Origin of the sequence: Methylobacterium sp. J-092 (assembly GCF_022829325.1) — a bacterium.
Lineage (GTDB): Bacteria > Pseudomonadota > Alphaproteobacteria > Rhizobiales > Beijerinckiaceae > Methylobacterium.
Genome location: NZ_JAKSXU010000206.1, coordinates 57106 through 114776, shown reverse-complemented (window position 1 = coordinate 114776; position 57671 = coordinate 57106). Strand labels below are relative to the sequence as shown.

Here is a 57671-nt window from a genome sequence, read left to right as displayed (position 1 = left end):
GATCCCGGCAGCGAGCGCGCGAGCGAGCTGCGCCTCGCCCTGGTGCGGGGCGGCCGGGCGGTGACCGAAACCTGGCTCTATCGCTGGACGCCGTAGAAGGCAGCGGCGTTCGAGGGACCGCCGGGCCGCATCGGCCGGCCCCGCGAGACTCCGAAGACGAGGATGGATCAAAGGCCGTGCGCATGGACGATTTCGCCGCCCTCCCCGCGACCGCACGGCGCGACGCCCCGTCGGGCCACCCGGGCGAGCGGTCGTTCCCCGACGCCCTGCCGCCGGAATCGCCCCTGGCGATGCCGGTGCAGAGCCTGTCCGCCTGGGACCCGGCGCTCGGGCATGCGCCGTCGCAGCACCCGGCCCGTCCTCACGCGTCCCGCCTCCTCGTCTTCGGCGGCGCGGTCGCGCTCACCGCCTATGGCGGCTGGCAGATGTACGAGACCGTGTCGGTCTCGGGCTCGCCGACGGCGCTGCAGTACGTGCTGGTCGCGCTGTTCCTCCTGACCTTCTCGTGGATCGCGCTGGCCTTCACGAGCGCGATCCTCGGCTTCGCCGTGCTGCTGCGCCGCCCGCGCCTGCCGCCGGTGCCGGCGGCCCTCGCCACCCGCACCGCCATCCTGATGCCGGTCTACAACGAGGGCACGGCCCGCACCTTCGCGGCGATCGAGGCGATGCGCGAGGCGGTCGACGCCACCGGCCTCGGCACGGCCTTCGACTGGTTCGTGCTGTCGGATTCGACGCAAGCCGACGCCTGGATCGCCGAGGAGCGCGCCTTCCTGGGCTTGCGCGAAGCGCTCGGCCCCGACGCCCGCCTGTACTACCGCCACCGCCGGAGGAACCATCACCGCAAGGCCGGCAACATCGGCGACTTCGTCACCCGCTGGGGCGGGGCCTACGACCACATGCTGGTGCTCGACGCCGACAGCCTGATGACCGGCGACAGCGTCGTCCGGCTCGCCGGCGCGATGGAGGCGGACGCGGATGCCGGCATCATCCAGACGCTGCCGCTCATCATCAACCGCAACACGCTGTTCGCCCGGGTGACCCAGTTCGCCGCCCGCATCTATGGCCCGGTGATCGCCACCGGCCTCGGCCACTGGTCGGGGCGCGACGGCAACTACTGGGGCCACAACGCGATCATCCGCACGAAGGCCTTCGCCGCCGCCTGCGGCCTGCCGGACCTTCCCGGGACGCCGCCCTTCGGCGGGCACGTGCTCAGCCACGACTTCGTGGAGGCCGCCCTGATCCGCCGCGCCGGCTGGGCGGTGTACATGCTGCCGACGCTGCCGGGCTCCTACGAGGAGAGCCCGCCCTCGCTGATCGACGTGGCGGTCCGCGACCGGCGCTGGGCGCAGGGCAACCTCCAGCACGCGCGGATCATCGGGGCGGCGGGGCTGAAGGCGGCCTCGCGCCAGCACTTCGCCACCGGCATCGCCGGCTACGCCGCCTCGCCGTTCTGGCTGTGCCAGCTCGTGGTCGGCATCGCGCTGGTGCTGCAGACGGCCTACGTGAAGCCCGAATACTTCACCACCGAGTTCGGCCTCTACCCGGTCTTCCCGCGCTTCGATCCGGTGCGCGCGCTGCAGCTCTTCGGGCTGACCATGGGCATCCTGCTGGCCCCGAAGTTTTTGGGCCTTCTCCTCGCGCTGATCGACGGCCCGGTGCGCCGGGCCTGCGGCGGCGCGGGCCGGCTGGTGGCGTCCTGCCTCATCGAGATCCTGCTCTCGGCGCTGATCGCGCCGATCGCGATGGTGATCCAGTCGGGCTCGGTGTTCAGCATCCTCGCCGGGCGCGACACCGGCTGGAACCCGCAACGGCGCGACGACGGCTCGATCCCGCTCGGCGACATCGTCCGCCGCCACCGCTGGCACACGGTGCTGGGGCTGGTCTCGGGGATCGCCGCCTTCGCCATCGCCACCTCGCTGTTCCTCTGGATGGCGCCGACCATCCTCGGCCTCGTCCTTGCGATCCCGATCTCCTGGGCGAGCGGGCAGCTGGCGCTCGGCCTCGCCCTGAAGCGGCGCGGCCTGCTGATGACGCCGGAGGAGCGCGACCCGCCGCCGATCGCCACCCGCGCCGGCGCGCTCGCCGCCCGCAACCAGGCCCGCGGCCTCGACGAGGCCGACGCGCTCGCGGCGCTCCACGCCGACCCGGCCCTGGCGGACGCCCACACCCGCATGCTGCCGAGCGCCGAGCCGCGCCCCCGCGGCCGGGTCGACGTCGACCACACCCTCGCTCAGGCCAAGGTCGTCGAGGCCGAGACCCTCGACGAGGCCCGCACCTGGCTCAGCCCCAAGGAGCGCATGGCCCTTCTCCACGACCGCGCCCTGCTCGACCGCCTCGTGCGCCTCGCCCCCTGACCCGATTTTCCCGATGTCCGGCGGCCCCGAACTCCGCTACAACCCGATCCGCCGGAAGGGTGGCCGAGTGGTTTAAGGCAGCGGTCTTGAAAACCGCCGTGGGGGCAACTCCACCGTGGGTTCGAATCCCACCCCTTCCGCCAGAATTCTGATCCAGACGGTCATGTGTGGTTCTCTGGGCTGAACGTGACGCCACCCATCAGGTGCCGCTAGCCGAGGCGTTAAATGATCTGTTCGAAAAGCATGGGCTGAAGCGAGTGGCCGACGAACAGCAACGTCTGCGTGGCGGCGCCGCCAGTAGAGCCCGTCGTGGGGGGAACAGAAGCGCCGATCCCGCAACATAGAGTTTGCTACGACTTTCGCGCCACCTTCCGGTGAGCGTAGCCAAGACTCAAGTTTGGTGTCGTGAAAACCCTCGTTTTCGCGGTCTGCCTACGTCTGCATCGGGGCGAACTGCATATGTCGGCTTCTGGCGCTCTGCGGACATATCGCCGACTGTCACGGTCAGTGGAATACCGCAGCCACAGCGTTGACTGGAGGCCACTCCGATAGTCCATTTTCTAGGTCCGATGCCGGTTAAGATGGGTGATCAGGACCTAAACCCTTGATGTCGTACCCCTTCGGTTATGGCTGAGAATCCTGGCGCCCCAGCTCTACCCATCCTCATTTCTACCTTCCGGTTATCCACCTGCGCGAACAAAAGCGTGAATACCCCACCTGGGCAAATGCTTGGCACGCCCGATAAATCGAGAAAACTCAACAAAATCAAAGTCCGGTATCGGACACTTGTCCGACCGGCGTGCTAGATCGCGTCCACGTCGCCGCGGCGCTTGAGCATCGGCATCACGCTTCGGCACGGCTACCCCTCAACCGAGGCTTGCGACAGCGCCGTATTGCTGGTGTTCTGCGAGTGCGGGCACTGCGGAGCGATGTCGTTCGACGGCCTGCCCGACGATCTGCTTGTTCCGGACGTCGCGCTGTGGCTGGTGTGCTCGGCTTGCGGGCGGAGGGACCGGGTCAGCACCCGGACGGACTTATCGGGCGCACTCACCCCGGCGCCGGGCTGAAACCGCGGTCAGTGGAGTAGCGCAGCCGGCGGCTGACAGCAGCGTTGCACCACTTGGTCTGTGTCTCTATCACCGCCGGCCGACATTCAATGGGCCCAAAAATCGTCGATCATCAATGAGTCTCATAAGATTAACTTCCTGATTAGCTTAGGTTGATTGTGGCAGAATTTGGCCGCTCGTCATCTGTACTGACCGTCAACTGGAAGTTTATATCGTGCTTTTTTGGAACGGTTTTCAGTCCGCAGATATTACAAGCGAAATTTGTCTTGGGTCCCCAAGAAGGGAACGTGGGCGTACGATGCGCATCGCAAGAGATACCTGCCGTTCGTGTGGTATTGATATACTGATTTTTTTCGGCAGAGATTGCGCAATAACTCAAGTCAAACTGCAGGACCGTCAGCAGCATTGCAACTGCATGGCAGATGAGCACTGCCCTATGGTAACGTTGTCTATGGTGGCGCATGGTTGTGAGCCGATGCTGGCAAATGGTCGCCCTTACAAAAAAGCGTAAGACAGTAGCTCCAGAGCGAAAGGTATTGAAGAATGACCCAGACTGCTCAGCATGATCTGGGCCGCAGAATTCGGCGCCCTGGTAATCAACCCGCGTCGCGTCGAGGCGATCGTCGACACCTGGATCCGATACGGGAACCAGACCTACCGGCGGGCCGGGCCGGGCCGGGGCGGCCTGTCTGAGTGGCTGTTTGGGATGTCAGGCGGTAAGCCGGAAAACCATCGCGGCGTCGCCAATGTGAGACCCCTCCCATCAGCAACGCCCTCCCCCGACGAGATTCGCCTACGACGCTCGGTGGGTGTGCTTCGTCATCGGCTCTTGGGCGCGCATCGTGGCCGAGGGGCCGTTTGCGTTGATCGTACGAAAAAGCCCGCCGTGGCCGGAGCCGGGCGGCCTCAAGTTTGGCTCGCGTGGAAAAACGTGGGGCGGAAGTGCCTCACACGAGGCGCCTACGCGATCCACGTGCCAACGAGACGGCGCTCGTCGATAGCGATTGCATCCGGGTTGCCGGCTCGGTCCCCGTCGCCTTCTGCAGCTCGACGCGGCCCCTCGAGAAGCCGTCCAGCCAGGCAAACCGAAGGCCGAATGCCATATCCACAGGTTGAACCTTGCGAGCACTCAAGAGTTAATAGCCAAGCTGAAACTCGTCCATAATGGTCGGGATTCGCGTCGGGACGGCCATGATGGTGAAGCGAACTGCGACGTTCGGATTGGTTCTGCTCGCCATGGGCGGATGTTCAAGGCTGCCATTGGGATCCAACGCCTACAGCTCCTTGCCTCCGGCTGGAATACACACAGCGGAAACGCCATCCGTCGCCGATTCAGCGGCTCCGCTCGGACGAGACGTTGCCCTCGCACCGGTGGTTATTCCCGGCACTCTCCTGACGCTTCGAGCGAACGATGGCCGGCGAGGTGTGAACCCGACTGCTGCGCTCGAAGCCCCTGGACGTGGCCACTTGCTGACCCAGCCGGTGCATTCTGGGGATGACTCAAAGGCAGCGCTGGTCAACCGGCCTCGCAAGTTGATCGACGGAGACGTGAAAGCGACTGGATCGACAGTAGCGTCGGCGCCCAGCGAGCGAGATCGCCCGGTTATTAATACGCAGGATTACAACCGTGAGGTCGTGATGGATCGGTTGGTGAAGGGGGGCAGCGCTGCAGCAAAACCTATCTGCTCAGGCTGCTGACCCAACTGGGTCTCAAGCGTGTATGGTGTCGGCATAGAAACCTGTCCCGGCCGAAGCTGGGCGCGCTGGTCTGCCGATCTCCCCGGTGCTGGTTACGCGCGTCCCTCGGCAAGGGTTAGCCGGATCACAGGCAAGAAAAAGCTCGGCGCAGGGGGTGCCGGCCAGGCCTCGGCTGACAGCCATTCTTAAAGTCTACGTGCTTTCCTGATCTCATCATCGTCTGCGGCGATAAACCCGGCAAGCACCCGAGCTGGCGTTGTGTAGACGATGCGAAATTTCTTCGGCATCGGTCCACATCCGACGCACACAGCATAGTCCCAGCGACGCCATACCCGCTCGTTGCGTGCGTCAGTCGCTTTCTGTCTCGCTTGTCCTTCCTGAATTGCGCGTCGGATTTCCGCAGTCTTTTCATCGCTACTCAAGCTCGAGCTCGGAGGTATGGCTGGCCGTGGCTGCAATTTACCTTGGCTGAAAGCTGGCGTGGATATGCCAAAAACGATGAGTGGAATCGCATGGGTGATACGCATTAAGAATCCTAGATATGTTGACTGATTTTCCTTGTTATAGAGGATACGACCTGAAGCGCTGGAAAGTTTCTCCCTCTAGAAAAATCTCTTTTGCTAATTGAGGAGCGATTTTTGGCTCTGATCAAAGGGCCTGCCACGGACTCCATGAACTGGTTCATATCTTCTGATCGGCAAATCGAGATCGGGGCATCATTTCCCGGATCAGGGATCGTGTGTTGCTGTCAGATCCCGCAGGATCATCGCCGCCACCAACATCAGGACCGCACCACCGAGGCCTGCCATCCAGAGGTGGCCGGCGGTGAACGCACCTTCGGGGCAGGTCTTCATGCTGGTGGCGCTCCCGGCACGACGAGATAGCCCGTGCTAGATCAGGCGCCGATATAGGGGCGAGCCCGGTCGATGATCGGCCGGATGTCGGGGCGGATGGCGATCAGGAAGACCACCGCGGACACGCCGGATCCGACGCCGATGCCGAGCGCGATTCGGTTCCGACGCGGCACCGTGCCGTCGACCGCACCTGGCGCCGCCGCGTGCAGCACGGACGCGACCATGGACGGCATCACGATCGGCGCCACCACCTCAGCCGTCAGCAGCCACTCCGGCGCCTTCGCGAGCCGGTAGGCAAGCGAGTAGAGGTTCTGGCACCAGTGCGAGAGTAAGCTGAACCAGATCCCGACGATGAGGAAATCGGACCGGCGCGGGTCGGCCTTCCAAAGCGCCGACCATGCGTCCCGCCAGTAGGCGTACAGGACCGGGCTGTTTCAGCGTCGCCGCCACCAGATCGTTCGTCTGCGCCGTGATGCGGCACATTCCCTGGCCACGGTCGCCGAACGTCTAAGCTTCGGCGGCCATTCGCTCGACGAACACCAGCTCCGCCGCTACCTCTCTCGTTGCGCCAAGCGCTCCGCAAAGAAAAGCCGAGCCGGGAAGTCTGCTGCGAACACGGTCTCGTCCTCAGCGAACCACCCGCCGCACCCAGCGGACGGTGCCTCCACGGGTACGATGGGCCCCGCTCCATCGCCCAGGGCAGAGGACGGACAACCGGCGGCGCCACCGGCGCACCGAGAAGCGCCGGCCGTCCCAGTTCCAGCGCAGGCTCGGAGCACCACGATCCGCGGTACCGCCCACGCGCGCGACCACAACCGATCCGTGCCCCATCATTCTGATGGACACTCGTGCGACCAGCGTGCTCAAGCTCGTCCACGTCGCCGACGGCGCCTGAGCATCGGCATCGGTGCTTCGGCACGGCTACCCCTCAGCTCGGGCCGGCGACGGCACCGCGTTCCCAATCCGATTCGTATTGATGGGCGCCGATCAGGCTTCGACATTCATGCAAACCATGAGATCGTGCGACGCCTCGACCAGCAGGTCGAATGGGAACTCGGAGGAGCGGTACACGCGCTATCGCTGTTCCGCCCCCCTTCGTGCGTGGTTCTCAAACCTTGGTTGCCGGTGCGGAACGCTTCGCTCACCCGGATCCCATCGACGCGCCTGAGCCGGGGAGATCAGCACGGCTGCTCACCGTAGATCCGCGCGAACCTCTTCAAGCTTCGCGTTGCCGACGCATCCGACTGCGGGCTCGAACGTCGTCCCGACAGACGAAGCGGTAACGGGGGCGGAACGAATTCCGTTGGTCTACGGCGTGAGGACCACAGGATGACCTTATGACCGGCATGTCACACGTGCCAAAGAATGTCCGTGGCCGTCGTATGGAAGGTCGCGTCACCGTTCGAGTAGATGCCGGCGACGCCGTTGTTGTTCCATCCCGCCGTGTTGACCGCCGCGTCGCCGGAATAGGCGTGGCCGTCCAGGATCATCTCGTGAACGTAGAGGTTCCGGTCGGTTGCCGTCGTCCCCCCGGAGGCATCGTCGAGGAAGCGGATTGCGATCGCGTGCGCCCCGGGGCCGAAGTTGCCGGTCAGGGTCAGGTCTTCGGTCTGGCCCGCCGCGTGCGAAGCGTTCGTCGTCAGGGTACCACCGACCTGCTGCCCGTCGACGAGCACCGCGAAATGCGGCGTGCCGTTCCAGGCGTCGCCCGACACACGCAGAACAAGTGTGTCGGAGGGCGTCGGGGCATAGTTGATCGTGGTTCCGCCCGCGCCGTCGGACGAAGCCTGAAATGTCTGGCCCGCATAGTCGCCGGTTAGATGGAGGATTGCGAGCGACGCTCCGGTCGCGGCGTCCGTGACCGACAGGGTGCCGGTGGCTTGATCGAACGCCACGGCGGCGTTCTGCCCGACGCTGCGCAGATCGATGGTATCCCCCGCCCCGAAGTTCGCGATGGTGTTCGCCAACCGATGATCCGCATCGAGTGCGGCCCGGTCGACGATGAGGGTCTGGGCGCCGTCCGTGAAGGTGATCGCTCCGCTTCCCGCAGATCCGGCAACGGCCAGCTCGACCGCGCCGGCAAGGAGGATTGTGCCGCCCGAGTAGCCGTTAATATGGTCCAGGATCAACGTCCCGCCGCCGTCCTTCTCGACTTGGCCCGGCGCGGCGCTGGCTTGGTCAACAACGGCGCCCGATAGCGTGACGACGTGACCGCTCTCCACCGCGAAAGTCGGGTCTCCAGCTAACGTGATGGTGCTCTCGACGAGATGATCGCCGCTGAAACGGATCACGCTTCCCGCCGGATACGCCCACGTCGCCGACGGATCGAGGTAGTCCGTGTCGATGGTCAGGGGCGCGGCGCCGAAGGCGCTCAGGTAAGCTGCCGCCGCTCCGGGATGCTGGCCGGAATCGAGCTGCCCGGCGAAACCGGCATCGTTGGAATCCCAGTAATTTCCGTAGACCATGTGGTGGCTGGACATCCAGTCGGCCATCGCCTTGACGAAGGGCGCGGAGTCGTCGGTTTGAACGCCCCATTCGGAGATGGCGGTCGGTTTGCCGTGCGCCGCGGCGAAGTCCTGCTGCCATTGAAGGCCGTAGGGTTCCACAACCTTGTCCTGAAAGGCCTTCGCGGGATCCGCCGAATTGTAGGCCTTGTTGTAGTAGGTATCCATGCCGACCACGTCGACGTAATGGTCGCCGGGGTAAGCCATCGCCGGATCGATCGTGCTGCCGCCTTCGTTCACGTCCCAGACGAACTTGAACTTGTCCGATACGCTGCGGAAGACGTCGACGACGTCCTGGAACGTCTTGATGAACGCCGCCTCGTGCCCCTGCGCAGCCCAAGGCATCCAGGTGCCGTTGAACTCCCATCCGAGACGAACGTAGATGTTGCCGTCCTTGCTCGGGACCGCCTGTGCGAGCGCGTTCGCCGCAGCCTGGAAATAGCTGTCGTACGCTCCGGTCGCGACCTGCTCCAGCGAGGTGCCCCAGACCGTCAGCGGAACCGACCAGATGCTCGCTACGCCGGCGCCCTGCCAGCGCTGGACCTGCCACGGAACCGAACTCGCGAACCCCGACCAGCTGTCGTTGTTGATGTAATTCAGCACGTTGTCGGGCGGCTGTCCGGCCCATTGCGTATAGGTCCCAACCTTGCTCGGGTCCTGGCCCTCGTAGATTCCGATCTGTACCATCTGACCAACTCATGCCCTGCCTCTCAAGAGGTCGCATGAAGATCTGAATACGAAGTTTCCACTTCACGTTTTCTCGCTTGCTACCGCAAGTGTTACTCGAACGGAAAATGAAAAGTTACTTGCTTCGATTTGATGCGATGGATGTTTGACGGGACCGAGAGCGATCCGGCCCGTACCGCCACGTCGCCGGGACGAAGAGGGGGCCGGACGGATCATGGAACGGCATCCGCGCCGCGGGGCGCGCGGTCAGGCCGTCAGCGTTCGCGCCAAGCCCTCCTCACTTGATCGCTCAGCGGCCGGACGAGGTAGGACAACGCGGACCGGGCGCCGATGAGCAGATACGCCTCGACCGGCATGCCCGGAACGAGGCGCAGGCCGGCGAGGCGTCTGCCCTGGTCGCCGGCGATGGTGATCCGCGCGGTGAAGTAGTTCTGACCGTTGCTCCTGTCCTGACTCACGTCGGCGGAAACCCGCGTCACGATGCCGTCGAGCTCGGGGGTGGTGCGCTGATCGAAGGCCTGCAGTCGCACGCGCGCCGGCTGATTCCTGCGGACGCTGTCGATGTCCTGCGGGCGGATCCGCACTTCGATCACCAGCGCGTCGGCTTCCGGCACGACCAGCATCGCCGGTTCCGTCGCCGAGACCAGGCCGCCGACGGTGTGCAAGCTCATCTGATGGATCACGCCGTCCTGCGGCGCGCGCAGGACGACGCGCTTCATCTGGTCCTCGGCGGAGACGCGCTTCTCGACGAGTTCCGACCATTTCCCGCGTATCTCGGCGAGCTCCTTGCCGGCGTCGGCACGCATGTCGACCACCACCTGCAGAACCTGCAGCGACGTTTCGGCGATCTTGCCCCGTACGCTGGCTATGGAAGCCAGATACTGACCGCGCTCTCCCTCCAGGCGAGCGGCATCGCGATCGAGAGCCGTTACGCGAGAGAGGGGGACCAACCCCTTGTCGTAGAGCGCACGCAGTCCTCCGAGCTCCCTCTGGATCAGGGTCATCTCATGCGCTTTCGCCTGCGCCTGAATGGAAAGGCCGGCGATCTCCTCGCGCAACTGCGCGACGTGTTCGCCGAGCTGAGCCTGCTTGCCTTCGCGGCTAGCCATGCGTGCGGCAAAGAGTCGGCGCTCGCCCTCGAGCAGCGTGGCGATACGCTCGTCGCGGGCCTCACGGCCAAGAAGGTTGGACGGGAAGGTAATCGTGCGCGCGTCGTTGAGCTCGGCCTCGCCGCGCGCGCGACGCGCCTCCATCTCGTCCATCGTCTTCAGGGTGGTGTCGAGGACGGCTCGGGTCTGTGTCTCGTCCAGCCGCACGAGGGCGTCACCGGCACGAACGCGATCCCCGTCTCGCACGAGCAGTTCGGCCACCACGCCGCCTGTGGGATGCTGCACCTTCTTGACGTCCGACTCGACGACGAGTTGCCCTGGAGCGATCACGGCGCCATCGATGTCGGTAAGGCTCGCCCATCCACCAAGGCCGAGGACGACAGCCGCCGACAGCAGCCCTGCCGCCGCGAACTGACGGTGGATCGAGGCGCGCGTCAGCGCAGGTGCGTCCAATCTCGGGAGGCGGCGAGAGATCGCGAAGAGGGGCGCCATCATGCGGCTCCCCGCGACGCGAGGTCCGGCGTCATACGCCCGGCCACCGGCGCCGCATCCGGACGACGATCCGGGGGAACCGGACGGCCGGCGGCGACCAAGGCCGAACGCAGCATGTTCGTCGTCGGGCCGAAGGCCAGCATACGTCCCTCGCCCAGCATCAGCACGAGATCGACGGCTTCGAGGGCCGCCGGACGGTGCGCGACGACGACCACGACGCCGCCACGTGCCCGCACGCCGCGGATCGCGCCCGTCAGCGCTTGCTCTCCGTCCGCATCGAGGTTGGCGTTCGGTTCGTCGAGGACGACGAGGAACGGATCCGCGTAGAGTGCCCGGGCAAGCCCGATCCGCTGGCGCTGGCCGGCCGAAAGCCCGGCCCCTCCTTCACCGAGCCTCGTGTCGTACCCTTCCGGGAGCCGTAGGATGTGTTCGTGCGCGCCCGCCGCCCGAGCGGCATGGATGATCTGCTCGGCGGTGGCTGCGGGGTCGAAGCGGGCGATGTTCTCGGACAAGGATCCCGGAAAGAGTTCGACCTCCTGGGGCATGTAGCCGATATGCCGGCCCAGAGCGTCCCTCGGCCACTGATCGATCGAGGCGTCGTCGAGCCGAATCCGCCCCCGTGCGGTCGGCCACACGCCGACGAGGGCGCGGACCAGGCACGATTTGCCGGATGCGGAGGCGCCGATCACGCCGAGCGCCTGGCCGGCCTCCAGCTGGAACGTGACCTGCTGGACGATAGCGCTCGTCGTTCCCGGCACGACGACGGCCAGATCTTCGACTTGAAGGATGCGCCGCGGCGGTGGGAGGGCGAGACGTGCCGAAGGGGCGATGTCCCGCGCGAGCGCTCCCGACAGCCGATGCCAACTCTGGCGCGCCTGAACGAAGCTGCGCCACTGTCCGATGACCAACTCGACGGGGGCCAACGCGCGCGAGACCAAGATCGAGGATGCGATCATGACGCCACCGGTCGCTTGGCCGTCGATGACGAGCCAGGCGCCGAGCGCGAGCGCTCCGGATTGGAGAAGCATGCGCGTGACCTTGGATACGGCCCCAAGACCTCCTCCGACATCGGCAACATGCTGTTGCGCAGCGAGGTAATCGCCGTTGATGGCATTCCACCGGGCGGACAGGTGCGGTGTGATGCCCATGGCCGCGACCGCCTCGGCGTTGCGCCGGATGGCTTCCGAGAGCGCGTGCCGACGCGCGGCATACGCGGTGGACCGACGGATGGGTCCCCGTGTCGCGAGTTCGCTCGCCACGGTCACGCAGGCAAGGGCGACCGCGCCGGCGACGGTGGCGAAGCCGATCAGCGGATGGAAGAGAAAGCAGATCGCGACGTAGATCGGCAGCCACGGCAGATCGAGCAGAGCCGCCGGCCCCCCGGCCGCCAGAAACGAGCGCACCACCTCGAGGTCGCGCAACGGCAGGCCGGCTTCTCCCGCCTGCACGCCACGGAGTGGAGCGCGTGCGCACACGGCAAACACGACAGGGTTCAGGGTCCCGTCCAGGATCGCACCGACCCGGACGAAGATCCGCGCCCGCAACGCCTCAAGTCCACCTTGTGCGATGTAGAGCGCCAGAGCGAGCGCCATCAGTCCGACCAACGTCGACAAGGATTGACTCGGCAGAACCCGATCGTAAACTTCGAGCATGAAGATAGAGCCGGTCAAACAAAGAACGTTGATCAATCCGCTGATCGCAAAGATTCCGGCCAGCATGGGCCAGCTGACGATTTGAAACAGCTTCGGCATCCGAAGTATCCGATTCCGCAGCGAAGGCATTTTCGACCGCGATACGGAAGCATTCCATCGTTAACAACGCATGAAAACATGCTGGCGATATATTATGCAGGCCGTGGCTCGACCCGTGAATGCTCGCCACATCGCCCCTCGGTCTAAAATCTTACTGCAGGATTTAGGACGCATCGCAGGTTTCGCGGCGATGACCGACCATCGCCGAACGATCCGACGATCCTGAGCCCGCCCGGGGGACGGCACGCGTACGACGACGTTACGGACATCCCGCGACGTACCGATGCCTGCGAGCGTGTTGCGAGGCGACGAGTTCGAGATCGACTTCGATCAGCTCGCATCGTCGAATGCCGGACATCGTCTCGGCGTCAGTCGAACCGGCAGCCCAACAATCGCAACGCCGTCATCCGTGAATGCCAGCCGTGCCGAGGCACCGGGAACACGCAGATTTCGGACGCGGAGCGGGACCCGATCGCCCGTCGGTTCGCTGCGTGATGGGCGACAGGGTAGCCGTCGAGCGAACGCAATTGGCGTTCCGCCCGTGTCCAACCACGGCGACGCGTTGCTTCCGTCCGGCGGCGGTACGATCAAACGACAGATTGAAACCATACGGCGCGGCCGACTCGCCGTATGAGCGCAGCGCTGATCCCGTCACGGCAAAGTCGCCGCCCGCCGGCTGTCAACGCTGGTCCGTGGATTCTCCCGAATCACGATTCGATTTCGCGCGTTCGGCAGCGATGCGTCGGTCGAGTTCCGAAACGACGCTCGCCCGCGAGGGAGCATTCCGTTGCCCTTGCGGCTTCACCCGTTTCGGAGACCCGACAACGAGGGAGAACGCGCGTCCGAACCAGCCAACCGCAAGCACGGTGGTCCGATACCCCGGATCGTCGATCCCGTTCCACGGGGAGCCGTCCGCTCTGCATCGGGGCTCATAGAAGGCCAGGAGCGGAAGCCACCCCCCGAAGAGGGGCCACTCGGGCAGCGCGCGACTCTGGTTCTCGGCCGCCGCCCGAACCGGATGGCCGATCCGCGGCAGGTCGGCTCGGCGGCTCCGCACCTTCTCGAGGATCCAGCCGGACAGGATATAGCTCAGTTGAAGGGCGACGAGGCCGACCGCCGCTTGACCCACTCCGCCTAGGAATGACGCCCCAGACCAGACCATGGCGCCGACATAGAGCGGCATGACCATGAGGCTCACGAGACTCAGAAAGATCCAGTTCAGGTACAGGCTCGCGATCGCCCCGCAGGCGATCATCAGGATCGGAAACAAACCCACAACCCCTGCCTCTCCCGACCGGTGAGTTTCGGCTCTAGGCCGACCGAGTCCCGCATGTCGCTCGCCGGGTCAGGACCCGATCCGCTACCTTGGCGACCCGATGATTAAGGCTTTCATAACACGAGCGTCGAGCGATTATAGATGTGTTTTTACGACGTCCGCTCGAGATTGTCACCCCGGTTGCAAATCCCATTTCGAACAGCAGCGTTTGAGATTCTAGCGAACGATAAAAATTCACGGACTTACCGTTATGGATATGATCTTGCGGAAAACGACCCCATAAAGATTGTTCACCCGGATAATATGGTCTTTGTTGTCATCTATAGATCTAGCAAATTCGGATTGAGGTCGACATACACGGAACGCAAGTTAAAAACCCCGCCGGGCCGGTCGATGAACGTATGCGGATCACCGCGCCGCCTATGTTCCACCGTTCATCGGTGACGACGCTCGGCTCGATGTCAGTCGTTATCGTTCGGCGTGATCGGGATGCTGGTTCCAAGCAGCGGTACCCAGATTCACAGATCCTCCCCGCAGGTATGGGGAGCGATCCCCGCACCTGCGACAGTGAGCCAAGGCTGGCATACGCAGGCGTTACCGAAGGCCTCCAAAGCCACCCCGACCGCGGGTGCCATGCCGGTTCGGCGGCGCGCAGACCCACAACGCTCCGCAGGCGGCGTGCCTCGACCGGCCCCTGCCCGATCCGGACCGTTCCTGATTTGCTCCAGAGCCAGCGAGCATCGGCGTGGTCGATGGCTCCGTTCTGTATGCAAGATCGGGATCGCGATCTGCAAGGCAGGCCGGTGTCTCTGCGCAGACTCCGATCGAAGCGCAACGCCGGGATGAATGTCTCCCCTGGGCAGCCGCGTCGCGGCGGGACGCCGTCACACCGGATTGCCGCCTTCGCTTGAAGTTTCTGCCGCCCGGATCATGCAGCAGGCGGAAGTCATCGAACCGTCGCGGGGGGGCCGCCGACCGCCGGTCGCCGACGTGCGAGCCGGCGAGCGATCAAGCCGAACCCGATCTGCGCGATGGCCCGCCACAGGCGCAGCCGGGACGCTTCCCTCGCGGTACGTCGCCAGTCGCGCCCGCGCAGCGCTGAGCGGAATTCGAGATACGCGAGACCGTCGAGGAGCGAGCGTCGGTACGCGGCAACGGCGGACCGGATCGAGGTCGTCATCGTGACCGACCCCAACGCGGCGTCCTGGGACGCCAGCATCGCGTCGACATCCGTGCGGGTCAGACGTCGTGACAAAGAGCCGGCGACCATCCGGTACCGGTAGAGCGGCGCGGGAAGCACTGCCAGATCGGTGCCGGCCGCCAGGCAGCGCAGACACAGATCGAAATCTTCGCCGATCCGAAGACGTTCGTCGTATCGGATGCCGCGATCCGACAGGAACGTGCGTCGGAAGATCGGCTTGAGATAGCCGAGGTTGGTGTCGCCACCCGTCAGGAGGTTTCGCCGCAGATAAGCCGCAACCGCGACGCGGAACGAAGGTCCAAGGGGGAGCATCGGCCAAGCCGTCTGGGGATCCGCATCGAGGAAACGCAAGAGATTGTCGGCCACGACGGCGCAGCCGCTCTGCTCCGCGAAGTCGATCAGAAGGCGGCTACGGTCCGGCTCGATGAGGTCATCGGCGTCGAGAATGCCGACCCACGTCCCGGCCGCGTGGGCAAGCGCAAGATTGCGAGCGGCCGCCGGCCCGCCGCTCACGCTCCGACGGAGCAGCGTCACCCGCGGATCGCGGATCGCGAAGGCGGCGACCCGGGCGGCAGTGTCGTCCCGCGACGCGTCGTCGACGACGACGACCTCGACCGCAACGTCCTCTTGCGCAAGCGCGGAGGTCAGAGCCGCTTCGATCCACGCTCCCGCATCGTGTGCGGCCATTAGGTAGGATATCGACCGTATCCCGTGGGCGCCGACACGCATGGCAGTCACGTCATCCTCCGGCACGCGCGCGATACATCATTGCGGCGGCCTCCGGTTTCAGCAGCCGACGAAACGCCCGAAAGATCGACGGGAAGTGCCAGCGCAGACGCGTCTTCACGGCATCGAGACGTTCTTTTGCGCCGCGAGCGGGCGGAGCGTCCAGGAGCGAACCGAGCCCGGCGGTGCGGGCCGCGGCAAAGAAGTCGCGACTGTAATGGACACGATGCGCGGCGTTCCATGGCTTCTGAGACGTCGTGTAGTGGATAAGATAGGGGTCCGCGCGCAGGGCGGCGTAGGCCGCCGAGGTCAGCCCCAGGAAGCCGGCCGGAACGTCGGCGCAACGTGGCTGGAAATTCCAGCCGAGGTCGAGGAATCGGACGCGACCGCGCAACACGACGTTGAGCGCATCCTGGTCCATCCAGGGCAGGTCACGGCCAGTCTCGCCGAGATAGGCAAGGACGCGCCCCTCGCATGCCTCCGCGCGCCAAGCGTGCATGTTGATGAGGAGCACCCCGGAATTGAAATAAGGCTCGTCGGCCGCGAAACCGATGGCTTCGGAATCGAGGCGAAAATGGTCCTGCACCGCTGCCAGGACATACCCTTCGAGGGGCGTCGTCCAAAGGCCGCGCAAGTCGGAACGGACGACGGTGTCGGCGTCGAGATACAGGACGCGCCCATGTCGACGATCGATGAATCGATCCAGCACGATGCGCGTATAGATGCTGGCGCTGAACTGCCGCGTGACGGGCAAATCCGCGAACAGGCCTTCCTCTAGGTCGGCGTAGCGGATCGTGCACGATCCGTGGCGGGCGGCCAGCCGAGCAAATATCGCCTCGGAGGCGGCCGGATCACGGTCGAAGCCCGCGACATACACCTCGAACGCCGTAGTCGGATTGTGTTCCAGGATCGAGCCCAGCGTCACGCCGGCTTGGCGCAGGTAAGCCCTATCGATGCAGAACAGGATGCAGATCGGATCACCTGCGGCCGTCGCCTTCCGGATCGTCATGCCGTGCCTCGAGCGGGTGCGAGGTCGCGCTTGGCTCCGAAGGCGCGGGCCCCGTCGGCGAGGGCCTGCCGGTAGCCGGCCAGGCTCATCTTGCCGCTGGCGGTGAAATACAGGCCGACGAAGATTTTGCGGAAGCATTCGAGGGTGAGGGCGGGACTGCTGCGGGCGTGATAGGCCAGCACGATCAGCGCGCCGCGGAAGTAGCGCGCGGCGGAGATGCGATCGGGAACCGGGTGCCCGACCAGCGGCCGGTCGATCAATCCCGCCTCTCGCGCACGCAGGTAGGCCCGGATGACGTAGTCGGTATCCTCGCCGCCTCCGGACGCGGTCCCGAGGCCGAGCTCCGGATCGAACCTTCCGATCGCGGCGGTCAGAGCTCCTCGGAAAAACATGTTGTTCGAAGTGGCCAGGCGGACGGCTTGGTGGGCGGCCAAAGGCGTGACCGACCCAGCATCGAAGCCGTTCGGATCGGGATCGAGGGAGACGCGGCAGACGAGCACGCCGAGGCGGGCGTTCTCGTCGAACAGATCGGCCAGGCACTGCAGAAAGCCGTCCGCGAACCAGCAGTCGTCGTCAGGAAATCCGACGACGTCACCGTCCTGAGGCGTAGCCTCCGCGACCGCATCGGCCATCATCCGGTTGCGAGCGGCCGAGATGGACATGCGTCCCGGCACCGCGTCGATGCGGCAGCAGGCTGGCGCGGCCGCACGCCAATGCATGCGGTCGGCCTCCGTCGCGTTCTGCAACAGGACGTAGTGGCGGATCTCCAGGTCATCGGCCTGCCGCACCGAGGCCAGCAGCCGCTCGAAGTCCAGGCGCCTCGGCCCGCGAACGTCGGTCGTCGTGAAAAGGATCACGGCCATCAGATTGTCTGAGCTCCCGGTTGTGGCGCCTGTTCACGCATGACGAAGGGCCCCCGGACCGATGCCGAACCGCGGCACCATGGCGCCGTAGATCGCCGCCGACAGGAGAAGCGCCGCGGAGCACGCAGCCAGCCAGCGCCCGAAACTCAGCTCCGGCACCAAGATCGTCAGGGTTGCCAAAGCCGCGAGAAGCAGGAGCGGAGTGCCGATCGCGAGCCACCCTGCCGACCGTGTGAACGCCTGTTCGCGGATCGCGATGCGCCCGAAGACGAGAAGGGCCACGAACTCCGCCGCCGTGAGGCCCGCGAGGAACAACTCGACGTCGTGGCGCCAGACGAGCAGTGCGGCACCGGGGATGACCGAGAGGGCCGAGAGGATCGAGCCGAACGCGACGAGGCGGGTGTTTCCCACGGCGTAAGCCGCCGGGACGGGGAGCAGCATGAGGAACTTCACGCACAGGCTGAGACCCGCGAGGCACATGAAGAGGCGCGACGGGCGGTAGGTCTCTCCGAAGACGAAGGCTAGGACATGGTCCCCGAGCAGGCTGAGTCCGAGCCCGTAAGCGAAGGCGAGACAGGAGAGGCACCAGGCCCAGGTGTCGTAGAGCGCGGACGTATCGGCGTCGCCCTCGCGATGCCGTACGAAAAGCGGCAGAAAGGCGCTCGTGAGGAATTTGGCCAGAACCGTCCGCGGAAGCTGCGCGGTGCCGTAGGCGACGTTGTAGAGGGCGAGGAGACCAGGGCCCAGAACGCTGCCCACGAGCAGCCGATCCGACAGATTCAGTGAAACGGCGACGCCGTTCACAAGAAGCGGCCGCCCGAACACACTCGCCTCGCGCGCGGCCTCCCGGTTCCAGTGGAGGCGGTAGGGCTGCGGCGACAACACGTGCGACAGCGCCACCGTCGTGACCGCCGTGGCCAGCATACCCCAGAGCATGCAGGAGAACCCACCGCTCAGCGCGGCGACCGCGACCGTGACCGCCAGCCCGGCGACCTGAGCCGCCGTGACGACGATGGCCTCTCGCCAGAAGACGAAGGCACGCATCGCAGCCTTCACCCCGAAGTTCTCGAACCCGCGGACGAAAACGATCAAGCCGAGAAGCGCGTAGACCGGCGCGGAATCCGAAGCGTGGAACGCTGCGGCGATCCAAGGGGACGCCGCAATCAGAACGACCGCGAGGAGCGAGGCGCGAAACAGCGCGAGGCCCTGCAGCGTGCCCATCATCGCCGTCTCCGCGTCCCGCCCCGCGGACTTGGCCAAAGGATCCACCCCCGCATCCTTGCGGACGGCGAAGATGGGAAGGCCGAAATCTGTCAGGACCTCCAGCATGCCGATGACGATGGAAAGCGAGATCGCGAGGCCGAACTCCGCTGGCGCGATCAGATGCGCGAGCGCGACGTTGCGGGCGAACGGTAGTACCGCCTCCAGCATGTTCGCGGCCAGGAGCGGCGCGCTCCGTCCCAGACCGCCCATTTGCAGCCGTAGCTTTTTCACGACGCGCCGACTCCCAGGGCATCGAGCATCGCGGCATCGATCGCGCCGCGACCCGCACCCGGACTACGGAAGCCGAACGAATCGGAATCGTCCCACAGCGCCCAGCCCCAGCCGCGCTGTTCGTAGGCACGCCGCGAGGCCCGCACCCACGCGATCCGTGCCGCGACAGGCGCTGTCTTGGCGTAGACGCCGAACTCTCCGACATAGATCGGAACGTCACCGTGCGACTGAGCCCAATGCGAAAGCCGATCGTACTGCACTTCCAGCGCGGACGCGGTGAAGCTGCCGTCGGCGATCTGGTCGTGCAGGAATCCGCGGGCGCGCGGGTCGGACGTCGCTGCGGAGGCCGCTTCCGCCTGGCCTCGATCCAACGGCCAGCCCAGGCCGGCAATCGAACGCGCGACGTCCCAGGTCCAGGTCGCCCCCTGATGCGTGAACAGAAGCGGCGCGTAGCAGTGCACGGTGTAGACGACTGCGCCATCGTGATAGGGCGTATGGGCAACCAGATCGTCGATCCCGCTCCAGCCGCCGCCGTTGGCGATCACGGGCCCTTTCGCGCCTGCGCTCCGGATTGCCTCCAGCGCCCGCGCTTGAAGCGTCCACCACGCTGGGCCGGCAAGCGGCTCGGGCTCGTTGAGAATTTCCAGAACCGCACCGATCGGATGCGCAGCGACCGCGCCCGCGAGCTTCGACCAGCGCGCGACGAAGGTCGCGGCTCCGGCGGGCGTCTGGAGCGGATTCTTCGAAGCGCCCACGGGATGCATGTCGACGACGACCGCGAGGCCGGCCCGCGCGATCATGTCCAGAGCCCTCCCAAGCGCTTCGAGCACCGGCTCGACGAACTGAGGTTCGCCGTCGCCGGATTGAAACAGGGCATCCGGTTCGACGCCGAGGCGGACATGGGTGAATCCGGCTTCGGAGAGAAGGCGGAGATCGTCCGAGGTGACGAAGGTCTTGAGGTGGCCCGCGCCGTAGCCCTCGAAGCTTTGGGCGAACCAGTGCGAGAGGTTGACGCCCCGTGCGAGCTTCCCGAGGCCGTCCGGCGCGGAGGCCGACACCGCGCCGGAGAAGCCGATGCCGGCCACGGCCGCGAACCCGCCGATCGTCCGGACGACGCTGCGTCGGCTCGGCATGCCCGCGCCCGGCGCGGACCGCACCGTCACTGCGTGATCTCCGGGACCTCTGTGTGAAGAGCGACGTCGACGGTGTCGCCGGGAACCACCGGGGTGTCCTCGCTGGCCGCCTCGGTGCCGCCGCCGTTCGCCGCAGCGTGGACGATGCGGATCGCCGGTGTCGCGCCGCCACCCCGACTGAGCTGCGAGCGGATGACGCCGGTGTACGTGATCTTCTCGCTCACGCTCTGGAGCTTGGAACGGACCTCACCCAGTTCGACCGTCGCCTGCTCGGTCTGAGCAAGGATTTCGGAGCGGGACGTCTCGTCGAGACGCGCCACCTTGCGCCGGGCGTCGTCCCGCTCGCGGATGGTGTTCACGAGCTGGACGCCGGTCTGGAGCGATTGGGTCGCTGAGAACAGGAACAGGCGCCGCGCCTCGGACAGGCGGGTCATGGGAAGGTTGCCGCGCTCCGAGAATTCCTTGAGCTTGTTGTAATCTGCGGTATCGACCTGGACGTTCTCATCGTCCTTCACTTGCCGAGCCCGAAGCATCGCGATCTGATCGTCGGCGGTTTTCACGGCGCCCGTGAGGAACGCGGACTCCGCGATGAAGCGCTCGTTCGCGACCGCGAGCTGGGTCCGCGCGTTTACCCGCAGTGACTCGAGAACGGCCTTTGGCAGAGGCGCCTGCGTCTGTGCGTCCAGAGCCGCATCCTGCTCCTTGTCGCGCGGAGCGTTCTGATTCTTGAGCCGCCAGATCTTCGCTTGCAGCTTCACGTACTGCATCCAGAGAACCTGATAGTCGTTCCGCAGGTCGGCGGATTCAAGAAACGGGTTGTTCATGCGAAAGCGCATGATCTCGTACCCTCCCGCCAGCGCGACGGCCTGCCGAACGGTCATCCCGGGCCGAAACACCTGCTCACCAGGTTTGGTTACGTCACCGTTCACGTAAACCGGTCGATATTCGGCGATCGTCACCATCACCATGTCCGGCCCAATAGCCGTGATGCTGTCGCGTCCATCGGACATGCGCTGCTGGTAGAGCTTGCGCGACAATTGATCTTTGATCAGCGTCTGGGCCGCGGAAAGGCCAAGCCCGGCGACCTTGACCGGACGCGTCATGGGCACGGCCACCGCGCCGTCCGGGTTCACTACGCTGCGCTGCTTCAAGTCGGGAAGACCCGCAACCGCGATCTCGACGGTGTCGCCCGGCTGGATGAGATACTCCGCATGGGCGCACACGGTCAGGCCACCCGACACGATCGCCGCCGCGAGGCCGAGAGCCGACATCCGACCGAAGATTGCTATCGGAGCTGCGTTAGAATTCATGGCGTGGTCCTGTTTCCGAAGCTTGCAACGTCGAAGTCGACGACGAACCCGTGCGACATCTGACAAGGGAACCGGAAGGTCGGACGGGCCCGGCGGTTCCTGGTCCTGCGCGACCGCTCCGTATCGGGCGACGACCGCAGGTCGAAGATGGAGGTGGGCTCCGGTCCGATGAAGGAGCACATTCGCAATCCGGGACGACCGTCGCCCGTTTCCGCGGCGGGTATCAATAGGCGCTGGAGCTGAACATCATCTCGCGGACCGTCGCGGCGATGACCTTGATATCTTGCCGCAAATTAGCGGTCTGGATGTAGTTCAAGTCGAACTCGATCCGCCGCGCCATATCCGAAATCTGCGGAGTCTCGCCGCGGGCGCCGCTGACTTGGGCCAGCCCGGACAAACCCGGCTTCGTGAAGAACCGCTCGTTGTAGCGGGGGATGCGTGATGCATAGAACGCATCGTGCGAGGTAGCGTGCGGACGCGGTCCGATCAGCGACATGTCGCCCTGGAGGACATTCACGAGTTGCGGCAGCTCATCGATGCTGGTGCGACGGATGAAGCGCCCGATCGTGGTGATACGTGCGTCGTCGCGGGTTGCCTGGACCACGAGGGTGTCCGACGCTTCGACCGCCTTCATCGAGCGAAACTTATAGATGACGAACGGCTTCCCTCCCGCACCGCACCGGGTCTGGCGAAACAGGATTGGCCCCTTCGAGGTCGCACGGATGATCAAGGCGACCATCAACAGTAGCGGAAGCAACGCCAGCAGCAAGGCACCCGCCAGCGACACGTCGAGCAAGCGCTTGCGGCGAGAAAGTAGATAGCCGCTCGGTTCGTCCGTGCGGATGGCCGGAGCCGTTTGATCAGTCGAACGGACCGATGAGGGAAAGCCGAGCGGCCGAACGACGGTGAGGACAGCGCGCCGGCTCGTCACCGTCGACTCACGTGACGTCTGACTTGTAAACGCACGATCGACCATTGGCGAACCCACTTAAAAATTTGTTAACGCCCTTAAACTGCGAGTTTATGAACGCTCGTCAAGGAGGCTCCGCTAGTAAAGATGGCTGCACTTAGCTTCTGTTGATGAAATTTTAACCAAAAAAAAGGGGAACGGTCTCGCCGCTAGGAAAGAGATCTGAGGGTTGGACGCTTACAAGGACCGCTGCGAGAAATATATTTCTTCAAGGATTGATCTCATCTGTAATGATTTTGGTTTCTGCGTGCCCTACGAGACGCAGCGAGCCATCTGTCCAGCGGGCCGCATGCGTAGGGATCGCCTTCGCACCGCACCAATTGTGCGCCCGAGTACGGCCCGAAATCGTAGAGCGACGATCGGTCGTGCCTGATCCCCGTCCGAAGGGTACTTCTGATCGTCCGAACTGGGTGTAGACACCACCACAGTGCAAACTCAAGCGGTGAGCATTGGTGTAAGCAGACGATGAGATAGGGCGATTTAGAGATATAATTCTTTGATTTGTATCGGTGATTGAAGTTGGGCGTCATCACGAAACCGTGAGTGGCGCCGTTTGCGCCATCCGAGACGGCCGATGTCGAAATATCTTTTTTGATGCACAAATTTTTTGCGTGCGCTGCAACATAAGCCGCGATAGCCTAAGTTATCGCCGTAATACCGGAGTCGCTCAGGTTATATCCTTACTCATCATGTTTACCTTTCAGCATAGCGAACGACCTCGTTGCAGTACGGCTGTCGGTCGACTGATGGAGTGCAGAATCACCGTGCGATCACGGGACTGCGGATCGATGAGCGTCGGTCCTCGACCGTTTGGAAGGGCATTTGACGTTATGCCAGGGAGTAGATGACGATGGGTTACTATTCCCGGCAGGATGCCGTGGTCCGAACCTTCGGCCCCGACCCGGCTCCAGCGCGCCCTCAGCCGGAGGGCCCGGATTTTCTAGCGGCACTGCTAAACATTCGGCGGAACTGGCGCTCGCTTGTGTTGCCGGCAGCGGTGACCGTGCTGATCGCGATTGCTTACCTAGTCTTGGCGACGCCGCAGTTCACGTCGACGGGCTTGATCCTGATCGATACAAAGAACAGCGCTGCTATGCGATCGAACGTGCCGCCGGCGATCGATGCGAACGTCGAATCCGCCAATATCGAAAGTCAGGTCGAACTCCTGAAATCGGAGCGGATCCTGCGCCGGGTGGTCGAGAGTGAGAAGCTCGTCGGCGATCCTGCGCTGCGGGACGGGCCCGTGTCCCGTGCCGTGGGTGCCATCACCGGGACCATCGCCTTCTGGAAGCACCCCGTTGCCAAGCAGCCGGACGATGAGATCACCGCCGCGGCGCGTACCCTGCAGAAACTGACCTCGGTCCGCCGGATTGGCCTTACCTATGCGGTCGAGGTGGCGGCAACGATGCCCGATCCGGCCCAGGCCGCGCGCGTCGCGAATGCCTACGCCGCAGCCTTCATTGCCGACCAGATGGAGTTGCGTGAGGAGATGGCGCGGCGCTCCAGCAAGCTGCTGCAGGCCCGCACCGACGAGTTGCAAGCGAAGGCACAGCTCGCCGAGCGGGCCGTGGAGGAGTTGAAGTTCTCCGGCTCGCTTGAAGGCGAGAACTCGGCTTCGGCGCGCGTGACGCTGAAGAAGTTTGAGAGTTCCGCGCAGGCCTATCGCGTTCTTCACGACAAGTTCCTCGAGCGGTACGCCGAGACCTGGCAGCAGCAGTTCCTGTCGCTCCCGGACGCTCAAGTCGCGAGCGCGGCCTACCCGCCGCAATCGAAGAGCGCTCCTAGGAGTGCGGTGGTCCTCGCGATCGCCTTGTTCATCGGCCTCGCCCTTGGACTGCTGCGCATCTTCATGACCGGTCGCGGCGATTTTTCCCTCCGCCGAGTCGGAGCGTGATCGTCGACGCTCCGCAATTTCTCACCGCAGGATCACCCCAATGCTGACCGTGACGGACATCCTCGGCGTTCGCGTCCAATCCGGAAAGGTGCGCGATGTCGTCGCCCATATCGACAATCGCGTGATGCATCGTTCGACGACACGGGTAGCTTTCCTGAACGCCAACCTGTCCAACGAATGTTCCCGACGCCCCACCATGCGTGAGCGCCTCGGCGACTTCCTGGTTCTCAACGACGGCGTCGGGGTCGATATCGCACGCCGCGTCCTGCATGGGACGGTGTTCGAGGAGAACTTGAACGGCACCGACTTCGTGACGTCCTATCTCGACAGCACGGATCACGACCTGCGGATCTTCCTCCTCGGAGCGCGCGGCGACGTGATCGAGCGGACTGCTGAGAAAATGGGACAGCGTTGGCCCCGGCACACCGTCGTCGGACGGCATCACGGCTATCTTAGGGAATCCGACGAGCCTTCGATCCTCGCAACCATCGCGTCGGCACGGGCCGATCTCATCTTGGTCGGAATGGGCAACCCTCGCCAGGAAAGCTGGATCGCAGCGCATGTTCCCGAGGTCTGCCCCTGCGGGATAGCGGTCGGCGCGTGGTTCGACTTCTTCGCGGAGGCGGTGCCGCGGGCACCGGCGTGGATCCGCAGCGCACGCCTCGAATGGGTCTACCGCCTCTGTCTCGAACCGCGCCGCCTGGCCCGCCGCTACCTTATCGGCAACGTCGTCTTCCTGTCCCGCCTTGCGGCCGCCAAGGTCCGCGGCGACCTCAAGACGACGTGAGGCCGGACCGATGCAGCCCAGGTGGGAGGGGACCAAGTCGATCGCGGCCGCATGGTCGGTCTTCGACGAAAGTCCGGCCGGATACGTAAGTCCCGGACCAACGGAAAACACTCCGATGACCGCGATATCTGCGTAATGGATGCCGCACCGACATACGCCAATCGCTTCGCCAGTGCGGCGGCGACCGTCGCGCTGGCGTTTTGCGTCGCCGCCGTTGTCGCAACGCTCGTCTTCGCATGGAGCGACAAGGACCCAGTCCCCCTCGGCTTGCTCATTGCGGCCGGAATGTTGCCGCTCCTGCTATTTGCCGGGGTGCGTACGCTGGTGTGGGACTGGCGCTACGCGTTCGCCGCGGGGATTCTGATCGTCGTCCTGCAATCGGCGACCCTGCGCACCCGAGAGATCGACGACAAGTCCATCGACTTCCAGATCCTGATCAAGCTCGGTTGCCTGGGATTGATGGGCGCATTGACCCTGTCGGCCTTGTTCGTGCGCCGCCTTCCGCTGGTCACTGCAGAAGTCGTGCCGTGGACCGTGTTCCTCGGCTTCACCGTCTTGAACAGCGTCCATGCGGTTCAACCCGCCATGTCGATGGTCGAAACCCTGTCGAACCTCGTGGCGTTCTTGTTCCTCTACGCCTTCGTCCGCATCGCGGGTCCGCAACGCTTGGTCGACGCCCTGATCGTCGCTTGCTTCCTGCTGTGCTGCCTTTCCATCGCCGCATACGTCTTGGACCCGCAACTCGGTCGAATGAGCGACTGGACGAACGGCGCGTTCGAGCCGACGGGGCGCCTGCAGGGGGTCTTCGGAACGGCCAATTCGGCCGGCGCGTCGGCCGGCATCGGCATTCTCCTGATGGTGCTCGCGTCGAAGATCTCGTTCCGCCGGCCGATGTTCTTCGTCCTCGTGGCGCCGATGGCGTTCTGTCTGCTGGCCAGCAACAACCGCATGTCTCTGATCGCCGTGGCGATCGGATTGTTCTACGTTTATCTCTCGCGCGGAAACGTCGGTCTGAAGCTGACCGTCGCTGCGATCATCGGCGGCTTCTTCTTGCTGGTCATGACCGGTTTCAGCGACCAGATCCTCTCCAGCGTCGCACGATCGGGATCGGCGGACGAGATCACGAGCGGCACCGGACGAAGCCGGATCTGGGCGGTGGTTCTCGATCTGTGGACCGAACAACCGCTGCTCGGCTACGGAGGCGGCTCGGCGAAATTCATCCTTCCCGTTCATCCGCTGCTGTTCAAGGCGGCCGCCCACGCACACGACCTGTACCTGAACGTCCTCTTCGCCGACGGGGCCGTCGGTTTCCTGATGTTCGGCACAGCCCTGGTCTCGACCCTGCGACGCAGCGCAGGCGACCGGGCGCACATCCTCCTCGCCATGCTCATCTTCTATCTCGTCTACGGGATCACCGAGCCCATGATCGGCGGTCTTGTCGCCTTCATCCCGCTCACGTTCTATGCCGTGCTGGTCCTGGTGGCGGTCGCCCCCGACCAGTTTCGGCACCGATCGACGATCCGCGCGCACATGCCATTCAAGCTTTGAGTGCCGCGCAAAGGACCCACGCGTGCGGTCCGGCCCCCTTGCGGGCCGGGTCGGACCGTCTTTGTCGGGGCAAGCAGCACACCGAGCGAGCTTCCCTGCGCAGGGCCCTCGGACGGTCCGCCCGCCAGGTCCGCCCGCCTTCGACATCCCCGGGAAGTAGGATGTGGTTCTCTTGGCCGGGTCGGGATAACCGGCGAACGCATTCAGTGCATCCGAGCTCGCTTATCGATCAGGTTTTCCGCCGGGCTTCAAGCGTTTCGCCAGCGCACCGTCATGGCCGAACGCATTGGGAACCCGGCGCAGGACGTCGACCGTCGATCAGCGTCAGGGCGGTCGAACGCAGGGCTCTGGCGTTCGAGCGGCAGGGCCGTCGCAACGCACGCAGCGACGCCGCCGCTCGGTGTCTCCGTGGATCCGGCGGCCAATTAAAGGGCCGAGCGCCGTTTCCGCTGCCGTTCCGCCAAAGCGACCGGATTTCCTCCCATGACCACAGCTTCGCGCATCCTCGGATGGTCACTCCTGGTGGGCGTGATCGTCGCGACCCTCGCGCCGATCGGCCTTCGCCCCGTAACCGACGCCCCGGCGGCCCTCGAACGCTTCGGGGCCTACGCCGCGGTCAGCTTCCTGTTCGCCTTCGGATATCCCCATCGCCGCTGGCAGATTCTCGTGATCCTATCAGTCGTTGCCGGCGCCATGGAGGCGCTCCAGATGGTCGAGGCGACGCGCCACGGCCGTTTCGAAGACGTCGCGGTGAAGATCGCCGGATGCTGGGTCGGAGTCACGGCCGCCTTCGCCCTCGCGTTGGCCCCCGGGAGGATGGCGAAGGACGAGATGCCTCGATAGGGGCGGCGTGCGTGAGCGCGTTTCCCGACCCTTCGGCGGTCGAACGCTCAGTCCCACTGCGACCTGTGCCACGGCTGCGCACCGTGCGGGTATCCCCCGTTGGGCGGCCCGCAGGGTCGCGATCACCGCTCGTCCGGTGTCACCACGATTCCGGGAGGACGACCGGATCGATCGTCCATCGCACACCTTGGCAGTACGGAACCATGCCCATGCTCCGGCTTCTTCGATTCCTTCGCAGTTGGTTGCTGATGTCCGTTCCGTTGGGCATCGCCGTCGGAAAAATCCTTCAAGCGAACAGGCGAGCGTCGTTCCCATCTCCGGGCCGTGCACCGGACTCGCATGCCGGACCAGCCCCGCCGGAGCTGCCGTCACCGCCCCCGCGCTTACCTTGATCCGGCGAAGAATTCCCGCCGGCGTGGACGAAGAGCAGTCATCACGTTTTGCCGAGCCTTCTTCATCCCGCTCTGTGCAGCGCAATGCACCCACCTCGCGCTGCACCGACGATCGTTCGCGCCTCCCTCCGAACAGCGCGGAGCGCTCTGCGCTGGTCCGCAACCAGTACTACCGTGGTGCGATGACGTCCGCTCAAACGGCGACGATCGACCGTGATCGTGTGCGACGCGTGGGCAACCCGATCCGCGACGAGCATCCGTCCGCGTCGATGCTTGCCGAGCGGCCCCTTTGGACGGTGTCCTATGCGTCCACATACTGGCCGTACCTTCGTCGTGGAGCGATCGATCGTGATCTATTTACAGACTTGGACTGATAGTTGCATGTTGCATCGCACCCTATCCTCTGTGCAATGCGGGGCGTGACATCATGCTCGGACTGGTGAGGCAGATAGCCTTCAGCATAGCGGAACTCGAGGCTATGGCGGATCAGCAAGCGGCGCTCGCCGACGATCTGGATACCGACAGCGCGGCGGATGCCATACGCCAAGTCGCACAGCATCATCGACGGCGGGCCGATGAACTGCGTTCCGAGCTGGCATCCCTGGGATCGGAATTCGCAGCCGAGAGCACGCCAACGCCGGCGGCCAGCCTCGGTGCGTGTGCGCGATGAGGGTGCGCGTCGCCCCGCAACGATCCGATCGGTGGAATTTGAACTCGCGGATCGCCAATTTAGGATCGGCTTTGAAGCATGCCCCTCCTTCAACTCTGTTAAATCACCGCCATGGTGGCCAAAATACTCTGAGAGATGGGCTCACGCCCGGCGCCGATCGTGACCTCACTGGAAACTCGGATTTTCTCACTGCGTCATAAAGTTAGGCACGGATCGGCCAAGGTCATGTTTCGACGCCGATCCACATGCAGTGAAACGCGACGTTCGAGAGGTCATCGCGGAGCGCTTCCAGCCGCCCTTGGCATTGTACGCAAAATCGTGTCCATTCGGTGTGCGCGTTAAGATGAAGCGCATGCGCTGACAATGGCTTAGCTGTTCTATCCGGTTGAGAATTTGCTGGGTCATAACCCTGGCGTTACAGTTCCACCTATCTCCACTCCTAACCTCCAGTTAACCACCCCTCGAACAAAAGCGTGACCACTCCGCTTGGGCAAATGCTTGGGCACGCCCGATAAAATTGAAAAAACCCAACAAAAAAAATCAAAGTCCGGTATCGGACACCCCTTCCGCCACTTCAGTCCCAAGCTGGGCATGCCGATTTCCCGCTAGAAATGGCGGTGAGCGTGCGAAGCGACTCTCCCTTCGATCCCATGATGCGAGCTTCGGCCTCTCGGACCTCCACCCGCTGGGCGAAGGCGCGCAGGTGATCCCGCCGATAGCCGCCGCCGAGGCGGATACGCTGCCGCGCCAACGTCGGCGAACCGGCGCGCGGTGGCAGGCGTCACCGCCCGATTGCCGGAGCTTTCGAGCATGGCCTGCGCCCGCTCGGCATCGACTTGCGCCTGGTCGCGAAGCGCCTTCGATCCGGTGATGCGGTCTCACCCGCCCGACTTCGTCAGAGCGCCGACGACCTTGGCCGCCGCGCCATGGCCCTGCGCGGCCTCACGCCCTGAGACACCATCTGCGAGCGTGGTCCACCGAGCCCGGCCCCTTCAGGTCGAACCCGCTCCACCGAATGCCGGGACCAGACACGCCATCGGTTTCATCCTGCGCCGGCGCGATCATCATGCTTCAGGGCGGACCACTCGCAAGGGGCCCGATTATGTCACCCGCGGGTCTTGCACGATATTGCAATGTGCATTTATCCCTTTCCGGAGCGGCGATTCGAGGACGCCGTGAAATTCTAAGAAAAAATACGTAGGGACCGATGACCGCAAGCGCAAAGATCTCTGGGATCGCTTTTGCCGACCCGAACGCCAACGGCATCAAGGATACAGGCGAAGCTGCCGTCTCAGGCCTTGTCGTTGATCTCCTCGACAGCACCGGGAATCGGATCGCCACGCAGACGACGTCGGCGAGCGGAGCTTACGTCTTCGACGGTCTCGACGATGGGATTTACAGCCTCCAGTTCAAACCTTTGATCGCTCAGGTGACATCCGGTCCGTTCCTTAGGGGAACTGTCGGTGATTTTGAGTTGCGAACAGGATATACGTCAGTTGATAATATATCCGCATATCAGAATGCGACGACCATCTTCAACGAAGGCATGAATTCCACCGCCGCTTTCCGCGGCGTCGTTTTCGTCGATGCAAATGGAAATGGGAAATATGATGCGGGGGAGGCGTCGCTCAGCGGTGCTGTCGTTACTCTGCGTGATAGCAATGGATCCGTGGTCGACACGACAACGAGCAGTCATCACGACTACAGCAACGCGACGCTCGATGGCGTTTTCAGCTTTGCGGGCCTGAAGCCGGGAACCTACTCATACTCCGTGGCGCCGACTGGCGGCACCGCGACGAACGCGTTCTCCTCGCAGTCCATTGTCTTGGCTGCAGGTGCCAATACGGGGTCGAGAAATCTAGCACTTTCGGGAAGCCCGGACCATATCATCATCGGCGGAACTATCTACAGCGACAGCAATGGCGACGGGCTTCTGAGCGCCGGAGAGACGGGAATTCGCCAAGCAAGCGTGGCGCTTTTCGACTCGAGCGGCCACGCTTTGCTCACCACGACTTCGGACTCGAGCGGTCATTATAGTTTTGGCAGCGTAACCGCCGGTTCATACACTGTCGTCGTCGCATCGCCGGATGGGCTCAAGAGTTCTTCTCCTCGACCTCTCACAACGAGCATGACCACGGATGGGTTGAACAAGGGTTTTGTTCCCGATGCCGATGTGGCCAAGACCGGCGATGTGCCTGCATCGTCGACTATCAACGTTGTCATACGGGGGCAATCTAACGCGCGCTATATCACAACAAATGGTCTGATGCCGGTCATCAAAGAGGACATCGAACATCTGCTAGGATTTGACGGCGTTGGTCACAAGGTCAATATCGTCGGGGATTGGAACAACTCCGATGGATCCAACACGGAATGGGGCGGGACCGGTCTAACGACCAACTGGCTGACGGCGAACGGCGGGGATTATACGAAAGGGTGGACTGCCAACGTCCAGGAGCTCGGGCTGCTGAGCGCTCTCGGAAAGTTGAGCGCTGCAGACCGCGCCAATCCCACCGCAATAGTCTGGTTGCATAACGAGAATGACAGCCTGAATTCAGGTCTTACGACCGACCTGTGGGAAAGTGCTGTCCGTTACGAAGCGGGTCTCGTCCGCGCCACGCTCGGGCAGGATGCGGGTACGACGCCATATCTCTTCGTCAACGCGATCCCTTTTCAAGGAGCTATAAAGAACCAGGATATCCGCGTCGGCCAAACACGGCTCACCGAAGACTCGAAATTCAATGCGGCGTTTGCGGTAAGTCAATCCAGCGACGTCGATATGGACGTCAATCTGGATGTGACAAAGCCTGTATTGCCTGGAAGCCTTCACGGCAATCAGGCTGATAGTGCACAGTGGGCTCATCGCATCGCGCTCGGCGTCGCCGAAGAATTTCGAGCGTCTGCGCTGTCGGGCTCGCCGCTCGCCCTGGCCGGTGGAAACATCGACGATGCCGGGCCGCTGGTTGTTTTTGCGAATGCCGTTTTCGGACATTCTCGCCAAGTCGTGCTGACGTTCCAATTCGACGCTGCATCCGGTTTGCTTCCGCTGAGTTCCAGCGCGCGCCTCGGTGCCGGCTGGAGCCTGCGCGCCGATTACACCGATGCTTCCCCCGATGCGGTTGCGGTTCGGGCGGATCTATTGGGGAACAACAAGCTTTTATTGACCTTCGATCATGAGGTGGTGGCTGGAGAAAAGCTGTTTTATGGCTGGGGCGGCGATCGTATCGCTCTGACGAATCTTCCAGGCATCGGTGCGGCTGTCTACGACGACCAAAACATGCCCGCTTGGGTCGACGCCCGTGGCCTCTCTGTCGTCTCCGATTTCACATCCCCAATCCTGACCCTCGGCGCGCGGCCGCCCGCTCAGGTCGAGGCGACCTCCGCGGCCGGTGCGCCGGTCGTCTTCGCGGCCACGTCCACCGATGCGGTCGACGGAGCCGATCCGGTGGTGTTCAAGGAAGGCCAAGCCGTCGTCGTGTCCGGCCAGACCTTCGGCCTCGGTGCGCACACGGTCGTCGCGTCCGCGACCGATCGTGCCGGCAACGCCGCGGTGCCGGTCTCGTTCGACTTCACCGTGGCCAGCACGCCGATTGCGAAGGCTGACGCCCTTACGCTCAGCGCGCACACCATCGCGACAGGGAACCTGCTCGCCAACGACATCAGTTTAGGCGGCAATGCTTTGCATGTCACGACCGTGCGTACGAACGCCGGAACGACTTATGACGTTGCGAACACAGGTGAAGTCACGATCGCAAGCCAGCATGGTATCCTCACGATCGGATCGGACGGTCATTACAGCTACCTATCTCACGCTGCAGGTGCCGAGTCCTTTACGTATATCGCAGGTGATGGTCATGGCGGCGCAGCCTCGAGCACCCTTACTGTTACCGCCGCCGCGCCTGCGCCAGCGTCCGACGCGACCTTCGCTTTCGCGTTCACGCAGGCAAATGTCGGTTATCGCAATGGTGATGCCCTGCTGACGGGACCGGATGGCATGGTGCACGATGTCACCGGCATCGACCACCTTCATTTCACCGACGGCACGATAGACGAGGCTCATGGATCGGCTCTCGTCGACGACCTCTACTACGACGCGCACAACCTCGACGTCTGGCGCGCCCACGTCGATCCCGAACAGCACTACGCACAGTACGGCTGGCACGAGGGCCGCGATCCGAACGCATTCTTCTCGACCGCGGCCTACCTTGCCGCCAACCCCGACGTCGCTGCCGCTGGCGTCAACCCGCTGACCCATTACGACATGTTCGGTTGGCGGGAGGGCCGCAGCCCCGGCCCGGGCTTCTCGGGCGAGGCCTACCTCGCGGCGAACCCGGACGTCGCTGCCGCGAAGGTCGACCCGCTGGCGCACTACCTCGGCTACGGCCAGGCGGAGGGCCGCGCCGCGTTTCCCGGGCTGACGATTGCCCAAGGCGGCGGCCACCACCTCTACGGCGACTTCGACGCGACCTATTACCTCGCCACGAACGCGGATGTGGCCACCGCCGCCCGTACGCAGACCGCGACCGCCGATTCGTTTGCCTTCACGCACTACCTCACATACGGCGCCCGGGAGGGCCGCGACCCGGACGCCTACTTCTCGACGACCGGCTACCTTGCCGCCAACCCGGACGTGGCGGCATCCGGCACCAACCCGCTGTTGCACTACGAGCAGTCGGGATGGTTCCAGGGCCGAGACCCGAGCGCGGCGTTCCACACGGCCGCATACCTGGCCGCCAACCCGGACGTGGCGGCGGCCGGCATGGATCCGCTGCACCATTATCTCCAGTTCGGCTTGGCGGAAGGGCGCCATCTCGCCTGAACCGCGAAGGGTCGTGCGCCGAGGAATCCCGATACGAGCCGGTCGTCCCGCTGCATGGGCGCTGGTTCGCCCCAGGCGAGCTCGTGACGAGGACCGGGTGCCGGGCGCGACGACGACCGAGCGTAGCTGGCCAAGCGGCGATGGCCGGCACGAACACCTCCGGTGCCGGCGGCCGATATCCCGGTGACGCGTCCTGGCGCAGGGTGTCTCAGGCACCCCTTCCGCCTGTCTTCCCGCCTTCCTCGGCGCGGCGCAGACCGCCGCCGCGAGACCGCGCGCCGGCTCGGCTTCCCGGGCAGGGTCGAACGTTCGGCTACGCCGGAAGGACGACCACCTTGGTCTTCACCGGCGTCCGGGCGTAGAGGTGGATCATGTCCTGGCTGAGCAGGCCGACGCAGCCGCTCGTGATGCCGGTGCCGATCGTGTCGGGCTCGCTCGAGGCGTAGATCGTGTAGAGCGTGTAGGCGCCGTTCTGGTAGAGATGCAGGGTGCGGGCGCCCAGCGGGTTGTCGAGGCCGCCCGGCATGCCGCGGGCGTATTGGGCCGCCTCCGGCTGGCGCCGGATCATCTCCTTGGGCGGCGTCCAGGTCGCCCACTCGGACTTGCGGCCGACATAGGCGTCGCCGTGCCAGAGGAACCCGTCGCGCCCGACATTGGCGCCGTAGCGGGTCGCGGCTCCGTCGCCCTCGATGCGGTAGACGTAGTAGTTGGCGGGATCGACGACGATCGTGCCGGGCGCTTCCTTGGTCTCGTAGCGTACCGTCCGGCGATAGTATTTCGGGTCGACCTTGCTGATGTCGACCGCCGGGATCGGGAACTTCTCGTCCGGCATCGGCCCGTAGGTCTTGGCCGCCTCGGCCAGCAGGATGCCGTCGGTGGTCGCGCAGCTGCCGAGGCCGAGGGCGCCGAGGCCGACCGCCGAGCCGGCCAGGAACGACCTGCGGCTCAGAAGCGCCGTCCGAAGCCAAGCGGTCCGGTCCATCGCGCCGGCATCGGCACGCCCACCATCCATGATCATGATCCCGAGCGTCCCATGTCCTGCGGCCCGATCGAAGCACGCTCCGACCGACGCTGCGCCAATGTACTGCCAAGCCGAGACCGGTGACAGCCGACGGGACTTGCAAGCTCGGCTTTTGCGTCGGGAGTGTGGCAAAAGTCACTCGGCGGCTCTGATCGTCCGCCGATGGCGACTTCAAGACATCGGTCGAATGCACTTGCCGCGAAGTCGCGCGTGCGTTCGGAGCTGTCCGACACTGGGCGATCGCGGTGATGATCGCTGCGCGTCGCCGCGCTCGCCTACAGTGGCCGGCGCGAGAGGATCGATGCCGTAGGTGATCGATGCCTAGGTCCCTCGGGCGAGCCCGGAGCCGGATCCGATCGGATCGCCGCGCGATCCGCGCATCGACGGCTCCGGGATCAGCCTTGCGACCGGCTCGCGATGCGGTCGAGGAGGACGTGCGGCACGGTCAGGGCGGACAGCATCTGGAGCGTCAGGGTCAGGAGGTTGGCCGGTGCATCCGCGGCGCCGGCGGCGTAGAGCGGCCACAGCCCCGCGCCGAGCAGCAGCGTCAACGCGAAGACCGGCAGCGCGGCGCGGACGGCGCGCGGCATCGTGTCGACGCCGGGCGCCTTCGCCGGGTCCCGCACCAGCGCCCGCATGTGCCGGGGGCCATGGAGGACGACGAAGTACAGGGTGAACGCGGTGAGCGGCGGCAGCAGCCAGAAGGCGGCGGCCAGGACGAACATCTCGGCCAGCACCGCCGGCCGCACGCGACGGCCGAGGAGCCAGGCCGCCGTGAGGGCGAGCCAGAGCCAGGCGGCGGCTGTCCACCAGGCGGGAAGCGACGGCATCGGCACCCGTGCGACCGCCGAGAAGATCTCCGCCGTCTCGGGCGGATGCAGGAGCGCCGGCAGGGCGATCGGGAGGCCACCGCGCACGAGCGCCTCGAACGGTCGGCCAGGGCCCGAATCCTCCTCGCCGAAATGCAGGACCGACAACCCGAGGAAGCCCGCAAGCGTCGCCAGGGGGGCGATCTGCCAGGCCAGGAGGACGAGGGCCGAGAGGCCGAGATAGGGAACGGCGAAGACCCCGAACCACGCTCGGCCGTAGCGCGGGCGCAGCAGCGGGGCCGCCACCGAGCCGTCGAGCGCACCGTGCGGAACGCCGAGGACGATGACGACCGTCAGGGCGACGAGCCAGGAGGCTTCGCGCGGGAGGAACGCGGAGGCGACCAGCCCGAGCGCGACGAGCGCGGCGGCGAGCTGCGGCAGGCCGGTCACCCCCGCATGGATGGGGTGGCGGCTCGCGCCGTCGGGCCCCGCGAGGCGGGAGAGGGACGATCGAGCCGCCAGGAGCATCAGGCCGCCCGGCGCAGCGGCGTCGTGGCCGTCCGCCCCTCGGCCAGGTCGCGGTCGACGGCGCGGGTCGTCTCCAGCGTCGCCATGATGCCGTAGACGACCTTGGCGGTGAGATCGAGGATCGCGATCACCGCCAGCGCGAGGCTCGGCGACAGGATGCCGAGGCCGTCCTGGCCGACGAGCAGCACCACCGGGTAGGCGCACCACACCCCGGTGAGGAACACGGCATTGCGCAGGAAGGCCTTGCGCACGTCGGCCCGCTCGCCGGCGTTCTCCTCGCGCAGCTGCACGAAGATCCCGTAGAACACGGCCAGGAACGCGCCGCAGGAGATGGCGAACCACGTCCACTTCACGGCGGCGACGTCGGACAGGCCGAAGGCCAGGGCCGTCACGATCATGAGCAGGTCGGAGCCGATCAGCCCCCAGACGACGGCCGGCCGGCGCATGCCGGAATGCATCGCAGTGCGCGAGAGCCCGACGAGCAGGAGCGGCGTGGTGAAGGTCCAGTCGATGTAGCGTGCGAAGTAGAACTGCCGCGCAGCCTCCGCCGCATCGGGACCGGCCGGAAGGGTGATGCTGCCCTGGCCCGTCGCCATGGCGAAGTAGGAGCAGGCCGCGATGATCGGCACGATTCCGTGGATGATCCCGTCGGCTTCTTCGGCGGGCGTGCGCCGCTTCGCGATGAACAGGATCACGGCGGCGCCTGCCGCCATTCCTGCAAAGCCCAGCCACAGCCAGAATTGAGGCGTCATAAATCTCTCGTCGGTATGGGGATGAAAGGGGCGCCCGGGACCGTGGCGCCCCTGCCCAATCACCCTCGCCCCCGATTGTTGCCAAGCCGCCGCGTCACAGGCGCGTGAGCCCCTGCGGCGCGTCGCCGCCTCGGCGAACGCGGGGTTCCGCCCTGTCCTGCGAGAACTCGGCCTCGGCCGGCGTGCCGGGGCAGCATCGCAGGCTCCGCCTGAGAATGCCGACGCTGCGACGCGCCGTCAGGGCGCGGCAGACGGGGCGACCGCCTGCGGCCGCCCGCGCTGCCAGACCTCGACGATCCGGGTGCTGGCGGCGATGTCCTCGGACGGATCGGCGGCGAGCACGACGAAATCGGCGCGGCGACCCGCTTCCAGGCGGCCGCGGTCGGCGAGGCCGAGGAGGTCGGCCGCCCGCGCCGTCGCGATGGTCAGGGCTTCCATCGGCGTGAACCCGGCCTGCACCATCAGCGCCAGCTCGCGGTGCTCGGCCACGCCGGGGACGCGCTCGGGCGCCGCGCCGCTGTCGGTCCCGAACCCGATCCGGACGCCGGCGGTCTGGAGCGCCTTGAGGTTCGCGAGGTTCGTGGCCAGCGAGTCGCGCGCGGCCTGCGCCTTGGCGCTCGCGCGGGTGTCGCGCTGCCAGGCGGGGTCGTCGAACCGCGCCTTGAGGTCGGGCGCGAGCGCCGTCCGGACGAAGGGCGTTTGCGCCCAGGCTGGCGCGTCGGCGTAGGCGAAGGTCGCCTCGTCGAGGGCCAGGGTCGCGATGTACCAGGTGTCGTGCGCCTTCAGCAGCGCGACGAAGTCCGGGTCGACCGGCTTGTCGCGGACGCCGTGCGCGAGCACATCGACCCCGGCCCGGACCACGGCCCGCGCGTCCTCGAGATCGTGGACGTGGGCCGCGACCCGCAGGCCGAGGCGATGGGCCTCGTCGATCACCGCCGCGTAGACGGAAGGCTGCATCTTGGCCGGCACGGAGCCGCCGAAATCGTCGAGCCAGAGCTTCACCATGTCGGTGCCGCGCGCCTTCATCGCGCGGACCGCGTCGCGGCCCTCGTCGGCGTTCGCCGGGCGGAAGAGCTGATCCGGGCTGACGCGCACCATCGCCTGCGGCGGGCCGCCGTCGGGCACCCCGATGCCGCGGTCGACGCCGAACAGGTCGGCGCCGGGGATGAGACCCGCATGCGCCTCGGCACGGATCTCGGGCATGATCGCGCCGTTGAGCCCGAGCGCCATGATCGTGGTGACGCCCCGGGCGGTGTAGGCTTCGAGCTGGGCGAGGATGGTCTCGCGCGTGTAGTTCCGGGCGCCGACGTCGACGCCCCTTACGATGCCGACGTGAGAGTGATCGGAGATCAGTCCCGGCATGATCGTGTGCCCGGGCCGTTCGCGGATCTCGGCGTCGGACGGCACCGCGACCGCCATGCGCGGCCCCGCCGCGACGATGCGGTCGCCGTCGACGACCAGCACCGCATCCGCGACCGGCTCGGCCGACAGGCCGTCGATCAGCCGGATGCCGGTGAAGGCGAGCGGCTTGGCGGCGGCCCCGCCGATGCAGGACAGGCTCGTGGCGACGGCCAGGGCCGACAGCAGCGCGTTCCGACGCATCGCACTCTCCTCCCGGATCGCCGACGGGACTTCGCCGGTCGCTCCTTCTGGCGTGCGACCTGGGACCCCGCGCGGTTCTCGAGCGCCGATCTGACGGCGTTTCGTCCGGTTTGTCGAGGCAATCCGGGCGTGCGGTGCTGCCCGGCGCTTCGATCCGCCTCGGACCGACGAACGGGCGTGCCGGGATGGATCGTCTGCCGGGGGCCCCCTCAGGCGAAGAAGCGGTTGCCCGGGCGCGGCAGGCCGAGATGGTCGCGCAACGTCGTCCCCTCGTAGTCCCGGCGGAACAGGTCGCGGCGCTGCAGTTCCGGCACCAGCCGGTCGACCACGTCGTCGAGGCCTTCCGGCACGAAGGGGAACATCACGTTGAAGCCGTCGCAGGCCCGGCCGTCGAGCCACTCCTCCATCCGGTCGGCGACCTGTGCCGCGGTCCCGACCATCTGAAGGCCGCCGTAGCCGCCGACCTTGCGCGCCAGCTCCCGCACCGTTGCGCCGGTCCTGCGGGCGTAGTCGACGATCTGCGCCTGCCCGCTCTTGCTCGCGTTGGTCTCGGGGATCTCGGGCAGCGGCGCGTCGAGGGCGAAGCCCGAGGCGTCGACGCCGAGGCGCACCGAGAGGTTGGCGAGCCCGCTGTCGGGATGGACGAGGTCGTCGAGCCGCGCCTTCTTGGCCCTGGCCTCGTCCTCGGTCCCGCCCAGCACCACGAAGGCGCCGGGCAGGATCTTGAGGTGGTCCGGGTCTCGGCCGAGCGCCGGCATGCGTCCCTTCACGTCGGCGTAGAACGACTGGCCCGCCTCCAGGGTGGAGCTCGACCCGAACACCACCTCGGCGGTCTCGGCGGCGATCTGCCGTCCGGCTTCGGAGGCGCCGGCCTGCACGATCACCGGCCAGCCCTGCACCGGCCGGGCGACGTTGAGGGGGCCCTTCACCTTCAGGAACGCGCCGCGGTGATCGAGGACGTGCATCCTGTCGGGGTCGAAGAACAGCCCGCTCCCGGGGTCCATGCGGAAGGCGTCGTCGGCGAACGAGTCCCAGAGGCCGGTCACCACGTCGAAGAACTCGCGGGCGCGGGCGTAGCGGGTGGCGTGCTCGACATGCGCGTCGCGGCCGAAGTTGTGCGCCTCGTCGGGATTGCCCGAAGTGACGAGGTTCCAGCCGGCGCGGCCCTTCGAGATGTGGTCGAGCGAGGCGAACTTGCGGGCGACGTGGTAGGGCTCGTTGTAGGTCGTCGAGGCGGTGGCGATCAGCCCGATGCGCTCGGTGACCATGGCGAGCGCCGGCACCAGGGTCAGCGGATCGAACGAGGTCACGGTGGCCGAGCGGCGCAAGGCCGCCGGCGGCATGTTCATCACCGCGAGATGGTCGGCCATGAAGAAAGCGTCGAACTTCGCCGCCTCCAGCCGGCGGGCGAAGTGGACGAGATGCTCGAGGTTGAAGTTGGCGTCCGGGTACCCGCCGGGATAGCGCCACCAGGCGGTATGGATGCCGAGCGGGCGCATGAACGCCCCGAGATGCAGGCGTCGGTCCCGGCTCATCGTCCCTCCTTCGTGCCGCTGCCCGAGCCGGACGGCGCCGCCGGGCCGAAGCCCGCGGGCGGACGCGTGCCGAGATGCGCGCGCAGCGTGCGGCCCTCGTACTCCGTCCGGACGAGGCCGCGCCGGCGCAGCTCCGGCAGGACCAGCTCGATGAAGTCGTCGAGGCCGCCGGGCAGGGTCGCGGGCATGATGTTGAAGCCGTCGGCGCCGCCGGCGCGGAAGCGGGCCTCCATCTCGTCGGCGACCTGCATGGGCGTGCCGACGATCTGCGAGTGGCCCCGCGCCCCGGCGATCCGCAGGTAGAGCTGGCGAAGGGTCAGCCCCTCCCGGCGGGCGAGGCCGAACATCAGCTGCTGGCGCGACTTGGCGCCCTCGGCCTCCGGCAGCTCCGGCACCGGGCCGTCGGGATCGAACCCGGAGAGGTCGAAGCCGCCGACCATCCGCTCGAGCAGGGCGAGGCCCACCACCGGGTCGATCAGGTCCTGCAGCGCCTCGAACTTGGCCCGCGCCTCCGCCTCGCTGCGCCCGACGACGGGAAACAGGCCCGGCATGACCTTGAGGTCGCCGGGCTCGCGGCCGAACCGCGGCAGGCGCGCCTTGAGGTCGCCGGCGAACTCGACCGCTTCCGCGAGCGTCTGGTTGGCGGTGAACACGACCTCGGCGGTGCGGGCCGCCAGATCCTTGCCCGGCCCCGACGAGCCCGCCTGCACCACCACCGGCTGGCCCTGCGGCGTGCGCGCGATGTTGAGCGGTCCGCGCACCTCGAAATGCGTGCCGCGATGGTTCAGCGGGCGGAAGCCGTCCGGCTTCGAGAACTGGCCGCTGGCGCGATCGATGACGACGGCGCCGTCGTCCCAGGTGTTCCACAGGCCCAGCACCACGTCGACGAACTCCTCGGCCCGGGCGTAGCGGTCGCCGTGGCGGGCGATGCCGGCCTCGCCGAAATTGGCGGCCTCGGCGTCGGTCGTGGAGGTCACGAGGTTCCAGCCGGCCCGGCCGCCGCTGAGGTGGTCGAGCGAGGCGAAGCGCCGGGCGACGTTGTAGGGCTCGTTGAAGCTGGTCGAGGTGGTCGCGACGAGCCCGATCCGGCTGGTGACGGCGGCCAGCGCCGACAGCAGCGTCACCGGCTCGAAATGCGCCGAGCGCGCGGTCCGCTCGCTCGAGCGCAGGTTCGAGTCGCGGATGCCGGAGCCGTCCTCGAGGAAGACGAGGTCGAACTTCGCCGCCTCGGCCCGCTGCGCCCAGCCGACATAGCGCTCGAGGTTGAGGCCGCCGTCGGCCTCGCTCGACGGGTGGCGCCAGCCCGCCACGTGGTGGCCGGTGGCGTAGAAGAACGCGCCGAGGCGCATCGTGTCCTGTCTCAAGGTGTCCCGCCCCGCCGGCCGATGGTGAATGTCGCGCTGGGCCTCTCGGGTGCCCGCATTGCAGAACGCGCCGCGACCTGCGCCGTTTCAGCGCTCGCGGCGCCGGGCCTCAAGGATGCTTGTGGATCGGATCGATCCAGTGGACGGTCTCGGGCCGCTCCACCGGCTCGACCTCCGGGATGTTGACCACCACCGCCTCGTTGTCGGAGCGCACGAGCACGCATTGCAGCGTCTCGTCGGGCGAGGCGTTGATCTCCTGATGCGGCACGTAGGGCGGCACGAAGATGAAGTCGCCGGGGCCCGCTTCGGCGACGTATTCGAGCCGGTCGCCCCAGCGCATCCGGGCGCGCCCCGACAGCACAAAGATCACGCTCTCCAGCGCGCCATGATGGTGCACCCCGGTCTTGGCGTCGGGCTCGATCGCCACGGTGCCGGCCCAGATCTTCTGCGCGCCGACGCGGGCATGGTTGATCGCCGCCTGCCGGAACATGCCCGGCGTCTGCGCCGTGTTGGCGTCGAGCCTGTCGCCGGGGATCACCCGGACGCCGTCGTGCTTCCAGCGCTCGGCGCCCGGACCCGGCTCGGCCTGGGCGTGCGGGTGGTCGTGCGGGTCGTCGTGGTGATCGTGCATCGCTCGAATCCTGCTCGTCGGCCGATCAGCGTAACGCAGCCGGTTGCGGTAATCCCGTGTCGAAGATCGCCTCGGCCCGCGGCGCGCGCGCCTTCGGGATCAGGCCTGCGCGCACGTAGAGGTCGATGTTGGCCTGCTCGTCGGCGATCACGGCCTCGTCGATCGGGACGTTGCGGTACTGCGCCCGGCCGAACCAGCGCAGCGGCACCGCCTCCGGCAGGCCGATGAGCTTCGACCAGACCTTCGCGTAGGGGGCGGGGTCGGCGAGCGCCCAGGCCCGGGCCCGCGCGAGCCGCTCCCCGAAATCGGCGAGCAGCGCGCGCTTGTCCTTCAGCGCGGCGTCGCTCGCCACGGCGAAGCTGAGGCCTGGCGTGATGCCGTTGCCGTCGCGCACGACACGGACCAGGCCCGCGAGCTCGGCGGTGGAAGTGTAGGGCTCCCAGGTCGCCCAGGCGTCGACGCTGCCCGAGGCCAGGGCGATCTTGGCGTCGGCCGGCGGCAGGAAGCTCAGGGTGACGGCATCGGCCGGCAGCCCGGCCTCCTCCAGGGCCGCGAGCACCACCTGATGCCCGATCGAGCCGCGGTTCGTCGCGATGCGCCTGCCCTTGAGGTCGGCGACCGTGCGGATCGGCGAATCCGCCGCCGCCAGGATCGCGAGCCCGTCCTGGCGGTTCCGGAAGGCGAGGAAGGCCTTGACCGGAACGCCCGCGGCGGCGGCGAAGGTGAAGGGCGCGTCGCCGACGCCGCCGGCATCGATCGCGCCGGCGTTCAGGGCCTCGAGCAACGGGGCGGCGGCCGGGAACTCGCTCCAGGCCAGCCGGTAGGGCAGCCCGTCGAGGACGCCGGCGGCCTCCATCAGCGCGCGTGCGTTGCCGCGCTGGTCGCCGACCCGGAGGACGTCCTCGGCCCGGGCGGGGATCAGGGCAACGAGGAGCGCGAGAACCGTCAGAAGCGCGCGCATCAGGCGGCGTCCGCGGTGGTGGAGCGGTTGGCGAGCTGCGCGCGGAAGGCCGGCAGCAGGTCGCGACCGTAGCCGATCGCATCCTCCAGCGGATCGAAGCCGCGGATCAGGAAGGTGCGCACGCCGAGGTCGTGATAGTCGAGCAGCGCCTCGGCGACCTGATCGGGCGTGCCGACGAGCGCGGTGGAATTGCCGGCCGCGCCGGTCTCGGCGGCGATCGCCGTGTAGAGGCGCTTGTCCAGGCGGGTGCCGCTCGCGGCCGCCGCGAGGAGCCTTCGCGCGCCCTCGTTCTGCGGGGTCGCCGCGGGGCCGAGGCCCCTGGCCGCGCGCACGGCCCTGGTCCTGGCGAGGATCGCCTCGGCCCGCGCCCAGGCCGCCGCCTCCGTGTCGGCGAGGATCGGCCGGAACGACAGGCTGAAGCGCGGATTCCGGCCGTAGGGGGCCGCCGCGGCGCGGACGCGGGCGATGAGGTCGCGGACCTGATCCAGCGTCTCGCCCCAGAGGGCGTAGGTGTCGGCATGGCGCCCGGCCACGTCGAGCGCCGCCGGCGAGGCGCCGCCGAAGAAGACCGGGATGCCGTCGGCCCGCACCGGCTTCACCTCCGAGAACCCCTGCTCGACTTGGTAGAAGCTGCCGGAATAGTCGAACGGCGTTTCCGCGGTCCAGGACAGGCGCGCGACGTCGAGGAATTCCCGCGTCCTGGCGTAGCGCTCGTCCTTGCTCAGGTGATCGCCGTCGCGTGCCAGGTCCCGATCGTCGCCGCCGCTGATCGCGTGGATGGCGATGCGGCCGCCGGTGAGCTGGTCGAGCGTCGCGAATTGCCGGGCGGCCACCGTCGGCGCGGTGAAGCCGGTGCGATGGGCGATCATCAGCCCGATCCGTCGCGTCACCGCCGCGATCCGGGACGCGATCAGCAGGGCGTCCGGCGCCGTCGAGTAGGCGGCGACGAGGATGCGGTCGAAGCCGCCGGCCTCGTGCGCCTGAGCGAGGCGGTCGAGGTAGTCCCGGTCGATCGCCGGACCCTCCGCCGGATGGATCTCGGAGGTCAGCCGGGGGGCCGCGAAGCCGATGAACTCGACGGCATCGGGCGGGAGATGGCTCATGGGACTCTCCTGATCGCTCGGGCGTTCGAAGGCCGGGGTGCCGCGCGCCGCGATGGCGCGTGCAGCCGCCCGAAGCAGTCGACCCGAGCGAGGACGCGCGTCCGACGCCTGTCGGACGGGACCGGGAAGGGCTGCGAAAAATCCGCCCGGCCTCGCCCGAAGTCAACGAGAGGGAATTTTTAATGCAGACGGCGAGCCAGAAAGACGATCTCCGATCTGGGGCCGCTGGCGAACTATATTCTACTCTTCAAAAGGCTCCTGACCTTCTGCCCTTCGTCCGATCCCGCGACATCATCGGCGACATCGGGAGCGGCACCGAACCCTCGCCGTCTCGCGAACGGATGCGTGAACTCGATGCCGTCATCGATCGACGCGCGCCTTCTTCCTGGAGAGCGCCGAGGGCAACCCCTACGCCAACGTGCGGGCGACGACGCAGGCGCTCGCGCACGACCCGCACATCGAGCGCCTCTCGGTGCCGCTGCAATCGGAGGCGGTCGCCGGCTTCATCCGCGAGCGCGACCGCGGCTCGGTGATCCCGGGTCCGCCAGCATCGTCCGCATCGGCCGGCGGGCAAATCATCCGGTAGGGCGCCGCGGACCATCGCGGCGCATGGTGCGCAACGGCGTCGTCCGCTCGATGCCGGGGGCATGCACGGCAGTACCGGTCAGCGCCGTCACCGCCGCCTGGTCCGCAGGGCCAAACCCAGCGCGCCCGGCCAGAACACGAGGCTCAAGGCGATGACGGGCCAGAGGTTGCGCCCCTTCCAGGCCGCGATCCCAGCCGGCAGGAGCAGGATGGGGATGGCGACCGCGAGGAAGAGCCAGAACTGGAGGTCGCTCATGGCTTCTTCAGGCAGGTCGCGACCGGTCGGGCGTTCTTGGCGGGCTTGGACTGCAGGTCCATGCATCCGACGGTGGCGATGCCGTCGGTGATCGTGACCGAGGGAAGCACCGCGTAGCCTTGGCAATAGGCGCCGATCAGGATCTCGTCGCGCCGGCAGAGCACGTCCTGCCGCACCAGGCCGTCGAGGGCGGGGCCGACGGGACCGGGCTCGCCGCGCTCGCCCCTGTCGCCGGTCGCGCCGCGCTGCCCGGTCGCGCCGGTGAGGCCCGCGTCCCCTCGGGGGCCGGGCGGGCCGGTGTCGCCCTTCGGCCCGGCCGGGCCGGCGGGGCCGGGCTTCGGATCCTGGCAGCCGCCGAGGGCGAGCAGGATGCAGGCACCGAGGAGGGACAGCCGCATCCGGCCGACCTCATCACCGATGGGCCGACGTCGCGGACGCACGGTCGGCGAGAGCGGGATCAAGGCGGCGCGCCGGACGACCGGATCAGGATCGGCCGTGCTTGCACGAATTCCGGAAGGCCTTGCGCGCCTTGCCGTGCAGGCCCTGCTTGTCGGCTTGCATCGAGCATTCCTTCGATCGCGCGGTGCGATCCGCCTTCGGCGCCGCGGGCTTGCTCCCCGGTGCCGTGGGATTGGCCGCCGGTGCGGTGGCCGCCGACCCCGGCACCGCGCCGGGCGCGTTCGCCGTGCCCTGCGCACGTGCGGGGGCGACGAGGAGAAGGCTGCTGGCGACCAGCGAGGCGGCGAGACCGAGCTTCATGATGGTACGCTCCCGTGAGGCGGCTGAAACGGATCGGCCCAGCCCGGCGTTCCGCCCCACACGGATCGTTGATCGACGCCTTGGCAGGGGTTCTGCGCCTCCGGTCCGATTCGAACGCCATTTCGGGCGCCGCTCGGTCATTCTTCGGCAACCTGTCTGCCGCACCATGCCTTGACTGCCTCGGCAGCCAGCAGATCTGCCCGATCCGCTGCGGCGGCCCTGCCTGCCCCCTCGGGCAGGGTCGCCTCCCCGGGCCTGGCGCGACGCTCCGGCCGGCCCTTCCGTCCGGATCGTCTGTCACGGCTCCGAGACTTCGGGGACGGCGCCCTCGCCGTCCTTCCCGTCCTCCGTGCCGTCGCGGCCGGCCTCGGGCGGGGCTTCCTCCATCTCGGTGGTCTGCAGCCAGGTCATCAGGCGCTGCAGGCTGTCGAGGGACGGTTCCTCGGGGCGAGCGGTGGCGAGCGCCGCGCGGACTTCGCGCAGAAACGCCTCGGCATCGTCATCGGACATCGCGGCTCAACACGGTTGATGCCATTCCCGGTCGCTCATCGGAGACGATGACGGAGCCCGGCAGCGGTTGGCCGGGGGCTCGTCGCCCGTTGCGCCGAACGCCGTGGACACCGCGTTCGGGCCTGTGCGGGGGCGGAACGCGACGCCCAGGCGCCGCGGATCCCATGGGGTCAGGACGTCGACCACTCGCGCTTGACCTCCTCGGCCGGCCGGTCGAGGCGGACGGTGTCGCCCTCGACCGCCTGGACGAAATCGACCGGGATGTAGTGGTGCAGGCCCCCGGCGGCCGCGTCCTTCTTCGTCAGCTTGATCTCGCCCTTGTCGACGTGATCGACCGTGCCGACGTGGGCTCCGTCCGAGCCGACGACCTCGGCGTGTTCCTTGATCTGCGCGACGTCGACCATGCGTTTTCTCCCATAATACGGCTGTCTCAACGGGATGCGCCGCGTCGATGTTCCTCGTTCACGCTCCCGGCACAGGCCGTCGATCGGGCATGAACTGTCGATCGGGCCGTCCTGACGCGGGCGGGCTCCGGCGGAACTGTCCCGGGCGGATGCGGTTGCGCTCATCACAGGCCTACGGACGGGGTGAGGTTCATCGTGCGCGACTGCAAGCGACCGTCACGCCGGAGCCTGCTGCGATCCGGGGGCGGCGTCGTCGCCGGCACGCTGCTCGGGATGACGGCCGCCGCGGGTGCGGAGAGCGAGGCGGGAGGGCCGGCTGTGACGGAGACGGGCCGGCGCGCGAAGTCCCTCGACACCGACTACTTCAAGGGCATGTACGCCACCGAGGCCGATCCCTGGCAGTTCGCCTCGAGCGCCTACGAGCGTGCCAAGTACCAGGCGACGCTCGCCGCCCTGCCCCGGCACCGCTACGCGTCCGCCCTCGATGTCGGCTGCTCGATCGGGGTGTTCACGCACCAGCTCTGCCAGCGCTGCGATGCCGTGGTCGGGCTCGACGTGGTTCCCTCCGTGATCGAGGCGGCCCGCGCCCGCTGCGCCGATTGCGCGAATGCGCGCTTCCAGCTCGCCGCCGTTCCGGGGCAATGGCCCGACGGGCGGTTCGACCTGATCGTGATCTCGGAGGTGGCCTACTACCTCGACCGGGCCGATCTCGCGCGTCTCGTCGCACGGGTGGAGAACGCGGTGCTGCCCGAGGCCGACATCGTGCTGGTGCACTGGCTCGGCGTCACCCACTACCCGCTTTCTGGCGACGACGCGGCCGAAGGCTTCATCGCCGGCGCGAAGGGCTTCGCGCGGGTGCTGGCGCAGTCGCGGACCGCCGAGTACCGGCTCGACGTGCTGCGCGCGACCAAACCGGGCGCCGCCTCGACGCCGTGATCGCGCTTCGGGAACGGTGCGCGCCAGCGGTCTCGGCCGGCCTCGCGTCGCACGCATCGGCTTCGGGATCGAGCGGCCTTATCGCATCGGCGTCCGGTCCCTGCGCCGGGCCAGCCCGTCCGCAACGACGAAGAGCAGCAGGCCGGCCAGCATCAGGAGGAAGCCCGCGAGCGACTGGAGCGGTCGCGAGGCGACCAGGTGGACCAGCATGAACAGCGTGACGCCGAGGAAAATCAGCGGCGTGACCGGATAGCCCCAGGCGCGGACCGGCCGCGGCAGGTCGGGCCGGGTGATGCGCAGCCTGATCACGCCGAGGACGGTGAGGAACGAGCACAGGATCAGGCTGAACTGGATGAATTCCAGCACCGCCTCGAAGCTGCGGGTGAGGAGCAGCAGGCTCGCGACGACGGCCTGCAGCAGGGTCGCGGCCACGGGCACGCCGGTGCGGGCGCGCCGCGCGAACACGCGCAGCAAGGGCGCGTCCTCGCCCATCGCCACGGTGACGCTCGGCCCGATCCACATCATGGCGCTGATCGTCGGGATCAGGCCGAGGCAGATCAGGATGCCAACGAGCCGCCCGCCCGCCTCGCCGAACACGTGGCGCCCGCTGATCAGGGCGACCTCGATCTGCCCGGCGAGCTCCGCGGTCGGCGTCGTGTAGAGGAACACCGCGTTCAGCGCGACGTAGAGCACGAGCACGACGCCCGTCCCGACGAACAGCGCCCGCGGCAGGCTGCGCGGCGGATCGGCCAGATCCCCGACGATGTAGGTCGCCGCGTTCCAGCCCGTGTAGGCGTACATCACGAAGACGAGGCTCACCGCGAAGCTCGCGCTGAAGATCTGGCCCGGGTCGGCGGCGTTCGGCGCGAAGTCGGTCGACCCGCCCCCGCCGCCGGCGAAGCCCGCGACGATGAAGAGCACGATCAGCGCGAGCTTCAGCAGCGTGAAGCCGACCTGGATCGCATCGCCGTGGCGGCCCCCGACCAGGCGGATGGCGGTCACCCCCCAGACGACCGCGAGGCCGAGGGGCAGGGGCGGGGTCCCCGGCAGGATCGCCTGCGCATACTGGCCGAACGCCATCGCCGCGAGCGCCACCGGCGCGGCGAACCCGACCGTCGCGGAGAGCCAGCCGGCCATGAAGCCGAAGGCGGGGCCGTAGGCGCGGGTGAGGAAGTTGTACTCGCCGCTGGAGCGGGGAAACATCGCCGCCAGCTCGGCGTAGCTGAACGCCCCGCACAGAGCGACGACGCCGCCGACAAACCACAGCAGCAGCAGCGTGAAGCCGGACGTGATATCCGTGACCTGGAAGCCGAGGCTGGTGAAGACGCCGACCCCGACCATGTCGGCGATCACGATCGACGTCGCCGCCCGGGTCGAGACGAGCGGCGCCGTTCGCGCCGCGGGCGGATCACCGATGTCGGACATGGCCGCGATCATCGCCGCGCCGACCCGCGCGATCAAGCGCGAGGGCTCGGGCACCGGAGACGGCGCGGTTCCGCCCGGAGAGGGGCAGGCACTGGCCTCGGCGGATGCGGCGGCCGATCGGCGGGCACCTGCCGACGCTCGAGCAGGTCGTCGACATCGCCAGGCGCTCGGCCGCCGACCCCGCGACGCCGCGGTGACGCGCCGATGCCCGGCCGGCGCCGCCCGAGGGTCCATCCTCGGTGCTCAGCCGACGTCGAACGTCTCGATGTCCAGCGAGAGACGGGCTCGGAAGACGACCTTCCGGTGCTCGTCGCGGACCACCGCGAGGTAGTCCTGGCGCTCGGGGACGGCCGCGAAGCCCTGCGCGATCTTCGACATGATCCGGACGAGCTTCTCGCGCGCGGCATCCGCATCGGGCAGATCGAAGCCTTCGGTGTCGCGCACGAAGTGCGCGCCGTCATGCAGGTCGATGGTGAAGCGCGGCATTGCGGGACATATCCGTGGGATTTTATCCCACAGATACGGCATCCGCTCTTCCGTGGGAATGATCGTTCGGTCGCAGGTGACGCCGATCAGGACCTCCGGTGATGGATGCCTGCTGCGAGAACCGAATGCGTGTGATGAACGGGAAACTATCAGGGGGATGGACGGGTGAACAGGCGCGACGATTGATCTCGCGATCACGAAGCGGCGCGTTCGTAACGCCCCGACAGAACCCGCGGGCCGCTGCAGCCGGATGATCGCGGCGTTCCCGCTCTCCGCCCCGCGGCGGTTGCACCGTGCCGGCCGCCCCGCGATGGTGCTCCGGAACGCCCGGACCGGACCTTGCCCCATGGATACCCTCTCGCTCGTCCTCGACGCGTTCTCGCCGATCGCGGGGCGCCGCATCGTCGATATCGGGTGCGGCCCCGGGGCGATGTCGGCTGCGCTGGCCGGCCACGGCGCGCGGGTGACGGGGATCGACCCCGGCGAAGCGGCGGTCGCGGCGGCCCGGCGCCGGGCGCCGGACTGCGCCTTCGAGATCTGCTCCGCCGAGGCCCTGCCGTTCTCCGACGGGACCTTCGGCGGCGCGGTCATCCTCAACGCCCTGCACCACGTTCCCGACCCGCGCGCGGCGCTGGACGAGGCGGCCCGCGTCGTCGCACCGGGCAGCCGGATCGTCGTGGTCGAGCCGCTGGCCGAGGGCAGCTTCTTCTCGGCGCTCAAGCCGGTCGAAGACGAGACCGCGATCCGCGCCGCGGCGCAGGGCGCCATCGCCGAAGCGATCGCGGCCGGGGCGTTCCTCTGCCTGTCCGACACGAGGTTCGTGCGCCGCGAGGCCTTCGCCGACCGCGACGCCTTCCTCGAGCGCGTGGCGGCGGTCGATCCGGCGCGGTGGGCCGCGATCCGCGACAACGCGTCGGCGATCGCCGACGCCTTCGCGGCCGCCGCCGAGACGGATGCGGGCGGGCGCCACGTCCTGTCGCAGCCGCTGCGCGCGCACGTCCTCGTGGCGGCGACGACGTCCTGAGCCTTACGCGTGCGCCTTGGCCAGCCGGTCGAAGGCCAGGAGCTCGGACACGAGCGCCGGCATGTCCCGCAGCGCCACCATGTTGGGGCCGTCGGAGGGGGCGCGATCGGGATCGGGGTGGGTCTCGATGAAGACACCCGCGACGCCGACCGCGACGGCGGCCCGCGCCAGCACGGCGACGAAGCGGCGCTCGCCGCCCGAGCTTCCCCCCTGCCCGCCCGGCTGCTGCACCGAGTGGGTCGCATCGAACACGACCGGCGCGCCGCCCGTGACCGCGGCCATGATCGGCAGGCTGCGCATGTCGGAGACCAGGGTGTTGTAGCCGAACGAGGCGCCGCGTTCGGTGACGATCACGTTCGGGTTGCCGGCCCCGGTGACCTTGGCGGCCACGTGCTGCATGTCCCAGGGTGCGAGGAACTGGCCCTTCTTCACGTTGACCACGCGGCCGGTGGCGGCGGCGGCCAGCAGCAGGTCGGTCTGCCGGCACAGGAAGGCCGGGATCTGGAGCACGTCGACCACCTCGGCCGCCGGCCCGCACTGCCCGGCATCGTGCACGTCGGTGAGCACCGGCAGGCCGTAGCGCGCCTTGATCTCGGCGAAGATCGGCAGCGCGCCGGACAACCCGATGCCGCGGGCGGCGCCGCCCGAGGTGCGGTTCGCCTTGTCGAACGAGGCCTTGAACACGAGGGCGATCCCGAGGGACTCCGCCATCTCCTTCAGCGCGGCCGCGATCTCGAGCGCGTGGTCGCGGCTCTCGAGCTGGCACGGGCCGGCGATCAGTGCCAGCGGCAGGTGGTTGCCGAAGGCGACCGTGCCGGCGCGGACGGTTCTGGGCGTTGGGCTGTCGGTGGAATCGGGCATGGCCGGAGGCTTAGCCCGCCGGAGCCTCCCGCGAAAGTCCGGCCTTGCGGCGCAGGGCGGGCGGCCGGTTCGGCACCAGCACGCAGACGGTGAGGTCGCCGGCCAGCGCGTCGGCCCGCGGCCCGGTCTCGCAGCGCAGGGCCGCCTTGCCGGCGACGCCCTGGCGCGGTGCGTCGGCCAGCAGCGAATCCTGGTGGACCTGCCGTGCCAGCACCTCGGCGGTCTCGGCGTCCGCGCCGGCGAGCGCACGCGCCGCCCGGCCGATCAGCTCGTAGAAGCCGCGCTCCGGCTCGCGGTCGCGGGAGGCGAACACCATCCGCGCCGGCGCCCGGCAATCGAGGCTCATGCGCTCGGCATCGGTCGCGCGGAACACCGCGCGCGTGCCGGCGCGGCCGGCGAGCGAGGCGCCGGTGGCGCGGATCATCGCGGCGGTCAGCCCGTCGCAGGACGCGACGCGCGCGGCGCGCGGCGCGGCGCAGGCCGGCAGCGTCGCCGCCAGGACGAGGAAGCCGGCCGCCCGGAGCAGGCCGCTCATTCCTGCGGCGCCGCGCGCACCGCCCGCTCCGATTCGAGCGCGGCGAGCAGGATGCAGAGCGCGATCCCTTCCGCCGCCTCCCGGACCTCGGACAGGCTCGGATAGGACGGCGCCAGCCGCAGCGCCGCGTCGCGGGGGTCGCGGCCGTAGGGGAAGGTCGCGCCGGCCGGCGTCAGGCCGATGCCGGCGCCCTTGGCCAGCTCGACGATGCGCTCGGCGGTGCCGACGCCGGCGTCCACGCTGACGAAGTAGCCGCCCTCGGGCCGGCTCCAGGCCACGTCCGTCCCGGTCAGGTGCCGCGCGAGCGCCTCGGTGACGGCGGAGAACTTCGGGGCGAGGAGCTCGCGCTGGCGCTCCATGTGGGCGGTGAGCCCCGCCGCGTCGCGCAGGAAGCGGACGTGCCGGAGCTGGTTCAGCTTGTCCGGGCCGATCGTGCGCTTGCCCGCCCGCGCGAGGTACCAGCGCACGTTGTCGGGGGAGCCGGCGAAGAAGGCCAGACCCGCGCCGGCGAGCGTGATCTTCGAGGTCGAGGCGAAGATGAAGGCGCGGTTCGGATGCCCGGCCGCCCGGCAGGCTTCCAGGATGTCGGGGATCGCGTGGTGCTCGGGCGTGAGGTGGTGGACGGCGTAGGCGTTGTCCCAGAACAGGCGGAAGTCCGGGGCGCCGGCCTTCATCGCGGCGAGCCGCCGGACGGTCTCCTCCGAATAGATCTCGCCGGACGGGTTCGAGTATTTCGGGACGCACCACATCCCCTTCACCGCCGGGTCGGCGACGAGGGCCTCGACCACCTCCATGTCCGGCCCGTCCGGCGTCATCGGCACCGGCAGCATGCGGATGCCGAATTCCTCGCACAGGGCGAAGTGGCGGTCGTAGCCCGGCACCGGGCAGAGGAAGGCCGGCGCCTCCTCGCGCGACCACGGGCGCTCCGAGCCCGGCACGCCCTTCAGCATCGCCCAGACGATGCAGTCGTGCATCACGGCGAGGCTCGCGTTCTCGGCCACCACCACCTGCTCCGCGGGCACGCCGAGCAGCGCCGGCCCGAACAGCGCGCGCGCCTCCGCCAGGCCCTGCAGGCCGCCGTAGTTGCGGGCATCCTCCCCCGACGCCGTGGTGTGGTCACCGTTGCCGGGCAGCGCCAGCATGCCCGACGCGAGGTCGAGCTGCTCGGGCGAGGGCTTGCCCCGGGTCATGTCGAGCTTGAGCCCGCGGGCGCGGAACGCTTCGTAGGCGCCCTGCGCCTGCGCGTAGCGCGCGGCCAGTTCGGCGGGGGACAGATCTGCGAGTGCGGTCATCGGGAAGGCGCCGGGTTGTTCGGATGTCGGGCGTGTCATAGGCCGATCCGTGTGCGAGCGCACGCGAAAGGCGCGTCGGCGACGCGGTCGAACCCCGACCGGGCTTTCCAGGTGCCGGACGGCTGGGCTAGGTTCGCGGCGAGGGGGTGCTCGCTCCGAGAGCGCCATGATCGACGACGTCTTCACCTATGGCGGACAGGCCCTGGGTTTCGTGGCGATCGGCCTGTGGGCCTGGCTCGCCCTGACCGCACCGTCGCTGCAGGCCTGGATCCTGGCACGCTACGAGGACGAGTTGCGTCTCGGCGCCGCGCCGTCGGCGCCCGCGCGCCCGGACCGGATGGGGCTCGTCGCCGGCGGCGTGACGATGGTCGCGATCCTGTGCCAGTCGATCGGGTTCGCGATCCCGGACTGACCGGGCGCCACCCCGCTCAGCGTCTCCCGAACAGCCGCTCGATGTCGTGGCGGCCGAGGGCGACGTAGGTCGGGCGGCCGTGGTTGCACTGGCCGGAATTCGGCGTCGCCTCCATGGCGCGCAAGAGCGCGTTCATCTCCTCCGGGCGCAGGCGCCTTCCGGCGCGGATCGAGCCGTGGCAGCTCATCCGCGACAGCACCGCGTCGAGGCGCCGCCCGAGCGGGCCGTCCTCCAGGGCCCCGGCCCCGCCCTCCTCGACCCCGCTGTCGTCCAGCGCGTCGAGGATGTCGGCGACGAGGTCGCGCACCGAGGCGCCGGCCAAAGCCGCGGGCACCGCGCGCACCAGCACCGCCCCGGGGCCGAACGCTTCCAGCGTCAGGCCGAGCCGGTCGAGCTCGGGGGCGGCCGCGGCCAGCCGCTCGGCGGCCTCGGGCGCCATCTCGATCACGTCGGGGATCAAGAGGCCCTGGCGCAGGATGCCGCCCGCCGCGCGCTCGCGCTTCATCCGCTCGTAGACGAGGCGCTCGTGCGCCGCGTGCTGGTCGACGATCACCACGCCGTCGCGGGTCTGCGCGACGATGTAGGTCTCGTGCAGCTGCGCCCGCGCGGCGCCGAGGGGATGGTCGAGGGCATCCTCGGCGCCATCGAGGCTGCGCAGGTCGGCCGCGGGCGGCGCCAGGTCGGCCATCGGGTCCGGAAAGGCGTCGGCCGCGCCGTCCGGCGCCAGCGGTGCCTGCGCCGCCTCGCCGAAGCCGTGCGGCCGATCCGGCGCCGGCCGGTGGAAGCCGGACGGGGCCGCGACGGACGGGGTGCCCGGGCGGAACAGGCCGGTCCGCGCGCTCTGGAACAGGCTCGGGCTCGCCGTCCCGCCATGCTGCGTCAACGGGATGCCGCCCGAGGGACGCAGGGCCTCGAGGGTGCGGGCCGCCACGCCGGTCGAGGCCCGCGCCCCGCCGCGGCGCAGCGCCTCGTGGATCGCGCTGACGACGAGCGCCCGCACCAGCCCCGGATCGCGGAACCGCACCTCGGTCTTGGCCGGGTGGACGTTGACGTCGACGAGGCCGGGCTCGCAGGCGATCGCCAGCCCGAGCACCGGATGCCGGTCGGAGCGCAGGGTGTCGGCGTAGGCGCCGCGCACCGCGCCGAGCAGCAGGCGGTCGCGCACCGGCCGGCCGTTCACCGTGAAGTGGATGTGGTTGGCCGCGCCGCGGTGGAAGGTCGGCAGCCCGACATGGCCGGTGAGCGAGAAGCCCTCCCGCGCCATCGCCACCCGCAGGGCGTTCGCGGCGAAGTCCGATCCCAGCACCTGCGCGAGCCGGGCGAGGCTCGCGGTCGCGTCGTCCGGCTCGGCCCCGGCGAGCGCCGGCAGCACCAGCGGCGTGCCGTTCTCGCTCGTCAGCGTGAAGCGGATCGCGGGCTGCGCCACCGCGAGCCGGCGCAGGATGTCGGAGACCGCCGCGCTCTCGGCGCGGTCGGATTTCAAGAACTTCAGCCGCGCCGGCGTCGCCGAGAACAGGTCGGTGACCTCGATCCGGGTGCCGCGCGCCGCCGGCGCCGGGCGCACCGCGCCGCGCAGGCCCGCCTCGACGGTGAGCGCCGCGCCCGAATCCGCGTCCGCCGTGCGGGTGGTGATCGACAGCCGCGAGACCGCGCCGATCGAAGGCAGCGCCTCGCCGCGGAAACCCAGCGTGTCGATCCGGGTCAGGTCGCCGCCCGGCAGCTTCGAGGTGGCGTGGCGCTCGACGGCGAGCAGCAGGTCGTCCGGCGACATGCCGGCGCCGTCGTCGACCACCCGGATCAGCCGCCGGCCGCCGGCCTCGATCGTCACCGCGATGCTGCGGGCGCCGGCATCGATCGCGTTCTCGACCAGCTCCTTGACCGCCGAGGCCGGCCGCTCGACCACCTCGCCCGCGGCGATGCGGTCGACGAGGACCGGGTCGAGACGGCGGACGGGCTGCGGGGCGGACATGTCCGGCCGCTTATAGACCCTGCCCGCGCCTCGATCCATCGGCGGCGGCGATCCGCCGGTGGATCCGGTCTCCTCCGATGCTCCGCCGCCCGTGCCGTTGACGCTGCATTAACCACGCCCGGCTAGCCTTCGTTAACCACGCGGAAGCGGTGCGACGGTCGTCTTCGCACGCGCCCAGCCAGGGGAGTCGGGATCCGGTGCTGGGCTTGGAGGGCGAGGGGCATGCGCGACGGGAGGCGGGCCTTGCCTGCGGCCTCGCGCTGCTGCTCGCGGGCCTGCCGGCCGCCGTCGCGATCGCCCTCCCCGGCCCGGCGCAGGCGCAGGCAACGCGGTTCGAATCCCTGAGCCCCGTCGCCGGCCAGCCCGACAACCCGGGCATCGGGCAGGATCCCGGCCAGGACGGATTGCCGGTGCTGCGCCGCAACCGCCTGTCGGAGGGCCCGCCCCGCCTCGGCAACGGCAATTCCGGCGAGGCGGCGGGCGGCGAATCCTCCGGCGGCCTCACCTCCGGCGGCGCCAGCCTGTCGGGGCCGACCGGGGCCGAAGCCGGCGCCTCGAATCTCGACACCCGGGTCCGCTCCTCCGGCAGCCGCACCGGCGGCGCCACGTCCGGCACCAACAACCGCGCCCCGATCAGCCTGCTGCGTCAGCGCGCGGCGCCGCCCCGGCGCCTGGGGACGGCGACCAAGCGCTACACCCAGGACGTCACCCAGATCCCCGCGCCGGCCCTGCGGCTCTCGCCGGTGATCCAGAACCCGGTGGTCGGCGTGCCGCTGCCGGCCGAGGCGCCGCGGCCGCAGGCGCCGGGATTGCCGCTGATCAACCCGCTGAGCGGCGTCCTCACGCCGGGGGCGCTGCTGACCAACAGCCTGCGGCGGCCGATCGCCACCGAGGACGCCTACGCGCCGCTCGGGATCAGGCTCGGCAGCTTCACGGTGCTTCCGTCCTTCACCCAGAGCCTCGGCTACGACACCAACCCGGACCAGACCACGCCGTCGCTCGCCAAGGGCTCGGTCGCGCTCCGGAGCGAGGGGGAGCTGAATTTCCGCTCGGACTGGTCGCGGAGCGAGCTCGCCGGCGAGTTGCGCGCCGGCTACCTCGAGACGCCGGAGAACGAGGCGGCGAGCCGCCCGAACGCGGCCGGCACCGTGCGCCTGCGGATCGACGCCAACCGCGACCTGCGGATCGACGCAGAGACCCGCTTCCTCGTCGACACCCAACGCACCGGCAGCCCCAACCTCCAGGCCGTGACCGCGACTAACCGGCCGATCGTCGCGACCTACGGCACCTCGCTCGGCGCGACCGAGACCTTCAACCGGCTCTCGGTGTCCCTGCGCGGCTCGGTCGACCGCTCCGAGTTCGAGGATGCCCGGCTGTCGGACGGGACGGTGATCAGCCAGGCCGACCGCAACCAGAACCAGTACAGCATGCGCCTGCGCACGGCCTACGAGGTGACGCCGGAGATCAGCCCCTTCGTCGAGCTGCTCGCCGACACGCGGGTCTACGACCTGCGCCGCGACACCAGCGGCCTGCGCCGCGATTCCGACGGCATCGCCGCCTCGGTCGGCGCGACCGTGAACTTCACCCGCTCGATCAGCGGCGAGATCTCGGGCGGCCTGCAGCACCGGACCTACGTCGACCCAAGCCTGCGCGGCCTCGACGCGCCGATCCTCGCAGCCGCCCTGGTCTGGGCGGCGACCCCGCTGACCACCGTGCGCCTGAACGCGCAGGCCGGCGTCACCGAGACGACGGTCCCCGGCTCCAGCGGCATCCTGACCCAGACGGCGACGCTGGAGGTGCAGCACGACCTCCTGCGCAACCTCTCGATCATCGTCGGCGGCGCCTACCTCCGCAACGACTACCAGGGGGTGTCGATCCGCGAGACCGGCTTCTCGGCCACCGCCCGGCTCGATTACCGCTTCAACCGCTGGCTGACGCTGCGCGGCACCTACCTCTACCAGGAGATCACCAGCACGGCGGCGACGGCGAGCTTTTCCGACAACACCTTCCTGCTCGGGCTGCGGGTGAACCCGTAGCCCCGGTGCGCGGGCCCTCCCGGTTCAGCGCACCAGCGCGAGGGAGGCGCCGGACTTGGTGAGCGCGCCGTCGAGGGCGCCGCCGCCCTGCCGCAGGCGGGCGGCCACCGTGCCGCCCTGCTGGTACAGGTAGACCTCGCCGTCGCGGAAATCCCAGGCCGTGACCTTGGCCAGATCCTTGTTCGGGCAGCCGGCGGCGGAGGCCTTGTAAAGGTCGAGGGCCGGCGCGCTCGAGAGCGTCACCTTGCAGCTTCCGCCGGTCGCGTCCTTGGCGTCCCAGGCACCGACCACCGAGGCGCGCCCGCTCGCCACCACCGGCGGGGCCGGGGGCGGGGCGACCACCGGCTCGGGGATGACGTTGGAGGCCGGCGGGGCGATCGACGCCTGCGCGCCGATCGGTGCCTCGTCCGGCGCGGCGGTGGCA

Annotated in this window: 50 protein-coding genes and 1 tRNA gene (2 of these 51 only partly in view); 17 read left to right on the top strand and 34 right to left on the bottom strand. The window is 67.8% G+C overall.

Annotated elements, in window-relative coordinates:
• The 5 genes from MKK60_RS26305 to MKK60_RS26290 form a co-directional block, all read left to right on the top strand.
• A protein-coding gene (locus MKK60_RS26305) for a glucan biosynthesis protein (RefSeq protein ID WP_409567457.1) crosses the window boundary here: on the top strand, positions 1–96 show its 3' portion. It extends 1416 nt beyond the left edge of the window; the window shows 96 of its 1512 coding nt (coding positions 1417–1512); the start codon falls outside the window, past its left edge; its stop codon occupies positions 94–96.
• An 86-nt stretch (positions 97–182) separates the two neighbouring features.
• Positions 183–2354, top strand: a complete 2172-nt coding sequence (mdoH, locus tag MKK60_RS26300; protein ID WP_243989075.1) for a glucans biosynthesis glucosyltransferase MdoH — start codon at positions 183–185, stop codon at positions 2352–2354.
• Between the two features lie 53 nt (positions 2355–2407).
• Positions 2408–2497 (top strand) — tRNA-Ser (locus MKK60_RS26295).
• 24 nt (positions 2498–2521) lie between these two features.
• Positions 2522–2698 carry a ribbon-helix-helix domain-containing protein gene (locus MKK60_RS28775; RefSeq protein WP_409567456.1) on the top strand — a complete coding sequence of 59 codons (177 nt, stop codon included), beginning with the start codon at positions 2522–2524 and terminating at the stop codon, positions 2696–2698.
• 486 nt (positions 2699–3184) lie between these two features.
• A complete protein-coding gene (locus MKK60_RS26290; RefSeq protein ID WP_243989074.1) occupies positions 3185–3421 on the top strand; it encodes a hypothetical protein in 237 nt (78 codons plus the stop codon).
• A gap of 2426 nt (positions 3422–5847) precedes the next feature.
• Here the strand turns inward: MKK60_RS26290 and MKK60_RS28570 are convergent.
• The 13 genes from MKK60_RS28570 to MKK60_RS26230 all read right to left on the bottom strand — a co-directional run bounded on the left by MKK60_RS28570 (position 5848) and on the right by MKK60_RS26230 (position 22459).
• Complete coding sequence (locus MKK60_RS28570; RefSeq protein WP_279604258.1) at positions 5848–5973, bottom strand: hypothetical protein; 126 nt, start codon at positions 5971–5973, stop codon at positions 5848–5850.
• Positions 5974–6014: 41 nt separating this feature from the next.
• Positions 6015–6221, bottom strand: a complete 207-nt coding sequence (locus MKK60_RS26285; protein WP_243989073.1) for a hypothetical protein — start codon at positions 6219–6221, stop codon at positions 6015–6017.
• Between the two features lie 1101 nt (positions 6222–7322).
• On the bottom strand, positions 7323–9164 hold the full coding sequence (locus tag MKK60_RS26280; protein WP_243989072.1) for a carbohydrate-binding domain-containing protein: 1842 nt from the start codon (positions 9162–9164) through the stop codon (positions 7323–7325).
• A 254-nt stretch (positions 9165–9418) separates the two neighbouring features.
• A complete protein-coding gene (locus MKK60_RS26275; RefSeq protein WP_147841595.1) occupies positions 9419–10768 on the bottom strand; it encodes an HlyD family type I secretion periplasmic adaptor subunit in 1350 nt (449 codons plus the stop codon).
• Entirely contained in the window at positions 10765–12516 is a 1752-nt protein-coding gene (locus MKK60_RS26270; RefSeq protein ID WP_243989071.1) for a type I secretion system permease/ATPase, read from the bottom strand. Before MKK60_RS26270 ends, MKK60_RS26275 begins: the two co-directional genes overlap by 4 nt.
• Before the next feature lie 679 nt (positions 12517–13195).
• A complete protein-coding gene (locus MKK60_RS26265) occupies positions 13196–13792 on the bottom strand; it encodes a hypothetical protein (protein ID WP_243933794.1) in 597 nt (198 codons plus the stop codon).
• Between the two features lie 946 nt (positions 13793–14738).
• Positions 14739–15680, bottom strand: a complete 942-nt coding sequence (locus MKK60_RS26260; protein WP_243989070.1) for a glycosyltransferase family 2 protein — start codon at positions 15678–15680, stop codon at positions 14739–14741.
• 52 nt (positions 15681–15732) lie between these two features.
• Entirely contained in the window at positions 15733–16728 is a 996-nt protein-coding gene (locus MKK60_RS26255) for a glycosyltransferase family 8 protein (protein ID WP_243989069.1), read from the bottom strand.
• Positions 16725–17591: a glycosyltransferase gene (locus MKK60_RS26250; protein WP_243989068.1), complete on the bottom strand. Its 867-nt coding sequence runs from the start codon at positions 17589–17591 to the stop codon at positions 16725–16727. Before MKK60_RS26250 ends, MKK60_RS26255 begins: the two co-directional genes overlap by 4 nt.
• A 33-nt stretch (positions 17592–17624) precedes the next feature.
• Entirely contained in the window at positions 17625–19085 is a 1461-nt protein-coding gene (locus MKK60_RS26245; RefSeq protein WP_243938614.1) for an oligosaccharide flippase family protein, read from the bottom strand.
• Positions 19082–20248, bottom strand: coding sequence for a glycoside hydrolase family 5 protein (locus MKK60_RS26240; protein ID WP_243989067.1), 1167 nt, complete (start codon positions 20246–20248; stop codon positions 19082–19084). The genes MKK60_RS26245 and MKK60_RS26240 overlap by 4 nt, the downstream gene beginning before the upstream one ends.
• Positions 20245–21489 carry a polysaccharide biosynthesis/export family protein gene (locus MKK60_RS26235; RefSeq protein ID WP_243989066.1) on the bottom strand — a complete coding sequence of 415 codons (1245 nt, stop codon included), beginning with the start codon at positions 21487–21489 and terminating at the stop codon, positions 20245–20247. Before MKK60_RS26235 ends, MKK60_RS26240 begins: the two co-directional genes overlap by 4 nt.
• Before the next feature lie 262 nt (positions 21490–21751).
• Complete coding sequence (locus MKK60_RS26230; RefSeq protein WP_243989065.1) at positions 21752–22459, bottom strand: sugar transferase; 708 nt, start codon at positions 22457–22459, stop codon at positions 21752–21754.
• Between the two features lie 889 nt (positions 22460–23348).
• Here MKK60_RS26230 and MKK60_RS26225 point away from each other — a divergent pair.
• The 7 genes from MKK60_RS26225 (at position 23349) to MKK60_RS26195 (ending at position 33451) form a co-directional block, all read left to right on the top strand.
• On the top strand, positions 23349–24392 hold the full coding sequence (locus tag MKK60_RS26225) for a Wzz/FepE/Etk N-terminal domain-containing protein (protein ID WP_243938622.1): 1044 nt from the start codon (positions 23349–23351) through the stop codon (positions 24390–24392).
• A 40-nt stretch (positions 24393–24432) separates the two neighbouring features.
• Complete coding sequence (locus tag MKK60_RS26220) at positions 24433–25179, top strand: WecB/TagA/CpsF family glycosyltransferase (protein WP_147841585.1); 747 nt, start codon at positions 24433–24435, stop codon at positions 25177–25179.
• Positions 25180–25314: 135 nt separating this feature from the next.
• Complete coding sequence (locus MKK60_RS26215; RefSeq protein WP_243989064.1) at positions 25315–26727, top strand: O-antigen ligase family protein; 1413 nt, start codon at positions 25315–25317, stop codon at positions 26725–26727.
• A gap of 483 nt (positions 26728–27210) precedes the next feature.
• The gene (locus MKK60_RS26210; protein WP_243989063.1) at positions 27211–27570 is read left to right on the top strand and encodes a VanZ family protein; all 360 of its coding nucleotides are present in this window, start codon (positions 27211–27213) and stop codon (positions 27568–27570) included.
• A gap of 415 nt (positions 27571–27985) precedes the next feature.
• Positions 27986–28336 carry a hypothetical protein gene (locus MKK60_RS26205; protein ID WP_243989062.1) on the top strand — a complete coding sequence of 117 codons (351 nt, stop codon included), beginning with the start codon at positions 27986–27988 and terminating at the stop codon, positions 28334–28336.
• 53 nt (positions 28337–28389) lie between these two features.
• Entirely contained in the window at positions 28390–28632 is a 243-nt protein-coding gene (locus MKK60_RS26200; protein WP_147841582.1) for a hypothetical protein, read from the top strand.
• A gap of 1207 nt (positions 28633–29839) precedes the next feature.
• Positions 29840–33451 carry an SdrD B-like domain-containing protein gene (locus MKK60_RS26195; protein WP_243989061.1) on the top strand — a complete coding sequence of 1204 codons (3612 nt, stop codon included), beginning with the start codon at positions 29840–29842 and terminating at the stop codon, positions 33449–33451.
• Positions 33452–33764: 313 nt separating this feature from the next.
• Here MKK60_RS26195 and MKK60_RS26190 read toward each other — a convergent pair whose 3' ends face one another.
• From MKK60_RS26190 to MKK60_RS26150, 9 genes are all read right to left on the bottom strand, one after another.
• Positions 33765–34469: a L,D-transpeptidase gene (locus MKK60_RS26190; protein ID WP_243989060.1), complete on the bottom strand. Its 705-nt coding sequence runs from the start codon at positions 34467–34469 to the stop codon at positions 33765–33767.
• Positions 34470–34867: 398 nt separating this feature from the next.
• The gene (locus MKK60_RS26185) at positions 34868–35809 is read right to left on the bottom strand and encodes a Brp/Blh family beta-carotene 15,15'-dioxygenase (protein ID WP_243989059.1); all 942 of its coding nucleotides are present in this window, start codon (positions 35807–35809) and stop codon (positions 34868–34870) included.
• Complete coding sequence (locus MKK60_RS26180) at positions 35809–36561, bottom strand: bacteriorhodopsin (RefSeq protein ID WP_147841578.1); 753 nt, start codon at positions 36559–36561, stop codon at positions 35809–35811. Before MKK60_RS26180 ends, MKK60_RS26185 begins: the two co-directional genes overlap by 1 nt.
• A gap of 237 nt (positions 36562–36798) precedes the next feature.
• A complete protein-coding gene (locus tag MKK60_RS26175) occupies positions 36799–38163 on the bottom strand; it encodes an amidohydrolase family protein (protein WP_243989058.1) in 1365 nt (454 codons plus the stop codon).
• A gap of 209 nt (positions 38164–38372) precedes the next feature.
• Positions 38373–39698: an LLM class flavin-dependent oxidoreductase gene (locus MKK60_RS26170; protein ID WP_243989057.1), complete on the bottom strand. Its 1326-nt coding sequence runs from the start codon at positions 39696–39698 to the stop codon at positions 38373–38375.
• The gene (locus tag MKK60_RS26165; RefSeq protein ID WP_243989056.1) at positions 39695–41062 is read right to left on the bottom strand and encodes an LLM class flavin-dependent oxidoreductase; all 1368 of its coding nucleotides are present in this window, start codon (positions 41060–41062) and stop codon (positions 39695–39697) included. The genes MKK60_RS26170 and MKK60_RS26165 overlap by 4 nt, the downstream gene beginning before the upstream one ends.
• Before the next feature lie 109 nt (positions 41063–41171).
• Positions 41172–41693 (bottom strand): cupin domain-containing protein, encoded by a 522-nt coding sequence (locus MKK60_RS26160; protein ID WP_147726206.1) that lies wholly within the window; start codon positions 41691–41693, stop codon positions 41172–41174.
• 25 nt (positions 41694–41718) lie between these two features.
• Positions 41719–42654 carry an ABC transporter substrate-binding protein gene (locus MKK60_RS26155; protein WP_243989055.1) on the bottom strand — a complete coding sequence of 312 codons (936 nt, stop codon included), beginning with the start codon at positions 42652–42654 and terminating at the stop codon, positions 41719–41721.
• Complete coding sequence (locus tag MKK60_RS26150; RefSeq protein WP_243935842.1) at positions 42654–43757, bottom strand: LLM class flavin-dependent oxidoreductase; 1104 nt, start codon at positions 43755–43757, stop codon at positions 42654–42656. The genes MKK60_RS26155 and MKK60_RS26150 overlap by 1 nt, the downstream gene beginning before the upstream one ends.
• Positions 43758–44175: 418 nt before the next feature.
• On the opposite strand from MKK60_RS26150, the gene MKK60_RS26145 reads away from it, so the two are divergent.
• Entirely contained in the window at positions 44176–44343 is a 168-nt protein-coding gene (locus MKK60_RS26145) for a hypothetical protein (RefSeq protein ID WP_187275396.1), read from the top strand.
• 87 nt (positions 44344–44430) lie between these two features.
• On the opposite strand, the gene MKK60_RS26140 is transcribed toward MKK60_RS26145, so the two are convergent.
• The 5 genes from MKK60_RS26140 to MKK60_RS26120 all read right to left on the bottom strand — a co-directional run bounded on the left by MKK60_RS26140 (position 44431) and on the right by MKK60_RS26120 (position 46271).
• Complete coding sequence (locus tag MKK60_RS26140; protein WP_187275395.1) at positions 44431–44598, bottom strand: hypothetical protein; 168 nt, start codon at positions 44596–44598, stop codon at positions 44431–44433.
• Entirely contained in the window at positions 44595–44996 is a 402-nt protein-coding gene (locus MKK60_RS28565) for a hypothetical protein (RefSeq protein ID WP_279593213.1), read from the bottom strand. The genes MKK60_RS26140 and MKK60_RS28565 overlap by 4 nt, the downstream gene beginning before the upstream one ends.
• Before the next feature lie 85 nt (positions 44997–45081).
• Positions 45082–45357 (bottom strand): PsiF family protein, encoded by a 276-nt coding sequence (locus MKK60_RS26130; RefSeq protein ID WP_147728969.1) that lies wholly within the window; start codon positions 45355–45357, stop codon positions 45082–45084.
• Between the two features lie 297 nt (positions 45358–45654).
• Positions 45655–45867: a hypothetical protein gene (locus MKK60_RS26125; RefSeq protein WP_243935838.1), complete on the bottom strand. Its 213-nt coding sequence runs from the start codon at positions 45865–45867 to the stop codon at positions 45655–45657.
• 170 nt (positions 45868–46037) lie between these two features.
• Positions 46038–46271, bottom strand: coding sequence for a DUF2171 domain-containing protein (locus tag MKK60_RS26120; protein WP_243933815.1), 234 nt, complete (start codon positions 46269–46271; stop codon positions 46038–46040).
• 273 nt (positions 46272–46544) lie between these two features.
• Between MKK60_RS26120 and MKK60_RS26115 the strand changes: the two genes are divergently transcribed.
• Positions 46545–47207 carry an SAM-dependent methyltransferase gene (locus MKK60_RS26115; protein WP_147728971.1) on the top strand — a complete coding sequence of 221 codons (663 nt, stop codon included), beginning with the start codon at positions 46545–46547 and terminating at the stop codon, positions 47205–47207.
• Positions 47208–47285: 78 nt separating this feature from the next.
• On the opposite strand, the gene MKK60_RS26110 is transcribed toward MKK60_RS26115, so the two are convergent.
• Positions 47286–48632: an APC family permease gene (locus tag MKK60_RS26110; protein ID WP_243989054.1), complete on the bottom strand. Its 1347-nt coding sequence runs from the start codon at positions 48630–48632 to the stop codon at positions 47286–47288.
• A 243-nt stretch (positions 48633–48875) separates the two neighbouring features.
• The gene (locus MKK60_RS26105; protein ID WP_147729487.1) at positions 48876–49118 is read right to left on the bottom strand and encodes a DUF6894 family protein; all 243 of its coding nucleotides are present in this window, start codon (positions 49116–49118) and stop codon (positions 48876–48878) included.
• A 346-nt stretch (positions 49119–49464) separates the two neighbouring features.
• Here MKK60_RS26105 and MKK60_RS26100 point away from each other — a divergent pair, with 346 nt between their 5' ends.
• Entirely contained in the window at positions 49465–50142 is a 678-nt protein-coding gene (locus tag MKK60_RS26100) for a class I SAM-dependent methyltransferase (protein ID WP_243989053.1), read from the top strand.
• A gap of 3 nt (positions 50143–50145) precedes the next feature.
• On the opposite strand, the gene kdsA is transcribed toward MKK60_RS26100, so the two are convergent.
• The 3 genes from kdsA to MKK60_RS26085 are packed head-to-tail and all read right to left on the bottom strand — an operon-like array spanning position 50146 to position 52830.
• Positions 50146–51003, bottom strand: a complete 858-nt coding sequence (gene kdsA, locus MKK60_RS26095; RefSeq protein WP_243935832.1) for a 3-deoxy-8-phosphooctulonate synthase — start codon at positions 51001–51003, stop codon at positions 50146–50148.
• Between the two features lie 10 nt (positions 51004–51013).
• Positions 51014–51538, bottom strand: a complete 525-nt coding sequence (locus MKK60_RS26090; protein ID WP_243933823.1) for a hypothetical protein — start codon at positions 51536–51538, stop codon at positions 51014–51016.
• Positions 51535–52830, bottom strand: coding sequence for an aminotransferase class I/II-fold pyridoxal phosphate-dependent enzyme (locus MKK60_RS26085; protein ID WP_147728974.1), 1296 nt, complete (start codon positions 52828–52830; stop codon positions 51535–51537). The genes MKK60_RS26090 and MKK60_RS26085 overlap by 4 nt, the downstream gene beginning before the upstream one ends.
• 166 nt (positions 52831–52996) lie before the next feature.
• On the opposite strand from MKK60_RS26085, the gene MKK60_RS26080 reads away from it, so the two are divergent.
• Complete coding sequence (locus MKK60_RS26080; RefSeq protein WP_147844588.1) at positions 52997–53242, top strand: hypothetical protein; 246 nt, start codon at positions 52997–52999, stop codon at positions 53240–53242.
• A 16-nt stretch (positions 53243–53258) separates the two neighbouring features.
• On the opposite strand, the gene mutL is transcribed toward MKK60_RS26080, so the two are convergent.
• Positions 53259–55211, bottom strand: a complete 1953-nt coding sequence (gene mutL / locus MKK60_RS26075) for a DNA mismatch repair endonuclease MutL (RefSeq protein WP_243989052.1) — start codon at positions 55209–55211, stop codon at positions 53259–53261.
• A 197-nt stretch (positions 55212–55408) separates the two neighbouring features.
• On the opposite strand from mutL, the gene MKK60_RS26070 reads away from it, so the two are divergent.
• Positions 55409–57247 carry an outer membrane beta-barrel protein gene (locus MKK60_RS26070; protein WP_243946543.1) on the top strand — a complete coding sequence of 613 codons (1839 nt, stop codon included), beginning with the start codon at positions 55409–55411 and terminating at the stop codon, positions 57245–57247.
• A 24-nt stretch (positions 57248–57271) separates the two neighbouring features.
• Here the strand turns inward: MKK60_RS26070 and MKK60_RS26065 are convergent, their stop codons facing one another.
• Positions 57272–57671: the 3' portion of an AprI/Inh family metalloprotease inhibitor gene (locus tag MKK60_RS26065; RefSeq protein ID WP_243933827.1), read on the bottom strand. The gene runs 185 nt beyond the window's last position; only the last 400 of its 585 coding nucleotides appear in the window; its start codon lies beyond the right edge, outside the window — the gene reads right to left on this strand; its stop codon occupies positions 57272–57274.

What these genes read in the sequence shown, in the direction of transcription:
- MKK60_RS26235 (WP_243989066.1), bottom strand. Translation starts at nt 21,489, where the DNA reads ATGTCGGCTCTCGGCCTCGCGGCGGCGATCGTGTCGGGTGGCCTGACC.
- MKK60_RS26225 (WP_243938622.1), top strand. Translation starts at nt 23,349, where the DNA reads ATGGGTTACTATTCCCGGCAGGATGCCGTGGTCCGAACCTTCGGCCCC.
- MKK60_RS26250 (WP_243989068.1), bottom strand. Translation starts at nt 17,591, where the DNA reads ATGGCCGTGATCCTTTTCACGACGACCGACGTTCGCGGGCCGAGGCGC.
- MKK60_RS26220 (WP_147841585.1), top strand. Translation starts at nt 24,433, where the DNA reads ATGCTGACCGTGACGGACATCCTCGGCGTTCGCGTCCAATCCGGAAAG.
- MKK60_RS26260 (WP_243989070.1), bottom strand. Translation starts at nt 15,680, where the DNA reads ATGGCCGCACACGATGCGGGAGCGTGGATCGAAGCGGCTCTGACCTCC.
- MKK60_RS26155 (WP_243989055.1), bottom strand. Translation starts at nt 42,654, where the DNA reads ATGCGCGCGCTTCTGACGGTTCTCGCGCTCCTCGTTGCCCTGATCCCC.
- MKK60_RS26200 (WP_147841582.1), top strand. Translation starts at nt 28,390, where the DNA reads ATGCTCGGACTGGTGAGGCAGATAGCCTTCAGCATAGCGGAACTCGAG.
- MKK60_RS26160 (WP_147726206.1), bottom strand. Translation starts at nt 41,693, where the DNA reads ATGCACGATCACCACGACGACCCGCACGACCACCCGCACGCCCAGGCC.
- MKK60_RS26150 (WP_243935842.1), bottom strand. Translation starts at nt 43,757, where the DNA reads ATGAGCCATCTCCCGCCCGATGCCGTCGAGTTCATCGGCTTCGCGGCC.
- MKK60_RS26210 (WP_243989063.1), top strand. Translation starts at nt 27,211, where the DNA reads ATGACCACAGCTTCGCGCATCCTCGGATGGTCACTCCTGGTGGGCGTG.
- MKK60_RS26280 (WP_243989072.1), bottom strand. Translation starts at nt 9,164, where the DNA reads ATGGTACAGATCGGAATCTACGAGGGCCAGGACCCGAGCAAGGTTGGG.
- MKK60_RS26185 (WP_243989059.1), bottom strand. Translation starts at nt 35,809, where the DNA reads ATGCTCCTGGCGGCTCGATCGTCCCTCTCCCGCCTCGCGGGGCCCGAC.
- mutL (WP_243989052.1), bottom strand. Translation starts at nt 55,211, where the DNA reads ATGTCCGCCCCGCAGCCCGTCCGCCGTCTCGACCCGGTCCTCGTCGAC.
- MKK60_RS26085 (WP_147728974.1), bottom strand. Translation starts at nt 52,830, where the DNA reads ATGACCGCACTCGCAGATCTGTCCCCCGCCGAACTGGCCGCGCGCTAC.
- MKK60_RS26125 (WP_243935838.1), bottom strand. Translation starts at nt 45,867, where the DNA reads ATGTCCGATGACGATGCCGAGGCGTTTCTGCGCGAAGTCCGCGCGGCG.
- MKK60_RS28565 (WP_279593213.1), bottom strand. Translation starts at nt 44,996, where the DNA reads ATGCGGCTGTCCCTCCTCGGTGCCTGCATCCTGCTCGCCCTCGGCGGC.
- MKK60_RS26180 (WP_147841578.1), bottom strand. Translation starts at nt 36,561, where the DNA reads ATGACGCCTCAATTCTGGCTGTGGCTGGGCTTTGCAGGAATGGCGGCA.
- MKK60_RS26170 (WP_243989057.1), bottom strand. Translation starts at nt 39,698, where the DNA reads ATGAGCCGGGACCGACGCCTGCATCTCGGGGCGTTCATGCGCCCGCTC.
- mdoH (WP_243989075.1), top strand. Translation starts at nt 183, where the DNA reads ATGGACGATTTCGCCGCCCTCCCCGCGACCGCACGGCGCGACGCCCCG.
- MKK60_RS26215 (WP_243989064.1), top strand. Translation starts at nt 25,315, where the DNA reads ATGGATGCCGCACCGACATACGCCAATCGCTTCGCCAGTGCGGCGGCG.
- kdsA (WP_243935832.1), bottom strand. Translation starts at nt 51,003, where the DNA reads ATGCCCGATTCCACCGACAGCCCAACGCCCAGAACCGTCCGCGCCGGC.
- MKK60_RS26110 (WP_243989054.1), bottom strand. Translation starts at nt 48,632, where the DNA reads ATGTCCGACATCGGTGATCCGCCCGCGGCGCGAACGGCGCCGCTCGTC.
- MKK60_RS28570 (WP_279604258.1), bottom strand. Translation starts at nt 5,973, where the DNA reads ATGAAGACCTGCCCCGAAGGTGCGTTCACCGCCGGCCACCTCTGGATG.
- MKK60_RS26140 (WP_187275395.1), bottom strand. Translation starts at nt 44,598, where the DNA reads ATGAGCGACCTCCAGTTCTGGCTCTTCCTCGCGGTCGCCATCCCCATC.
- MKK60_RS26120 (WP_243933815.1), bottom strand. Translation starts at nt 46,271, where the DNA reads ATGGTCGACGTCGCGCAGATCAAGGAACACGCCGAGGTCGTCGGCTCG.
- MKK60_RS26175 (WP_243989058.1), bottom strand. Translation starts at nt 38,163, where the DNA reads ATGCGTCGGAACGCGCTGCTGTCGGCCCTGGCCGTCGCCACGAGCCTG.
- MKK60_RS26100 (WP_243989053.1), top strand. Translation starts at nt 49,465, where the DNA reads ATGGATACCCTCTCGCTCGTCCTCGACGCGTTCTCGCCGATCGCGGGG.
- MKK60_RS26115 (WP_147728971.1), top strand. Translation starts at nt 46,545, where the DNA reads ATGACGGCCGCCGCGGGTGCGGAGAGCGAGGCGGGAGGGCCGGCTGTG.
- MKK60_RS26130 (WP_147728969.1), bottom strand. Translation starts at nt 45,357, where the DNA reads ATGAAGCTCGGTCTCGCCGCCTCGCTGGTCGCCAGCAGCCTTCTCCTC.
- MKK60_RS26255 (WP_243989069.1), bottom strand. Translation starts at nt 16,728, where the DNA reads ATGACGATCCGGAAGGCGACGGCCGCAGGTGATCCGATCTGCATCCTG.
- MKK60_RS26080 (WP_147844588.1), top strand. Translation starts at nt 52,997, where the DNA reads ATGATCGACGACGTCTTCACCTATGGCGGACAGGCCCTGGGTTTCGTG.
- MKK60_RS26190 (WP_243989060.1), bottom strand. Translation starts at nt 34,469, where the DNA reads ATGATCATGGATGGTGGGCGTGCCGATGCCGGCGCGATGGACCGGACC.
- MKK60_RS26090 (WP_243933823.1), bottom strand. Translation starts at nt 51,538, where the DNA reads ATGAGCGGCCTGCTCCGGGCGGCCGGCTTCCTCGTCCTGGCGGCGACG.
- MKK60_RS26270 (WP_243989071.1), bottom strand. Translation starts at nt 12,516, where the DNA reads ATGCCGAAGCTGTTTCAAATCGTCAGCTGGCCCATGCTGGCCGGAATC.
- MKK60_RS26275 (WP_147841595.1), bottom strand. Translation starts at nt 10,768, where the DNA reads ATGATGGCGCCCCTCTTCGCGATCTCTCGCCGCCTCCCGAGATTGGAC.
- MKK60_RS26195 (WP_243989061.1), top strand. Translation starts at nt 29,840, where the DNA reads ATGACCGCAAGCGCAAAGATCTCTGGGATCGCTTTTGCCGACCCGAAC.
- MKK60_RS26105 (WP_147729487.1), bottom strand. Translation starts at nt 49,118, where the DNA reads ATGCCGCGCTTCACCATCGACCTGCATGACGGCGCGCACTTCGTGCGC.